This window comes from Alcanivorax sp. HI0007, from assembly GCF_001635525.1.
GTDB lineage: Bacteria > Pseudomonadota > Gammaproteobacteria > Pseudomonadales > Alcanivoracaceae > Alcanivorax.
Genome location: NZ_LWEJ01000271.1, coordinates 1 through 57,671 on the forward strand (window position 1 = coordinate 1; position 57,671 = coordinate 57,671).

The 57,671-nt window shown below is 58.7% G+C and carries 46 protein-coding genes and 1 tRNA gene; 17 read left to right on the top strand and 30 right to left on the bottom strand.

The annotated features are described in order from the left end of the window. The 5 genes from A3714_RS16170 to A3714_RS16190 form a co-directional block, all read right to left on the bottom strand. A partial coding sequence (locus tag A3714_RS16170) for a TSUP family transporter (RefSeq protein ID WP_156493876.1) occupies positions 1-256 on the bottom strand: 256 nt, incomplete at its 3' end. 230 nt (positions 257-486) lie between these two features. After that, the gene (locus A3714_RS16175) at positions 487-954 is read right to left on the bottom strand and encodes a regulatory protein RecX (RefSeq protein ID WP_062817494.1); all 468 of its coding nucleotides are present in this window, start codon (positions 952-954) and stop codon (positions 487-489) included. Continuing rightward, a complete protein-coding gene (recA, locus tag A3714_RS16180; RefSeq protein ID WP_063508493.1) occupies positions 947-1,984 on the bottom strand; it encodes a recombinase RecA in 1,038 nt (345 codons plus the stop codon). The genes A3714_RS16175 and recA overlap by 8 nt, the downstream gene beginning before the upstream one ends. Positions 1,985-2,254: 270 nt before the next feature. Next, complete coding sequence (locus tag A3714_RS16185; RefSeq protein ID WP_063508492.1) at positions 2,255-2,773, bottom strand: CinA family protein; 519 nt, start codon at positions 2,771-2,773, stop codon at positions 2,255-2,257. Between the two features lie 69 nt (positions 2,774-2,842). Further along, positions 2,843-4,195: a wax ester/triacylglycerol synthase family O-acyltransferase gene (locus A3714_RS16190; RefSeq protein ID WP_063508491.1), complete on the bottom strand. Its 1,353-nt coding sequence runs from the start codon at positions 4,193-4,195 to the stop codon at positions 2,843-2,845. A gap of 390 nt (positions 4,196-4,585) precedes the next feature. Between A3714_RS16190 and rnk the strand changes: the two genes are divergently transcribed. After that, the gene (gene rnk / locus A3714_RS16195; RefSeq protein WP_063508490.1) at positions 4,586-4,966 is read left to right on the top strand and encodes a nucleoside diphosphate kinase regulator; all 381 of its coding nucleotides are present in this window, start codon (positions 4,586-4,588) and stop codon (positions 4,964-4,966) included. A gap of 72 nt (positions 4,967-5,038) precedes the next feature. After that, positions 5,039-6,313: a bifunctional O-acetylhomoserine aminocarboxypropyltransferase/cysteine synthase gene (locus A3714_RS16200; RefSeq protein ID WP_063508489.1), complete on the top strand. Its 1,275-nt coding sequence runs from the start codon at positions 5,039-5,041 to the stop codon at positions 6,311-6,313. A 109-nt stretch (positions 6,314-6,422) separates the two neighbouring features. Here A3714_RS16200 and A3714_RS16205 read toward each other — a convergent pair whose 3' ends face one another. Then, positions 6,423-6,896: an NYN domain-containing protein gene (locus tag A3714_RS16205; RefSeq protein ID WP_063508488.1), complete on the bottom strand. Its 474-nt coding sequence runs from the start codon at positions 6,894-6,896 to the stop codon at positions 6,423-6,425. Positions 6,897-7,125: 229 nt separating this feature from the next. Between A3714_RS16205 and A3714_RS16210 the strand changes: the two genes are divergently transcribed. Beyond that, a complete protein-coding gene (locus A3714_RS16210) occupies positions 7,126-7,629 on the top strand; it encodes a DUF2505 domain-containing protein (protein WP_063508487.1) in 504 nt (167 codons plus the stop codon). Between the two features lie 291 nt (positions 7,630-7,920). Here the strand turns inward: A3714_RS16210 and A3714_RS16215 are convergent, their stop codons facing one another. Continuing rightward, complete coding sequence (locus A3714_RS16215; RefSeq protein ID WP_063508486.1) at positions 7,921-8,955, bottom strand: AraC family transcriptional regulator; 1,035 nt, start codon at positions 8,953-8,955, stop codon at positions 7,921-7,923. Between the two features lie 194 nt (positions 8,956-9,149). Here A3714_RS16215 and A3714_RS16220 point away from each other — a divergent pair, with 194 nt between their 5' ends. From A3714_RS16220 to fdxA, 3 genes are all read left to right on the top strand, one after another. Next, positions 9,150-10,955: an NAD(P)/FAD-dependent oxidoreductase gene (locus A3714_RS16220; RefSeq protein ID WP_063508485.1), complete on the top strand. Its 1,806-nt coding sequence runs from the start codon at positions 9,150-9,152 to the stop codon at positions 10,953-10,955. 551 nt (positions 10,956-11,506) lie between these two features. Further along, positions 11,507-14,050, top strand: coding sequence for a DNA mismatch repair protein MutS (mutS, locus tag A3714_RS16225; RefSeq protein ID WP_063508484.1), 2,544 nt, complete (start codon positions 11,507-11,509; stop codon positions 14,048-14,050). A 355-nt stretch (positions 14,051-14,405) separates the two neighbouring features. Then, on the top strand, positions 14,406-14,741 hold the full coding sequence (gene fdxA, locus A3714_RS16230) for a ferredoxin FdxA (protein ID WP_062817514.1): 336 nt from the start codon (positions 14,406-14,408) through the stop codon (positions 14,739-14,741). A 647-nt stretch (positions 14,742-15,388) separates the two neighbouring features. Here fdxA and A3714_RS16235 read toward each other — a convergent pair. The 4 genes from A3714_RS16235 to arsS form a co-directional block, all read right to left on the bottom strand. Next, on the bottom strand, positions 15,389-15,727 hold the full coding sequence (locus A3714_RS16235) for an Hpt domain-containing protein (protein WP_063508483.1): 339 nt from the start codon (positions 15,725-15,727) through the stop codon (positions 15,389-15,391). A 139-nt stretch (positions 15,728-15,866) separates the two neighbouring features. Continuing rightward, positions 15,867-16,514: a TIGR04282 family arsenosugar biosynthesis glycosyltransferase gene (locus tag A3714_RS16240; protein WP_063508504.1), complete on the bottom strand. Its 648-nt coding sequence runs from the start codon at positions 16,512-16,514 to the stop codon at positions 15,867-15,869. Then, a complete protein-coding gene (locus A3714_RS16245; protein WP_231866154.1) occupies positions 16,501-17,190 on the bottom strand; it encodes a TIGR04283 family arsenosugar biosynthesis glycosyltransferase in 690 nt (229 codons plus the stop codon). The genes A3714_RS16240 and A3714_RS16245 overlap by 14 nt, the downstream gene beginning before the upstream one ends. After that, a complete protein-coding gene (arsS, locus tag A3714_RS16250; RefSeq protein WP_063508481.1) occupies positions 17,187-18,146 on the bottom strand; it encodes an arsenosugar biosynthesis radical SAM (seleno)protein ArsS in 960 nt (319 codons plus the stop codon). The genes A3714_RS16245 and arsS overlap by 4 nt, the downstream gene beginning before the upstream one ends. A gap of 362 nt (positions 18,147-18,508) precedes the next feature. On the opposite strand from arsS, the gene A3714_RS16255 reads away from it, so the two are divergent. Both A3714_RS16255 and A3714_RS17610 read left to right on the top strand, forming a co-directional pair. Beyond that, a tRNA-Arg gene (locus tag A3714_RS16255) sits at positions 18,509-18,585 on the top strand. A 140-nt stretch (positions 18,586-18,725) separates the two neighbouring features. Then, a complete protein-coding gene (locus tag A3714_RS17610; protein ID WP_082810913.1) occupies positions 18,726-18,902 on the top strand; it encodes a PLDc N-terminal domain-containing protein in 177 nt (58 codons plus the stop codon). Here the strand turns inward: A3714_RS17610 and A3714_RS16260 are convergent. Together A3714_RS16260 and A3714_RS16265 are read right to left on the bottom strand one after the other, a co-directional pair. Then, positions 18,859-19,593 (bottom strand): START domain-containing protein, encoded by a 735-nt coding sequence (locus A3714_RS16260; protein ID WP_063508480.1) that lies wholly within the window; start codon positions 19,591-19,593, stop codon positions 18,859-18,861. The genes A3714_RS17610 and A3714_RS16260 overlap by 44 nt on opposite strands. Positions 19,594-19,784: 191 nt before the next feature. Further along, a complete protein-coding gene (locus A3714_RS16265; protein ID WP_063508479.1) occupies positions 19,785-21,230 on the bottom strand; it encodes a phospholipase D-like domain-containing protein in 1,446 nt (481 codons plus the stop codon). A gap of 411 nt (positions 21,231-21,641) precedes the next feature. On the opposite strand from A3714_RS16265, the gene A3714_RS16270 reads away from it, so the two are divergent. Next, a complete protein-coding gene (locus A3714_RS16270; RefSeq protein ID WP_062817521.1) occupies positions 21,642-23,000 on the top strand; it encodes a KamA family radical SAM protein in 1,359 nt (452 codons plus the stop codon). Between the two features lie 225 nt (positions 23,001-23,225). Continuing rightward, the gene (locus A3714_RS16275) at positions 23,226-23,657 is read left to right on the top strand and encodes a DUF3332 family protein (RefSeq protein ID WP_063508849.1); all 432 of its coding nucleotides are present in this window, start codon (positions 23,226-23,228) and stop codon (positions 23,655-23,657) included. A 50-nt stretch (positions 23,658-23,707) separates the two neighbouring features. On the opposite strand, the gene A3714_RS16280 is transcribed toward A3714_RS16275, so the two are convergent. Next, positions 23,708-25,108, bottom strand: a complete 1,401-nt coding sequence (locus A3714_RS16280) for a PLP-dependent aminotransferase family protein (RefSeq protein ID WP_063508848.1) — start codon at positions 25,106-25,108, stop codon at positions 23,708-23,710. A gap of 154 nt (positions 25,109-25,262) precedes the next feature. Between A3714_RS16280 and A3714_RS16285 the strand changes: the two genes are divergently transcribed. The 4 genes from A3714_RS16285 to recD all read left to right on the top strand — a co-directional run bounded on the left by A3714_RS16285 (position 25,263) and on the right by recD (position 35,527). Further along, complete coding sequence (locus A3714_RS16285; protein WP_063508847.1) at positions 25,263-25,964, top strand: LysE family translocator; 702 nt, start codon at positions 25,263-25,265, stop codon at positions 25,962-25,964. Positions 25,965-26,221: 257 nt separating this feature from the next. Then, complete coding sequence (gene recC, locus A3714_RS16290; protein WP_063525844.1) at positions 26,222-29,635, top strand: exodeoxyribonuclease V subunit gamma; 3,414 nt, start codon at positions 26,222-26,224, stop codon at positions 29,633-29,635. 216 nt (positions 29,636-29,851) lie between these two features. After that, a complete protein-coding gene (gene recB, locus A3714_RS16295; protein WP_063508777.1) occupies positions 29,852-33,445 on the top strand; it encodes an exodeoxyribonuclease V subunit beta in 3,594 nt (1,197 codons plus the stop codon). Positions 33,446-33,589: 144 nt separating this feature from the next. Further along, on the top strand, positions 33,590-35,527 hold the full coding sequence (recD, locus tag A3714_RS16300; protein ID WP_063525843.1) for an exodeoxyribonuclease V subunit alpha: 1,938 nt from the start codon (positions 33,590-33,592) through the stop codon (positions 35,525-35,527). Positions 35,528-35,867: 340 nt separating this feature from the next. On the opposite strand, the gene A3714_RS16305 is transcribed toward recD, so the two are convergent. From A3714_RS16305 to A3714_RS16355, 11 genes are all read right to left on the bottom strand, one after another. After that, the gene (locus tag A3714_RS16305) at positions 35,868-36,974 is read right to left on the bottom strand and encodes an OmpA family protein (protein ID WP_063508251.1); all 1,107 of its coding nucleotides are present in this window, start codon (positions 36,972-36,974) and stop codon (positions 35,868-35,870) included. Between the two features lie 342 nt (positions 36,975-37,316). Then, positions 37,317-37,640: a YdbL family protein gene (locus A3714_RS16310; RefSeq protein ID WP_063508252.1), complete on the bottom strand. Its 324-nt coding sequence runs from the start codon at positions 37,638-37,640 to the stop codon at positions 37,317-37,319. Between the two features lie 11 nt (positions 37,641-37,651). After that, on the bottom strand, positions 37,652-37,840 hold the full coding sequence (locus A3714_RS16315; RefSeq protein WP_062817528.1) for a YnbE family lipoprotein: 189 nt from the start codon (positions 37,838-37,840) through the stop codon (positions 37,652-37,654). Continuing rightward, on the bottom strand, positions 37,837-40,392 hold the full coding sequence (locus A3714_RS16320; protein WP_231866155.1) for a YdbH domain-containing protein: 2,556 nt from the start codon (positions 40,390-40,392) through the stop codon (positions 37,837-37,839). The genes A3714_RS16315 and A3714_RS16320 overlap by 4 nt, the downstream gene beginning before the upstream one ends. Before the next feature lie 219 nt (positions 40,393-40,611). Further along, positions 40,612-41,148: an FMN-binding protein gene (locus A3714_RS16325; RefSeq protein WP_063508254.1), complete on the bottom strand. Its 537-nt coding sequence runs from the start codon at positions 41,146-41,148 to the stop codon at positions 40,612-40,614. Next, positions 41,148-42,791, bottom strand: a complete 1,644-nt coding sequence (locus tag A3714_RS16330; protein WP_063508255.1) for a lipoprotein insertase outer membrane protein LolB — start codon at positions 42,789-42,791, stop codon at positions 41,148-41,150. Before A3714_RS16330 ends, A3714_RS16325 begins: the two co-directional genes overlap by 1 nt. Positions 42,792-42,937: 146 nt before the next feature. After that, positions 42,938-44,605 (bottom strand): AMP-binding protein, encoded by a 1,668-nt coding sequence (locus A3714_RS16335; RefSeq protein ID WP_063508256.1) that lies wholly within the window; start codon positions 44,603-44,605, stop codon positions 42,938-42,940. After that, complete coding sequence (locus tag A3714_RS16340; RefSeq protein ID WP_231866135.1) at positions 44,592-45,509, bottom strand: oxygenase MpaB family protein; 918 nt, start codon at positions 45,507-45,509, stop codon at positions 44,592-44,594. Before A3714_RS16340 ends, A3714_RS16335 begins: the two co-directional genes overlap by 14 nt. A gap of 133 nt (positions 45,510-45,642) precedes the next feature. Then, positions 45,643-46,269 carry a TetR/AcrR family transcriptional regulator gene (locus A3714_RS16345; RefSeq protein ID WP_063525828.1) on the bottom strand — a complete coding sequence of 209 codons (627 nt, stop codon included), beginning with the start codon at positions 46,267-46,269 and terminating at the stop codon, positions 45,643-45,645. A 100-nt stretch (positions 46,270-46,369) separates the two neighbouring features. Then, complete coding sequence (locus tag A3714_RS16350; RefSeq protein ID WP_063509612.1) at positions 46,370-47,494, bottom strand: acyl-CoA dehydrogenase family protein; 1,125 nt, start codon at positions 47,492-47,494, stop codon at positions 46,370-46,372. Between the two features lie 118 nt (positions 47,495-47,612). Continuing rightward, positions 47,613-48,815 carry an acyl-CoA dehydrogenase family protein gene (locus A3714_RS16355; RefSeq protein ID WP_063509613.1) on the bottom strand — a complete coding sequence of 401 codons (1,203 nt, stop codon included), beginning with the start codon at positions 48,813-48,815 and terminating at the stop codon, positions 47,613-47,615. A gap of 204 nt (positions 48,816-49,019) precedes the next feature. Between A3714_RS16355 and ylqF the strand changes: the two genes are divergently transcribed. Beyond that, positions 49,020-49,967, top strand: a complete 948-nt coding sequence (gene ylqF, locus A3714_RS16360; protein WP_063509614.1) for a ribosome biogenesis GTPase YlqF — start codon at positions 49,020-49,022, stop codon at positions 49,965-49,967. A gap of 186 nt (positions 49,968-50,153) precedes the next feature. Here the strand turns inward: ylqF and A3714_RS17805 are convergent, their stop codons facing one another. The 5 genes from A3714_RS17805 to A3714_RS16380 all read right to left on the bottom strand — a co-directional run bounded on the left by A3714_RS17805 (position 50,154) and on the right by A3714_RS16380 (position 54,616). Then, complete coding sequence (locus tag A3714_RS17805; protein ID WP_156493034.1) at positions 50,154-50,327, bottom strand: YhfG family protein; 174 nt, start codon at positions 50,325-50,327, stop codon at positions 50,154-50,156. A 135-nt stretch (positions 50,328-50,462) separates the two neighbouring features. Beyond that, a complete protein-coding gene (locus A3714_RS16365) occupies positions 50,463-52,592 on the bottom strand; it encodes a DNA/RNA helicase domain-containing protein (RefSeq protein WP_231866136.1) in 2,130 nt (709 codons plus the stop codon). A 50-nt stretch (positions 52,593-52,642) separates the two neighbouring features. After that, the gene (locus A3714_RS16370) at positions 52,643-52,963 is read right to left on the bottom strand and encodes a nucleotide pyrophosphohydrolase (RefSeq protein ID WP_062817539.1); all 321 of its coding nucleotides are present in this window, start codon (positions 52,961-52,963) and stop codon (positions 52,643-52,645) included. A 94-nt stretch (positions 52,964-53,057) separates the two neighbouring features. Then, on the bottom strand, positions 53,058-54,185 hold the full coding sequence (locus A3714_RS16375; protein ID WP_197463439.1) for an HNH endonuclease: 1,128 nt from the start codon (positions 54,183-54,185) through the stop codon (positions 53,058-53,060). 38 nt (positions 54,186-54,223) lie between these two features. Next, the gene (locus A3714_RS16380) at positions 54,224-54,616 is read right to left on the bottom strand and encodes an HIT family protein (RefSeq protein WP_197463440.1); all 393 of its coding nucleotides are present in this window, start codon (positions 54,614-54,616) and stop codon (positions 54,224-54,226) included. A 563-nt stretch (positions 54,617-55,179) separates the two neighbouring features. On the opposite strand from A3714_RS16380, the gene A3714_RS16385 reads away from it, so the two are divergent. Then, on the top strand, positions 55,180-55,899 hold the full coding sequence (locus A3714_RS16385) for a hypothetical protein (protein ID WP_063526902.1): 720 nt from the start codon (positions 55,180-55,182) through the stop codon (positions 55,897-55,899). Between the two features lie 348 nt (positions 55,900-56,247). Then, positions 56,248-57,588 (top strand): site-specific integrase, encoded by a 1,341-nt coding sequence (locus A3714_RS16390; protein WP_062817548.1) that lies wholly within the window; start codon positions 56,248-56,250, stop codon positions 57,586-57,588. The last annotated feature ends 83 nt before the right edge of the window (positions 57,589-57,671 follow it).

Below are 57,671 nucleotides of genomic sequence, written 5' to 3' on the forward strand. Positions count from 1 at the left end.
GACAGGGCACCAGAATGGCCGGCAGCGGTTTGAACGGCATGGTCCCGCGCTTGTTGAACTGCCGCACCGCCTCCACGCTCTGTATCAGCACCCCCACCCGCATGGTGCCGTTGGCCAATGCCGCACTCATGCCACTGAGCATCAGCAACGGCAGGATCAACAAGCCACCGCCCCCGGCCAGGGTATTGATAAACCCGGCCAATACACCGGCACCCAGCATGGCCGCCGCCAGCCAGGGATCAGACAGGTATTCCATGGGAGATCTCACACAAGACGCAAAAGCGAAGGATACGCCTTGAACCGAATTCAAACCAAGCGGCAAATTACCGAGGGATCCGCTTCTTCACACAAACCGGCCCCGTTGGAGCTTTGCTCGCAAAGCGAAGACTTCAGCAGGCACCGGGATTCATTCTCCCCTTCGCCTTGCGAGCAAGGCTCCAACGAAGTAAGGAATGCAGTGATGGGGAACACGAAGTGAAGGACGTACTACAGCTCATCCTCCGGTGAACACTCCAGTGCAGCAAAACTCTGTTCGGCGTCGAAACCCCGCTGTTGCAGGAAACGCAGCTGGCGGGCTTTCTCTTTCTGGTCCTTGCCCGGGTACTGACGAAAGCGCCGGGCCCGCACCTCCCGGGCCAGGGCAAACCAGTCCACCTCTGCCGCCTCCAGAGCCTGGGCGATCAGTTCATTGTCCACGCCCTTGAGTTGCAGCTCCTGACGGATTCGCAGGGCGCCCTGCCCCCGCTCGATCCTGGAACGCACAAAAAAACCGGCAAAGCGCCGGTCGTCGATAAAGCCATGTTCTTCACACCAGGCCATCACTGTGTTCAGCGCCGGATGCTCACCCACCTTTTGACGCAGCTTGGTCTCCAGCTCGCGGCGGGCGTGATCCCGACGCGCCAGCAGGCCCACGGCCCGCTGGCGCAATTCGGATTCCGTGAGCGGTTCACTCATTACCGACTTCAGCTTCCTCTTCCTTGGCAGCCGGCGCCTCAGTGGGATCCGGCAGCAAGCGCGCACGGATTTCCTGCTCGATTTCCTCGGCAATGGCCGGATTCTCCCGCAGGAAGTCACAGGCATTCTGTTTGCCCTGACCGATCTTGTCGCCCTTGTAGGCGTACCAGGCACCGGACTTGTCTACCAGGCCCTGTTGTACGCCCAGGTCCAGCACTTCACCCAGCTGGTTGATCCCCTGGCCGTAGAGAATCTGGAATTCGGCCTGACGGAACGGCGGCGATACCTTGTTCTTCACCACCTTGACCCGGGTTTCGTTACCGGTGACTTCATCACCCTGTTTCACTGCCCCGATGCGACGAATGTCCAGGCGCACGGAGGAGTAGAACTTGAGGGCGTTACCGCCGGTGGTGGTTTCCGGGTTACCGAACATCACACCGATCTTCATGCGGATCTGGTTGATGAACACCACCAGGGTATTGGCATTTTTCACGTTACCGGTGATCTTGCGCAGGGCCTGGCTCATCAGGCGGGCCTGCAGGCCCACGTGGGCATCGCCCATCTCGCCTTCGATTTCCGCCTTGGGCACCAGGGCCGCCACGGAATCCACGATCACCACGTCCACGGCGCCGGAACGTACCAGCATGTCGGTGATTTCCAGCGCCTGCTCGCCGGTGTCGGGCTGGGACACGATCAGGTCATCCACGTTGACACCCAGTTTCTCCGCGTAGTCCGGGTCCAGCGCGTGCTCCGCATCCACGAAGGCACAGGTGGCGCCTTTTTTCTGCGCCTGGGCAATCACGCTGAGGGTCAGGGTGGTTTTACCGGAGGATTCCGGCCCGTAGATTTCCACGATACGCCCTTTCGGCAGACCGCCAATTCCCAGAGCGATGTCCAGACCCAGAGAGCCGGTGGAAATGGACGGCATGCGCTCGCGCTTGCGATCGCCCATGCGCATGACGGAACCCTTGCCGAATTGACGCTCGATCTGTGACAGCGCCGCAGACAGCGCCTTACCTTTATCGCTCATGTGACCCCTCTCCGTTAACTGGTGCGTCATTCATTGACGGCGACCGTATTGTGCCTTGCCGTATCTGGCCTTTTAGCCAGCACTGACAATATGGACAGTATTATGAACAGCTATTGCGGCTCATTGCAACCCCGGCAACCGGGACCGCTTGCAGGCTGATGCGTTGTTGCCATCATCAGTGCGGTAAATCGTTGATTTTCCATGCCCATGACCTTGTCTGAAGCATCGTCGATGCCCGGCAAGGGAGGCGTGAAAGGTGTCACCCGGCGCTTAAGGCCCGGTGAATGATGACGATTGTGGCGACTTCAGGCGCGCATTCAAGCCCCGAATGGCTTCCACAATCGTCTGCTGACGGACGGCATCCCGGTCACCGGAAAAATGAAAACACTGCGCCTCGGCCTCTCCATTGTGGTGCCCCCAGGCAATCCATACCGTCCCCACGGGCTTGTCAGGAGAGCCGCCCTCCGGACCGGCGATGCCGGTGACGGCCATGCTTACCTGTCCACGGGAATGCCGTACCGCACCCAGTGCCATCTCCAGTGCGGTGTCTTCACTGACCGCGCCGGTACGCTCCAGGGTGGCGCTCTGCACCCCGAGCATCTCCTGCTTGGCCTCATTGGAATAGGTCACAAAACCCCGCTCGAACCAGCGGGAAGACCCGGCAAGGGCAGTCAACGCCTGGGCAATGCCGCCCCCGGTGCAGGATTCCGCCGTAACGACCATGATCGATTGCTGGATCAGCTGCTCTGCCAGTTGCCGCACGGCCTGGGCGATGTCGTCGTGATGCACGGTGTCTCCGAATATAATCCTGCCAGCGAACCCGCAAGATACCACCGCCGACCCGTACCGCCCAAGGCGCTATTCCAGCTCGGCCAACGAGGCCTCGAAATAATCCAGGAAGCGCTGGATATGCGGCAGGGTGTCACGGCAGCCGATCACCCCGAACTCCAGACTGTCCTTGTAGCTGACCACGGTGATATTCAGCGCATACCCGTGCAGCACCAGGGATACCGGGTAGGAGGCCAGCAACTCTGCGCCATTGAAGTACAAGGTGTCTTTTGGCCCCGGCACGTTGGAGATCACCAGGTTGAACATGGGGCTGACTCGACCGGACAGGCCCGTCACCTGTCCCAGGGAGAGAGGCATGTTGGTCATCACCGTATAGGCGTCGATATCCGACTTCTGCATCTCACCCAGCCGGGTCTTCACCGCTTGCATGGATTCCTGAATGGCGACCAGGCGGCCCAGCGGGCTGGCAATGTGGGTGGCCAAGCTTACCTGTACCGTGGTGATGGCATTGCCACCGCCTTCGGCCTGATCGGCGCTGCGCAAGGACACCGGCACCTGGGCCACCAGCGGCTCGGCGGGCAAGGCATCCAGCGTTTCCAGGTAGCGGCGCATGGCGCCGCCACACATGGCCAGAAAAATATCGTTGACGGTGCCATTGTGTTTTTTTGCCGCGGCCTTGATGCGCGGCAGAGACCAGGACTGGGCGGCGAACCGGCGGGCACCGGTAACGCGACGATTGAGCACCGTCTTGGGGGCCCGGTAGATGGTTTTCACATTACTGTCTTTGGGCAGACGCAACAGATCCACCAGTTGCCCGGCACCCCGGCGCACACTGCCCGCCCCATCCAGCACCCCGGCCTTGGCAGCCACTGCCACGCTTTTCTTGCGGGGTTTCTTGCGCTTGTCCCATTCCCCGGACCAGGGCGCCGGCAGATTTTCATCGGCGCTGCTGGCCATCCGCGACTGCATCAGGTGCATGCCGGCCATGCCGTCCACCATGGAATGGTGCATCTTGGTATAAAGGGCGAAGCGGTTGCCCTCCAGGCCTTCGATCAGATAGCTCTCCCACAGGGGCCGCCCCGGATCCAGACGCTGGGCATGCAGCCGTGACACCAGCGCCAGCAACTCCCGCACCCGACCAGGGCGCGGCAAAGCGGAGTGGCGTACGTGGTAATCAATGTCAAAATTCTTGTCCTCCACCCAGGCCGCATCCAGTCGACCGGGCAGCCGTGACTGGATCTTCTGGCTGAAGGGCCGGCACACCCCATCCACTTCCACCATGAAGCGGTAAACGCTTTCCATGTAGTCGCTGGGGGCATCCTCCGGTATCGCAAACAGGGCCAACCCGCCCACATGCATGGGGGTTTCCCGGGTTTCCATCATCAGCCAGCCGGAATCCATAATGGATAATTTTCGCGCCATCCCGATCTCCTTATTGTTATGGGCCACGGTCGATACTGGTGCCGTGACGATCAACTGCCAATAGCCAAATCATCCATATTCATGGCGAAACAGCATTATGAGATTCGTTGCGTTTGGTTATTTGGCATGGCCGTCAGCGCCCTGCCCTGTCCTCCCGACGCGCTGGTTCACAGCACGCTGGACAAAATAACCGGCTCTGCTAATCTCACTCCATGAACCTCGTTCGCCCTACTATTGCTGTCACTGACGGCTTCATTTTTTTTCCCACTGCCAGCGCTTTCGCGCAGGTTGCGAGCACCACTGCCTTTCTCTCCTGACGCCGAACACCCGATGACACACCGGGGTTCGGCGACCCGGTAAAACCACTGTTAACACCGTCAGGAGAACACCATGAACACACTACCCCCTATTACCGTCAGTACCACAGACCGTGACCGCCTGTTTGCCGTGCTGGATAACTTCAAGGGCGATTCGGACCAGATCGATTACCTTTACGACGAACTGGCCCGGGCCAATATTGTGGAGGCGAGCGCCATGCCAGAGGACGTGGTTACCCTCGGCAGCCGCCTGCGGTTTCGCAATGTTGCCACCGGCAGGGAGCACGAAAGAGTGCTGACCCTGCCCCACGAGACACAGACCGTCAGCGACGCCATTTCCATTCTGACCCCTGCCGGTGCGGCCCTTTTAGGCCTGAAGGTAGGTGACGAGATACGCTGGCCGCACCAGGGCCATTTTTTGCGTTTACAGCTGCTGTCCGTAAGCCGGGCATAACGCCGGATAACCATTCCACAGTTTGATACGCTCTGACACTGACTCACTCACACAACAACACAAGGACTGCTCATGAAGATGGAAACCCTTGCCGTGCGTGCCGGCTTTCAGGTGGATCCCACCACCAAGGCAGTGGTGACACCGATCTACCAGACCACGTCCTATGCCTTCGACAATACCCAGCATGGGGCGGATCTGTTTGATCTGAAGGTACCCGGGAATATTTACACCCGCATCATGAACCCCACCAATGCGGTGCTCGAGGAACGGGTCGCGGCCATGGAAGGCGGCGTGGGCGCGCTGGCAGTGGCCTCCGGCATGGCCGCCATCGAATATGCGCTGGAAACCATCACCGAAGTGGGCGACAACATCGTCACCACCAGCAAACTCTATGGTGGCACCTACAACTTCTTTGCCCACAGCCTGCCGCGTCGGGGTATTGAAGCCCGCTTTGTCAGCCACGATGATTTTGATGCCCTGGCTGCCGCCATTGATGACAACACCAAGGCCGTCTTCTGTGAGTCCGTGGGCAACCCGGCCGGCAACATCGTCGACATCGCCCGCCTGGCCGAGGTGGCCCATAAGGCCGGTGTGCCGCTGATCGTCGACAATACCGTGGCCACGCCCTACCTGTGGCGGCCTATCGAGCACGGTGCCGATATCGTGGTCCACTCGCTGACCAAATACATGGGCGGGCACGGCAACTCCGTAGCCGGGGTAATTGTGGATTCCGGGAAATTCCCCTGGACTGAACACAAGGCGCGTTTCCGGGTGCTGAATGAGCCGGATCCGTCCTACCACGGTGTGGTCTATACCGAAGCCCTCGGTGAAGCCGCCTTCATCGGTCGCGCACGGGTGGCACCGCTGCGCAACACCGGTGCGGCCCTGAGCCCCATGAATACCTTCCTGATCCTGCAGGGCATTGAAACCCTGCCGCTGCGTATGGACCGCCACTGTGAAAACGCCCAGAAGGTGGCCGAGTTCCTGCGTGACCACCCCCAGGTCAACTGGGTGAACTACGCTGGCCTGCCGGAAAGCCCGGACAATGCGCTGGCACAGAAATATATGAACGGCCGCGCGTCCGGCATTCTCAGCTTCGGCATCGAGGGCGGCCAGGAAGCCGGGGCGCGATTCATCGACGCACTGCAACTAATCCTGCGCCTGGTGAACATTGGCGATGCCCGCTCCCTGGCGTGCCACCCGGCCTCCACCACTCACCGGCAGCTGGATGACAAGGAACTGGCCAACGCCGGCGTCAGCCGCGAGATGGTGCGCCTGTCCATCGGTATCGAGCACATTGACGATATCCTGGCAGACATCAGCCAGGCCCTGGACGCCGCGCGCTAGGACAGGAGCGTAACAAGCACATTCACAGAGCCACCGTTGGCGCTTTGCTCGCAAAGCGCCAACGGCAACCATGCCGGCTTTGTCCCCAGCCCGACGATTTGCCCAATGGCTACAACAGAAGATCGTCGCCGATCGGGTGATACACCGACGCACTGTCAATCAGGGAACGGGCCGTCAGCGATTCCACCCCATAAACCTCTGTCCGCACACCGGGGTCAGCATTGATCCGCTCCAGCAGCACATCAAAATCGCCATCACCGGATAGCAACACCACGGTATCCACCTGCGGGGCTAGGGTCATCACATCCACGGCAATACCCACATCCCAATCCCCCTTGGCTGAGCCATCGCTGCGCTGAATGAAAGGCTTGAGTTTTACGGTAAAGCCAATGTGTTTGAGGGCATCCTGAAACTTGGTCTGCCCGTCATCCCCACGATAGGTCGCATAGGCAAAGGCATGGACAATCTCCCCCCGCTCCTGCAATTGCTGCCACAGGGCCCGGTAATTGAACTGCCTCCCAAATGACTGGCGAGAGGAGTAATAAATATTCTGAACGTCGGCAAAAACCGCGATGCGGGTCATAAAAAATTCCTGACAGCACCGGAACCCGTTGAAATAAAGAAAGAGAGGAGGAACCGGATAAACACCTTAACACCCGGCAACGCTGCAGGGCACTTTCCCTGTCTGGCAGGCAAAAAGATCGTTACCCGCGCCCCATTCTGGGCAATGATGGAGCTAGTCGTTAGCAAAAGCGTGGTCAAACACCCATGGCCGCATAACGGGGTGCCGCACGACTTCGCTGGGAGGGACGATGAGATTCCACAAACAAAGCACCTATCCGCTACCCAGTGATGTGGTTATCAGGCTGTTCTCGGACAAGGACTACTTCCTGGAAAAATACCGGCTTACGGGGGCCCGCCACATCACGCTGCTGGATCATTCCTGCGACAATAGCCGAAGCCACATTACCGTCCAGCGCGATGTGTCTCTGGAAATCCCCTTGCCCCGTTTTGCTCGCAAATTCATTGACGACACCATCACCCTTACCCAGACAGATACCTGGGACCTGAAAAGCAAAACCGGCACTCTGGATATCACCATGAAAGGCACCCCCGCCCGAGTGACCTGTGACATGCGACTGATCGATCAGGGCGAGCAAACCACCCTGGACCTGAACTTCAACATCAATGTGAATGTGCCTGTGGTGGGACAGAAGATCGCCGAGCTCATGGCCCGTGACCTGGACAGGAAATTCCAGCGGGATGATGACAAGGGAAAGATCGTCATGGCGCGGCTGGCGGAACGCTATCAGTGATCTTGAAAAGTGTGTCGTTATAACCGTTGCCGCACTTGTCTTTTAAAAGGCAGACACCGACCTAACTACGATAGCCACCGCTGATCTCCCCGCACAGTGCCCCAAGGCCGGCAACTTCATTACCCGGCCAGACATTCTGGATACCCTCGGCCGGGCGGTAGCCCGTATGCCATCAACTTGTGAGTCAGCGAAACAGCCCGCCGGCAGTAATCCGCGTAACCGTGCACGGCATTCACCGCGGCCACTCAGCACAACAACATCAACAGCATTGAGCCCTGCTTCAGTAACGATTCAGTGCTCTTTGGCTCTTAGATCACGCCTGAAGTGACGAGGAGAAACCGAATTCCAGCGTTTGAATGCTCGGGAAAACGCCGACGTCTCGGAATAGCCCAGGCGCACGGAGATCTCCTCATGGGACAACTCGGTATTGACCAGTAATTCTTCCGCAATCGCCCTGCGTACCTCCTCCAGCAAGTCCGAGAAAATCACCCCCTCTTTGGCCAGACGGCGGCGCAGGGTTTTCGGGTGAATATTCATATCATCGGCCAACGACTGCATGCTCGGAAAGAGCGAAGCACTATTGACCAAACGGTCTCTCACCTGGCTTGCCAGTCCGGAACGGTCGCTCATTGTCTGCAATAAACGACGACACTCTTCTTCACAGGCTTGCCGGGTCGCCGGGTTACTCTGCGACAAGGGCATCTTCAGCATTTCAACGGGAAATGCACATTCATTGGTGGGAAAATCATATTCCGGAACAATGCCCAGAATGCCCTCGACGCGATGAGCATACGAAGGCTCAGGGAACTGGAACCTTACCGCCTGAGCTCGCATGTCCAGCGGTGCCAGATCTCTCTCCAGCGTAATCAGCGTGGCAAGTTCACGCTCCACGAGGAAGTTGCGGACATCCGCTGGCAATTGGGAATTATCGGCCCGCAGCAATGCCTCCCCATTCCCAGAAGCAGGGGTGATACGGGAGTAGGAAGACGTCATGCGTATGTGGCGAAGAAAAAGCTGCATGGCTTCCTGCAGGTTCTGGCTACTCAGGATGGCAAAACCCAGCATGCCAAAGGTGGTGGCATGTTGACGGCAACCCACTTCCAGAGCCAGCGGCGTCCCGGGGCCCAGCTCGGCAAGAATATTGCGAATCACATGCAACTCTTGCCTTCCATATATATGCGCCTGCGGCGCAAGCAGACTGTCCTCCTCTATTCCGCTGCCGGATAAGCACCGTTCACTGCCAAGGCCATAGTCTCCTGCGCATTGCAGCAGGATATTCAAGCTGCTAGTGGGCCGCAAAACATCCCAGTAGGGTTTAACCGTCATCAAAGATGTCCCCAAAAGTCAAATTTCTGCACCACTTTGTCATTCACCAATGTCATCATCCTCACTAGATTTGTCAAATCAAGATCTAGGGCTCCCGGCTTGCTTATGCAAATAGCCCCTCACCGTATGAGGACAAGCCCAACGCCAGGCGATAAGCCTGACCGCGAGAAACCATTAAAATATCGGTGAAGATAATGACTTCTGGAAACGCTTCTTCCGCTCATTCTGAAAACTGGGATGCCATCGTTATCGGCGCTGGCCTCGGTGGACTCTCGTCAGCCGCTTACCTCGCCGCATCCGGCAAACGCACTCTGTTACTGGAGCGCTATGCCGTCCTGGGGGGGAGCTCGCATGTCTTTCGTCGCAAGAAAAAATGGGAATTCGATTGCGGGGTTCATTACATCGGCGATTGCGGCCCGGGTTCTACGATAGCAACGTTGATGCAAGGCCTCGGTCTGGACGACCGAATACACTGGCTGCAACTGGATCGCGACGGCTTCGACACCATTATCGGCCCGGATCTGGAGCTTCGTACTCCCTCCTGCTGGGATCAATATCTGGAGAATCTGCTCCTTGCCTTCCCGGGCGAAGCGCGCGGACTGCGTTTCTATATCTCGGTGATGCGAAGAATCGCCAATAGTCTGGACCCCAGCGTGTCCTTCTCATCGAAAACCGAAATGGCCAAATTCGCCGCGCGATGTGGCTGGGCAGCACCGTGGATCATGATGCCTCATGCCTCTTTGCTTGCCGCCTGTCGCTTGCGCCCCCGCACCATCATGACGCTTTCCCTGCAGGATGCTGCCACAGCGACAACGCCGGATGCGGCACCAGTAATGATGCGGGCGTCCTTTCTGCATGATTTCATCAACGGTGGCGCCTGGTACCCGAAAGGCGGTGGCCAGATGATTGCCGCGGGTTTTGCCGAAGTGATTCGCAGCCATGGGGGTGAAATCCGTACCCAGACCCATGTCGATCGGATTCTGATCGAAGGCGGAGCAGTCAAAGGGGTTCGCCTGGAAGGAGGAAGAGAGCTTCGTGCCTCAGCGGTGGTAGCGGCGGGCGACATCAAACGCACTTACCGGGACCTGGTAGGCTACGAAAACCTGCCCGCCTCCGTCACTCGCCGCAGCGAAAACTGGAAAATGTCTCACCCCTTGATCAATGGGTTTTTCGGTATCGAAATCGATATCAGCAAGACCCCGAACACCAATTACTATGTTGTGCCCAACTGGGACAGCACCTCTTCACTGTGGAACCTGCATCGGTCTTTCTCGCGACGAGTGACCCGGGCCTCGGGCCGCGACCCGATAGACTGGGCACAAGACTTTGCCCGTAACCAGCCAGCCTTTGTCCAGTGTTCAACCCGACGAGACCTGGACAATCACCGCAGTGCGCCTTCAGGCCATGCTGCCATTGAAGCACAAACACTGGCACCCTCAGATCCCAATCTGTGGGGATTCAACGGCTACGATGTGGCCACCGGCGCCTACCGTCGCGACTCTCGCTATCAGGAAATAAAGGAAATCATCTCGACCGGGCTGCTGGACCGTATTGAACAGGCCTACCCTGGAGCCTCTGCCAAGGTTGCCTGGAATGAACAAGGCACGCCCGCCTCCCAGGAGCGGTTCACCTACACAAGCCAGGGCGCGGCATTTGGCATCGAACCTCGCATAACCCAATTCGGCCCCTTCCGGCCGGGCGTCAACACCGTCATCAAGGGACTGTTCATGGCGGGGGCCAGCACCACCTGGGGGCCGGGGACGGCAGGAGCCATGTTAAGCGGACTTTATGCGGCTAGCGCCATCACCGGGCGTAATCTGCAAGAAGAAATCCGTAGCGGCAAGGTGCTGGCCGATCCGTCACGGTTCTCCCAGTGGAGCCCCGACTTCGACCCACTGACAGCGTGCCGACTGAAAGGACAAAAAAAGCAGACCCGCCAGGAAGCGGAAGCGGAAGAAAGAGAGAATGCAGCGCCCTTGAAAAGAGCCGTAAAAGCGTAACCTTCCCGCGCTTCAGGATTGAGCGCCGGGGATCAACATCCTCGGCGTTCTCGTTGAGTCTCGGCCGTTATTTCCAAGCGCGGATAACGCCAAAACTCGCATAAATTTAATCAACCAAACCCATAACTTACCATCCCGGCAGGCTTTGGCCTGCCACCCACTGACGGCGGGGCTCATAGTCCTGACCCGAATAGTGATCTTTGACACATAGAAAAACCCGCCACACACAGCCGCAGATACAGTGATAGTAATACGTGAAATCCAGCGATACCTGACTATAACGAGCGCGGGTCATGGGTAGCGTCCTTGCTTTTCCATGACTCAAAAAAACTGACCAAATGATCAGTTCCTTATCAGATTAAGACTAAAAACCCTGTAGGAGATCTCCTGATTGATGGGTGTCCCCGATTGAGAAGATTCAATGTTGAGACGTCCCCTGCCGATGATTCCTTCCCCTTATCCCTATATCATGCCCCCTTTCATCACGACCCATTGACGCAACAAAAACCCCCGGAGGAAGCGTGAGCGCGGACTTGAGCCAACATACGCCGATGATGCAGCAATACCTGGCGATCAAGGCCGAACACCCGGATCAGCTGGTGTTCTACCGCATGGGGGATTTCTACGAGTTGTTCTTTGGCGATGCCCAGAAGGCCGCGCGGTTGCTGGACATTACCCTGACGCAGCGGGGCCAGAGTGCCGGCAAGCCGATTCCCATGGCGGGGATTCCCTACCATGCCGCAGAGAACTACCTGGCCAGGCTGGTGAAGCTGGGGGAGTCCGTGGCCATTGCCGAGCAGATCGGTGATCCGGCGCTGGCCAAGGGGCCGGTGGAGCGCAAGGTGGTTCGCATTGTCACGCCGGGCACGGTCAGCGATGAGGCCCTGCTGGAAGAGCGCCGCGACAACCTGCTTTGTGCCGTCTATGAGGACAAGGGCCAGTATGGCTGCGCCAGCCTGGATGTGGCGGCCGGGCGTTTTGTGGTGACCCAGGTAGACGGTGGAGAACAGCTGCAGGCGCTGCTGGAGCGCTGGTCACCCGCGGAGCTGCTCTATAGTGAAGACAAGTCTCTGCCCGGCCGCTGGGGCGAGAAGCCCGGCAGCCGTAAACGCCCGGACTGGGAGTTTGATGGAGAGTCAGCCCGCCGCCAGTTGTGTCAGCAGTTCCAGGTGCAGGACCTGGCCGGCTTCGGCGAACCGACGCCGGTGGCCGTGGCCGCTGCGGGCGCGCTGCTCGGTTATGCCAAGGAAACCCAGCGCGGTGAATTGCCCCACGTGACCGGGCTGGTGGTGGAAAGCTTCGATGACACCGTGGCCATGGACGCCGCCACCCGCCGGAATCTGGAATTGACCGAAACCCTGGATGGCCAGGAGCAGCACACCCTGGCCTGGGTCCTGGACAGCACCAAGACCGCCATGGGCGCCCGCCAGCTGAAGCGCTGGGTGCATCAGCCGTTACGCAACCGCACCACCCTCAATCAGCGCCAGGACCAGATCGACGCGTTGCGCCAGGGCTGGTGTTTCGAGTCCACCCGCGATGTGCTCAACGACATCGGCGACATGGAGCGGATTCTCGGCCGGGTGGCCCTGCGCTCGGCGCGGCCCCGGGATCTGACGCGCCTGCATGCCAGCCTCAAGGCCATGCCGGCCCTGATCGGCACCCTGCCCGCTTCCGATGCCTTCTATGAACTGATCGAGCGCATCGGCCAGTTCCCGGAGCAGGTGGACCTTCTCGGCCGGGCCGTCATCGAGAACCCGCCCATGCTGATCCGCGATGGCGGCGTGATTGCCACCGGATACAGCGAGGAACTGGACGAGCTGCGCTCCATCAGCGAGAACGCCGGTCAGGTGCTGGTGGACATTGAAACCCGCGAGCGTGAGCGCACCGGCTTCTCCACCCTGCGGGTGAAGTACAACAAGGTCCACGGCTATTACATCGAGTTGTCCCGGCGGGAGGCCGATGATGCGCCGGTGGATTACCAGCGCCGCCAGACCCTGAAGAATGCCGAGCGCTTTATCACCCCGGAGCTGAAGGAATTCGAGGACAAGGCCCTGTCTGCCTCCAGCAAGGCGCTGACCCTGGAAAAGCGTCTCTATGAGGAGCTGCTGGAAAAAGTGGCCGCCGACCTGCACCCCCTGCAACGCTGCGCCGCTGCCGTGGCTGAACTGGATGTGCTGGCCGCCCTGGCAGAACGCGCCGAGGCGCTGAACTGGGTACGCCCGCAACTGGTGGACGAGGAAGCCATCATCGAGATTGTCGATGGCCGCCACCCGGTGGTGGAGCAGGTGCTGGATGACGCCTTCGTGCCCAACAGCCTGCATCTGGACGATGCCCGCCGCATGGTGATCATTACCGGCCCGAACATGGGCGGTAAGTCCACCTACATGCGCCAGACCGCGCTGATTGCCCTGCTCGCCCACTTGGGCAGCTGTGTGCCTGCCGCCAGCGCCCGCATCGGCAATCTGGACCGGATCTTTACCCGTATCGGTTCGTCCGATGACCTGGCCGGTGGCCGCTCCACCTTCATGGTGGAGATGTCGGAAACCGCCAACATCCTCAACAACGCCACCGCCCAGAGTCTGGTGTTGATGGACGAGATCGGCCGCGGCACCAGCACCTTCGATGGCTTGAGCCTGGCCTGGGCGGCGGCGGAACATCTGGCCCGCAATCTCAAAGCCTTTACCCTGTTCGCCACCCACTACTTCGAGCTGACCCAGCTGCCGGCGCAGTTGCCGGGCATCTACAACGCCCATCTCACCGCCAGCGAGCACGACAACCGCATCGTGTTCCTGCACCGGGTACAGGAAGGCCCGGCCAGCCGCAGCTATGGTCTGCAGGTGGCACAGCTGGCCGGGGTGCCACAAAGTGTGATCCAGCAGGCCGGGGAAAAGCTTCGCGAGCTGGAGGCAGGCAAACCGCTGGCAGCCGCTGATCGCTCAACACCGCCAGCCGCCACACCGTCACCGGCTCCCGCCCAGGCCAGTCTTTTCGCCGAGCCCAGCGCCGTGGAGCACGCCCTCAAGGAACTGGACCCGGATGATCTGACCCCGAAGCAGGCGCTGGAGGCACTGTATAAGCTGAGAGGGCTGCTGTAGCGTTGCCTGAGCGCGCCCCGCGGAAGGCGGCGCGATAGGGCCAGTCGCGAGTTTCGAGTTACGAGAAGCGAAAATCGTCAAGCTTTACCGTGGTTTCGGGTTTGCCTTTCGAAACTCGCTTCTCGCAACTCGACACTCGGGTTATCGCGCCGCTAGCGGCGCTCCTGCAAGGGTCTGCAACCGCCCAGTTGTCCTCCGGTAACACTCTGGGCTATTACCTTATATCAAGGCTTTGTTTGCCTGCCCTTGACCATATCGCTAGACTAGCGCCACCCCAAGCGAGACCGCACCGGATGCTGCTATAATTGGCAGTCTGGCGCTGTACAAAGATCAAGACACCTGGCGAGGACAGGCTATGACGTTCGTAGTAGGTGAGAACTGCATTAACTGCAAGCACACCGATTGTGTAGAAGTATGCCCGGTAGACTGTTTCTACGAAGGCCCCAACTTCCTGGTAATCCATCCGGACGAGTGCATCGACTGTGCACTGTGTGAGCCGGAGTGTCCGGTCAACGCGATTTTCTCTGAGGACGAGCTCCCCGAGGGCGAGCAGGAGTTCCTGGAAATCAATGCGGAACTGGCCGAGAAGTGGCCGAACATTACCGAAATGAAAGACGCCCCGGACGACGCGGAAGAGTGGGACGGTGTGCCCAACAAGCGTGAGAAGCTGGTGCGCGAGTGGGAAGGCTAACGCCTTTCCGCTGAGCCGGTGAGGCCACTCGCCGGACTCAGGTGTTTTTCAGACAAAGAAAAAGGGCGGCATCCTGCCGCCCTTTTTTGCGTCGAGTCGTCCTGACCCTTTTGCGCTCACCGCAACTTCCCTGTGTGCTTTCCTTGCTTGTCCCTGTGCCCTTGTCCCTGAACACAAATCCACTATAACAATGGCTCTCGGCCGTTTGGGTAAAATAAATATTAAAACTCTACTGCCAAAACACCCCGAAAAGCACAAAACCCTTATAAATCATGATTTTAGGCAAAATAAATCGCCTGAAACGGGTTAAATTCGCCCCAAAAAGACTGCTTTTTCCTACAGCTTTGTAAGAGATCTCTTACAAGCGACCAGGGAGCACTCATTGATATCCGGGAAATAACGCTGACCCGCGCAACATGGTGATGCCAAAAGACGCCTACGTTTTTACATTTTCTCACCCGTTTTTACAGCACCCACAGGCACTTACGGTTAGCATTGTTTCCATGAAGTGACGGGCCATTTTTGTCCGGCAGCACTTCAAACAGTATCCCCCCAAGGCGCTAGCAATAGCGCTCACAACCCCCCTCTTCCACCCCCTTATTCGGAAGAGGGTTTTTTTTGTCTGAAAGTCAGGAAAAGCGCTCGGCTCAGACCTTGCGCAGGGCGGTACAGGCTTGTTCAAACGCCGCCTGGAGTCGTGCCAGCAAGTCAGGTGCTTGTCCCAACTCCCCTTCCCGGGCCAGGCTTTCCAGCTGCATGCACAATTCGAATACCTGCACCGCGCCCAGATTCCCGCTACTTCCCTTGAAGCTGTGCGCCTGACGGCGCAGAACCTCCTGATCACCGGCGGCCTGGGCAGCCTGCAAGGCGGCAAGCCGTTGTGTCCCGTCCCGGTGAAAGGAATCCACCAGCATCTGGAAATCCTGGCCCATCACGTCCTGTAGTTCCTTAACGACCTCGTCGTCGAGAATCGCTGAATTTTGCATACTGGCTCCGTCGTCCTTTACGGGAGGCAACCCTAACGATTAATCATGAAATCTTATGTGGACTACCACGAAAATCCAGAAGAATTTAGTAGAGATGCACACCGACTCTGCCGGCTTCGCGCCACCGCCAACGCCGCATTCAGTCAACGGTTGGCGGTATCCCGGGCAAAACACCACAGCGCTGGGCACGGATTACGTCATCATGGGTATCCACGTCCCACAGGGTCGGCAGGCGTGCCACCCGCTCTCCCGGAAAACAGACGACGCTGTCGGCCAGGGCATGCTCGCCGCCGAAACGAACCCCCTGGAAGCGCTGGCGTTGCCACAAATTCTGCCGGGAACTGCCAATTAACACGTAGCCGCCATCCTCGCTGGGACCGAATACCACCGGCGCCGTCTCCAGGGCAGTCAGCGCCTGTTCGAAATACTCCTGGCCCAGTACTGCGCAGTCACTGCCGATCAGTAACACCCGGTCCGCTTGCGACAAGCCCATATTGAGCGCAAGGGCCATCTTCTCGCCCAGGTCGTCACCCTGTTGCTGATGGCAAGACCAGCCATTGCGCTCCGCCAGATTCTGTAGCTCCGTGTCCGGCTGATCCAGCCACAGCTCCACCCGCCCCGGAAAACGGCAGGCGGCGGCAATGGTGCGGGTCAACAGGAAGCGATACAGCTTCAGCGCGCCCTGTTCGCCGAACTGGGGAATCAGGCGGGTCTTTACCCGGCCGGCCTGCAATGCCCGGGCGAAGAGAATCAGCAACGGCTGCGACCGCGGCTCAGGGCTCACCATAATAATCCCGATACAGTTGTTCCGGCGGCGCCCCCCGCCAGTAGCGGTAGCGAAGGGACCACATCAGCCAGATGGTCGGCCAGGCTCCCCGGGTATCCCAGCGCCGACTGCTGGTGATCAGCGGAGGGCGCAGGCAATGGGGTCGGCCCGCTTGCGGCTTCAACAAACGGCTCAGGGCGATATCTTCCATCAAGGGTTGGTCCGGGAAGCCACCGGCGGCAGCAAAGAGGTCGCGGCGGACAAAAATACCCTGGTCCCCGGTGGCAATAGCAGTGATCCGGGAACGCAGATTGATCATGGCGCCGATGACCCGATAGAGGAAACGCCGACCGCTCAGACGCACATCAAAGCGGCCCCATCCGGCAGCTGCCGGCACACCTGCCAGTGATTGCCGGTGGGCAGGCCCCAGCTGGCTATCCGCATGCACAAACCACAGCCAGTGACCGTTGGCCTGTCGGGCACCGGCATTCATTTGCCGGGCCCGGCCCGGTTCACAGAGGACCACCCGGTCCGCCAGCCCACGGGCAATTTCCACACTGGCATCGGTACTGCCACCGTCTACCACCACCAGCTCATCACCATCCTGCAGGGCATCCCGGAGCATGGTCAGGGTAGTGGCCAGGCTGCCGGCTTCGTTGCGTACCGGCACGATCACAGTGACAGTGGCTCCGCTCACCCCAGAGCACCACCGCAACTGCTGCCGGCACCGGCGGTGCAGCCAAAGCAATGGTCCGCCACATAAATGGGTTCCCCTTCCAGGTCATGGTCCAGCAACACGGAAAGATGTTGATGCCCGTCATGATGCCCCTGGGGCATATCCAGCATCTGGTTGAAGTCACAGTCGTACAGGTAACCCTGGTAATCCACACTCACGGTGGCCCGACACATCACTGCCGGCAGGGTGTCGCGGTTGAAACTGTCGCGCAGCAATTGCATGTAATCGTTGAACTGATTGTGGGCCAGCAGTACGGCGCCGAAACGGCTGATGGGCATATTGGTGATGGTCAGCAGACTGTTGAAACGCAACCCGAAGCGCTCATCCAGTTCCCGCTTGTAATCCGCTTCCAGCACCGCCTGGGGCGGCGGCAAAGAAGGGCCGGTAGGGTTGTAGACCAGATCCAGCAGCAGCCCATCACTGCCATAGCCCAGGGCATTAAGCCGGCGAATCGCCTCGATGCTGCCCTGATAGACGCCTTTGCCACGCTGCTTGTTCACATTTTCTTCCAGGTAACAGGGCAGCGACGCCACCACATGCACCTTGTTGTCCGCCAGAAACTGCGGCAGATCTTCGTAACCCGGCTCCAGCAAAATGGTGAGATTGCAGCGATCAATGACCTCCACATCCATGGCTCTGGCCTGTTCCACCAGGTAGCGGAAATGGGGGTTCATCTCCGGTGCCCCACCGGTGAGATCCAGCACCTGGATGTGGCGAAGGCGGATCACCTCCAGCACCATGTCCACGGTTTCCCGGTCCATCAATTCCGTGCGAGTAGGGCCCGCGTTCACATGACAATGCACGCAACTGAGATTGCACAGATACCCCAGGTTCACCTGCAAGATGGACGTGGCATGGCGCCGCAACGCGGGAAAGTCGGTGCTGCTGCGCACCAGTAAATCGTGGGTATCCTGCATACATCACCTGTCTCAATTTCTTCAATGCTAGCAATTGGATGCGGCGTTGTCGCAAAGGTTACGTGAACGCAGCAAGCGCCACGCGACATGTCTGACGTCTGACGTCTGACGGAATTTTGACCGCTTTCTCCCTCAGGACTGGCACCACGAGTCAAAGTCCTTACAATCATCACTGCTTCACCCCCGGTAGCTCAGTTGGGTGAGGTCGGGGGGTTTCCAAAGCGTGCTTTGGCCGAACGAACGCGAAGCGGATATCGCCGCTTTGCCGGAGCCCGGAGGGCGAGTAAGCGCCGACAAAATAGCCGCTTGCGGCCCGGAAACTGGCACCGCCACTAAAAGTCCTTACAATCGTCACTGCTTCAGCCCCGGTAGCTCAGTTGGATAGAGCAAGCGCCTCCTAAGCGCTAGGTCACAGGTTCGATTCCTGTTCGGGGCGCCATTTCCTTTTCTTTCCTGTTGAATACCGGATATTGCCTGCGTTAAGGGCCATAAGATCCTCTTTTACATATCAGTGATTTACCCGGTGGAACGGCTGCTCTAGATTGAGGGTTCCATTTGGGTACGAGAAGGATCTTGCTGATGAAACTCCTGGGACTGCTACAACTGGCCCTGGCAATTTATGCCATCGTGATGATCATTCAATCCAGCGCGGAAACCCTGCACAAGGTGCTGTGGGTGTTGCTGGTACTGATCTTGCCACTGGTCGGGCTGATTATCTGGGCGCTGATGGGGCCCGGGTCGCCGCTGAAGCGTTAGCGACTTCCCGCTTCTCTTTCGGCTCCTGCCAGCTCTCTGGAGTCTGGTAGTAGCCGTGGGAGATGCCCTGGAAACGCGGCATATTCACTACCCGACGAAGACGCCGCAGTGAGAAATACGGAATATCCCGCAAAATGATATTGGCCAACCAGGCCGGTATCGCCCCACCCGGATCCAGTATCACTTCAATGGTGACCTTCACCTCCCCCGGCGACAGCGGCTCGAACCGGTAATAGCCCTCCATCTGCGGCATACGCACATAATCCGACTGCTCGGGGAACGCCTTGGGATTGAGGGAAAACGGCATCATCAGGTCGTAGCTATCCGGCTCCTGATAGAAGGTGACTCGCAGGGGCGCATCCCGATCCTTCACCGGCCAGGGCAAACGCGTGGTCACATAGACATCCCGCTGGTACGGCGATGCCCGGTGCAGGTCGCGAATTTCCGAGACCATGTGCATGAAGGAGGCGACCGCCTCGTAATCATCCATCAGCGCACCAATGGCATTGAAATCCGCCACCGGTACGAGACCCACGCCTCGAAAGGTTTTCAGCCGCGAGCTGTCGTCGTCCTGCCGATACACCTGGATACCATCCCGATCGGTGACCAGTACCCATTTTGCCGTGTCCGCCACGGACAGGGCAGATCCGCCCAGCAGGAGCAGGCCGAGTAAAAACCGTTTTATTATCATTCTGTTTCCCTGACGCATCCCCACCGCCGCACTTGAGACAGTCCGGCGAGTGATCACTTTATAACCTGCCAGACAGCGCCAGACCTGCCTGACGAAGAAAAATGTGACATAGACAACCCGAAAATGCGACTTGTCGCACAGCCGGTGCGCTGGAAACGCCGCTGACTGGTGCGTCATGGCACAGGTTCAGATCAAAGATAGGGTTCCATGAGATGCGAGAGGGCGTTGCGCAAACGACGCCAGGGCGCCATGTCGCGGAAATGCTCCGACTCCATGCGGGTAGACAGCAGGATATGGCGATCCAGCATCTTGTCCACCCGGGTGGTCAGGGTGGCGCTGTAACACTCCAGATCGAATTCGAAATTCAGGCGCAGGCTGCGCGCATCCCAGTTACCGGACCCGAGCATCAGCCAGTGCTGATCCACCGTCATCATCTTGCTGTGATCAAACGGCGGCGGCGACAGATACAGCTCGGCCCCCTCGCCCACCAACCACCGCAACGCATGCAGACTCGCCCAGTTCACCATGCGCAGGTTGCTTTTGCTCGGTATCACGATCTGCACCTGCACGCCTTTCAATATCGCCATTTGCAGGGTGGCCATAAGGGTCAGGTCCGGGACGAAATAGGGAGTCACAATGCGGATGCGCCGCTCGGCGCTGCCAATGGCCGCCAGCAAGGTAAGCCGGCGCTTATCAAAATCCGCATCCGGACCGGCGCTGATACCTCTCGCCTGCACATCGCCGACCAGGGCCGGACCGCGATAGCTGGTTTCCAGCACTTCCCCGCAGGTGAATACCCAGTCGGCCGCGAAACTGCGCAACAGCTGACCCACCACCGGCCCTTCGACCCGGGCATGCAGATCGGTGGTGCGAGCGGGTTTGTGCAGGTAGCCGGCGCGAATATTCATCCCACCGGTAAAGCCCAGAGCGCGATCCACAATCATGATCTTGCGGTGGTTTCGCAGATTGATATATGGCATGCGCCAGGGCGCCAGGGAGTACAGAAACCGCTGCACCGGCACCCCGCGCCGACGCAGGCGCCAGACCACCGATGGCAGGGAGTAGTGGGCGCCCACGCCATCAATCAGCACCCGCACCTTTACCCCACGCTGGACGGCGGCAGCCAGGGCATCCACCAGCGGTTTGCCGGCCGCATCATTGCCGAAAATATAGGTGGCCAGATAGATGCTCTCGGTGGCGTTTTCAATGGCATCCAGCATGGCCTGATAGGTTTGCGGGGCATCCAGCAACGCCAATTCGTTGCCATCGGTAAGCGGCAGGTGCGTCAGGCGCCCTACCAGACGGCTGAGGACCTGCAGGTGTGGCACGGTGGGCACCGCCTCTGCGGCCACCCGCCAGCCGTCATCGCTGTCGATCAACCCGCCAGTCAGTTGCCGGGCGCGACGCTGAATACGATTGACACCCAGCATGAAATACAGCACCGCACCCAGCACTGGCACCAGCCACACCAGGCCGGTCCAGGCGGCGGCGGCACGGGCATCGCGCTTGTTCTGGGCCACATGGGCGGTGACATAAATCGCCAGGAAAAGGCTGATGGCCGCAGCCAGATAGGGCCAGAACGGCTCGAGCACCGCCAGCCCCTGATCCCAACGGCTTTTCCAGAATCTCAGATCCAAAGGTTTTCAGCTCCGTATCCACCCGTAGCCTGCCGGGACCGCATGCCCCCAGGCTGGCAATATTGCGTCAACATAGCATATCCCCCCGGGCCCCGTTTCCGGGAAAAAACCCAGTCAGATCAGCGGTTTTGCGCTTTGCGGGCCAAGTCACTAAAATACGCCCTCTTTTGGAACGCCGGGTGGCCTCGCTGGCCCCACGCCTGCCCCGAAAATCGCTGGGTAGCGTCATGTTCCAGGTCCTCCGCGTCACCTCGTGGACGCACGTAACAGCGGGCACATGCCCAATTTCAGCGCCAGCCACCGCTGGCCATCAGCAGCAGTAGCACAAAGACAAGTCCTGCTGGTTTAGCAACCAGTGTACCGGTGTTGACGCCAGTGTCGTCATGCCGGCGCATGATGAGGAGCGATACCATGCCCGAAACCAATGCCGTCATTCCGCTGCATCAGAGCACGGAAACGCAGTTTGAAGAGCCGCGCCGTTTCAAGGTATTCACCGCGCGCCAGCTCGACAAGATCGAGCCACTCAAACGCCTAGACGACGAGACCCGCTTTGCCATGGAAGTCGTTGCCAATGTGCTGCCTTTCCGGGTCAACGAGTACGTCATCGACGAACTGATCGACTGGGACAAGGTGCCCAATGATCCCATCTACCAGCTTACCTTCCCGCAGAAAGGCATGCTGGCCCCGGAGCATTTCGACAAGGTGGCCGAGGCCATGCGCGGCGGTGACAAGGCGGAAATCAAGGCCGCCATCGCCGAAGTTCGTGACGCCCTGAACCCGCACCCCGCCGGGCAGATGGAACACAACATGCCGGAAGTGGACGGCGAAAAAATCGACGGCGTCCAGCACAAGTACAACGAGACCGTGCTGTTCTTCCCCAGCCAGGGGCAGGTGTGTCACAGCTACTGCACCTTCTGCTTCCGCTGGGCCCAGTTCATTGGTGATAACGATCTGAAAATCGCCACCAAGGAAGCCGGCCAGCTGAAGAAGTACATCCAGGCGCACCCGGAAATCACCGATGTGCTGATCACCGGTGGCGATCCGCTGGTCATGAAGACCAAGAACCTGCGCGCCCACATCGAGCCGCTGCTGGAACTGGAACAGATCCGCACCATCCGCATCGGTTCCAAGGCGCTGACCTTCTGGCCGCAACGCGTGGTATCCGACGACGACGCCCAGGATCTTCTGGATTTGTTCCGGGAAGTGCAGGCCAGCGGCAAACACCTGGCGCTGATGGCTCACTACAACCACTGGCAGGAACTGGAAACCGACATCGCCCGGGAAGCGGTACGCCGGGTCCGCGCCACCGGCGCCGTGATCCGCGCCCAGGGCCCGCTGCTGGCACACATCAACGACAATGCCGATGACTGGGCCCGCCTGTGGCAGACCCAGGTCGAGCTGGGCATCATCCCCTACTACATGTTTGTGGAACGGGACACCGGTGCCCGTCGTTACTTTGAAGTCCCGCTGGCCAAGGCCTGGCAGATCTACCGTGATGCCATGAAGCAGGTCTCCGGCATCGCCCGTACCGCCCGTGGCCCGAGCATGTCCAGCCACCCGGGCAAGGTGGAAATCCAGGGCGTTACCGAAATCAACGGCGAGAAAGTGTTCGCCCTGCGCTTCATCCAGGGGCGTAACCACGACTGGGTTCAGCGTCCCTTCTTCGCCAAGTACAACGAGGACGCCACCTGGCTGAATCATCTGGAACCGGCCTTCGGCGAAGAGAAATTCTTCTTCGAAGACGAGCTGGCAGAGATGGAAAGCGAGTAACGATCAGTGAATAGTTAACAATGAACAGTTAACAGCGACGCGGTTGAAGTGTCGTGCTGTTGTAGACGTAAGAGGCCGCGCCCGGACATCGAGCGCGGCCTCTTGCGTTGCGAAACAGGAAAGTCAGCGTCGCGAACTGTTAACTGTTCATTGTTAACTATTCACTGCTTCCCCTTACCGCTAAATGACAGCAATAATGAATTCACTCAACTCAAGGAAAGTCCGATGAAAAAAATCTTCGCCAGCGCATCTGCCGCCGCCCTGCTGACCGGCTGTCTTGGTCAGAATGCCCTGTTCGATACCGTGCAGGACTGGAATGCCACCGCCACCAACAATAAATTCGTCAACCAGGGCATTTCCTTTGTGTTCTGGTGGGTACCGGTTTACGGCCTTTCTCTGCTGGGCGACATCATCATTTTCAACTCCATCGAGTTCTGGACCGGCACCAACCCGATCAGCAAGGAAGGCGCCAAGGTCGCCGGCACCACCGAAACCGTGACCGACGGGCTGGGCAATGAAGCCGAACTGACCTACCACGCAGACGGCTCCATCACTGTAGTGGCCGCTGAGGAAAGCTACACCCTGATCAAGCAAGGCGACCAGGTCATCAAAGTGCAGGACGACAAACGCGAAGTGCTTGGCTCGGTGATGATGTAACCCCCACAGGAGCCATGCCCCGCATGGCTCCTGACCTATCCAACACGCGATTAAAGCAACCGCGACAAGGTCACCAGCGCCTGTTCCACCCGGTTGTCCCACTTCACCGCGCAGTTCAGCCGCAGACAATTGGCGAATTTTCCGGAGGCGGAAAACAGCGAACCGGGCGCAAAACTCACCCCGGCTTCCAGTGCCTTTTCCATCAGCTCGGTGGTATCCACCTCCCCCGGCAATTCCACCCACAACACGAACCCTCCCGCAGGCCGGCTCACCCGGGTCTGTTGCGGAAACAACTGCGTCACCCGCTCGGTCATTCGCACCACACCCCGGGCGTGCTCAGCGCACAGCTGGCGCAGGAACCGGTCGTAATGGCCCCGCTCCAGATAGCGTGCCAGCACCAGCTGTGAGGGTGTGGCCACCGATACCGTATTGATGAATTGCAGATGCTGGGCCTTTTCCCGATGACGCTCCGGCGCCACCAGCCACCCTACCCGCAAGCCTGCAGACAGGGTTTTTGACGAAGATGAACAGTAATACACCAAACCATTCTTGTCCCAGCTCTTCACCGGCCGGGGCCGGGGGCCGCTCAGCGGCAGATCCCCGTAGATATCATCTTCCACCAGCGGCACCTTGTGCTTCGACAACAGCGCCAACAGGGCCTGTTTGCGTGTGTCGGAAAGCCTGACCCCAAGCGGGTTGGAAAAATTCGACACCACCACACAGGCCGATACCTTCCAGCGCTCCAACGCCAGGGTCAGGGCTTCCAGGGAAATCCCCTCCACCGGGTCGGTGGGAATTTCCAGTGCCTTCAGGCCCAGCGAATCGATCACCTGCAACAGGCCATAATAGGTGGGCGATTCAATCGCCACGGTGTCGCCGGGTTGGGTCGTCAGCTTGAGCGCAATGGCCACGGATTCCTGGCAGCTATTGGTAATCAGAACATCCTCCGGGCTGACCTCGCACTGCAGCCCCGCCAGCCGCCGGGCAACCTGGGTGCACAGTTCCGGCGCCCCGGGCGGAAAGGCATAGCCCACACAGCGACGTCGCCCCTCGCGCAGCACGCTGTGAAACATCCTTTCCATGGTGGCCACCGGCATATATTCCGGCGCCGGCACCGCCGCTCCCAGGTTCACCACCGACGGGTTATTCACACTCTGCAATATCTGCAGCACCCGCTCCTGGCCGGTAATCCGGCGCGGCCGCCGACTTGCCGTGGTCACCCGGGGAGCCTCGCGCACCACCGGTGGCTGGCGCACGTAGTAACCGGATCGCGGACGGGCTTCCAGCACACCACGCTGCTCCAGCTCCCGGCAGGCATTCACCGCCGTGGACACACTGACCTGTTGCTGTTCCGCCAGCACCCGCACCCCGGGCAGGCGACTGCCCACCGGGTACACCTGATCCCGGATCAGGACCTGCAGACGATCCGCCAGGCTTTGATACAACGTCATGAGCTCCACACCCGATACAGTTTTTCGCATAACAACCAGTACAGATCACTCTTCTTACAATCTGTACCGCTTCAATATTATTTTCTTATATCTGTATTGATATGCGTTGTCCACCTAGTCTGTTGAACCATCTTCAGAAAAGAAGGATCGCGTCATGTCGACGGAACAGTTAGTGGCACTTATCGGCTTTGTTGCCGTGATGACCGGCACCCCCGGCCCCAACAACCTGATGCTTATGGCATCCGGTGCCAACGCAGGCTTCCGCCGTTCCTTACCGCACATTCTGGGCATTGCCATCGGCTGTCAGGTAATACTGGTGTGCGTGGCGCTGGGACTCGGCCAGCTACTGACCCGCTTCCCGCAGGCCGTTACCGCACTGCGTGTGGGCGGCGCCTTGTACCTGCTGTATCTGGCCTGGCAGCTAGTGCGCACCCGCGACCTGAAAAGTGATAGCTACAACGCCAAACCGCTCACCTTCATGCAGGCCGCCCTGTTCCAGTGGGTCAATCCCAAAGCCTGGATGATGATTCTCACCGGGGTAGCCACCTTTACCCAACCGCAGGACTTCACCTTGAGCGTGGCCATTGTGGCCGGCACCTTCCTGATCGTCGGATTACCGCTGATCAGCAGCTGGAACCTGTTTGGCGCGGTGCTGAAAAACTGGCTGTACCGGGGCCGGCGCCTGCGCGCCTTTAATCAGGCCATGGCGGTGCTGCTGGTAGCGTCGCTCTATCCCACTTTCGGCATCAAGCCCAGCCAGGCCAGTGAAGCCGACACCCCGCCAGCGCAAGAAAGACAGGAAACACCGCAACCGCAAAAGCGTGAACGACTTAACTGGTGGATGAGCGTGCTGTAGCGATTCAGTAGCGAGTGACGAGGAGCGAGTTGCGAAAGTCAAAACCTTCAACCGAAGAATGGTTTTTGTTTTTCGAGACTCGAAACTCGTTACTCGCCCCTGCCACCCAATTATTTCCCCACAACAAAATCTGGCTACCTCCCTCCTTTGGCATCCCCTCCTTTGCCCCACATGTGGCTAGCTGTTGTAGCACGGCAAGCGCTTCTCCCTTAGGCTAGACCCTTTCGCACAAACGCAATTTCGCGCAAGGAATGTCCATGCAAAACGGGCTGATGGTGCTGCACGGCAACCGTCTGGAAACCCTCACCGAGCTGGTGGCCGACTGGCTACAGCGTGAGCCGCTGTCACCACTGGAAACGGAAACCTTCCTGGTGCAGTCCAACGGCATGGCCCAGTGGCTGAAACTGCAACTGGCGGATGCCCTGGGAATCAGCGCCGGTTTTCAGTTTCAGATGCCCGCCCGCTTTTTATGGAGTGCCTATCGCACCGTCCTTGGCGAAGACCAGGTGCCCCGTACCTCGCCCTTCGATAAATCCCGGCTGCTGTGGCGTCTGTACCGGTTATTGCCGACGCTTCTCAATAACGACCATTTCGGCCCATTGCGGCATTTTCTCGCCGACGATGTGGACGGTCGCAAACGCCATCAGCTGGCCGAGCGGCTGGCGGATCTGTTCGATGCCTATCAGGTCTATCGGGCGGACTGGCTGGCGGACTGGGAAAACGGCAACGACCGTCTGCGCAAGGCCCAGGATCGCGACGCTTTTGATGAGTTTCCCAGCAGCCAGCTGTGGCAGGCGCATCTGTGGCGCGCCCTGCTGGCGGACATGGATGACAGCAAACAGGGCCTCAGCCGCAGCGCCATCCATCGGGATTTTATCGCGGCACTCACTCAACAACAGCAACAGGGCACGCCACCGCCGGGCCTGCCCCGCCGCCTGATCATCTTCGGTATCAGTGCCCTGCCCCAGCAAGCCCTGGAAGCGTTGGCCGCGCTGAGTCAGCACTGCCAGATCCTGATGCTGGTACAGAACCCCTGCCAGCATTACTGGGCGGATATTGTCGAAGACAAACAACTGCTGCGCCGCCAACTGGACAACCGCAAACGCCACCTGACCGCCCTGCCGGAAAATCGCGTCAATCCGCTGCTGGCCGCCTGGGGCAAACAGGGCCGGGACTTTATCGGCCTGCTCTACGACCACGACGACCCGGACAGTTATCGCAGCGCCTTCCAGAATCAGATCGATCTGTTTGAACACCACGAACCGCAAACCTTGTTGCAACAGTTGCAGCAGGACATTCTCGATCTGGAACCCTTGCCGGCGCCGGACCAGCGCCCCTCTCTGGCGATCGATGGCTCGCTCAGTTTCCGCATCGGCCACAGCCCCCAGCGGGAAGTGGAAATTCTGCAGGATGAATTACTGGACCGGTTCAGCAACGACCCGAGCCTGCAACCCCGGGACGTGATCGTGATGGTGCCGGACATCGAAGCCTATGCGCCGCACATTGATGCAGTGTTCGGTCGACTGGACCGGGACGATCCCCGCTATCTGCCCTACACCCTCAGCGACCGCAGTGCCGGTGCCGCGTCCCCCCTGGCCCAGGCGGTGGAATCCCTGCTGCACCTGCCCCAGTGGCGCTTCACCGCCACCGACATTCTCGATCTGCTGGATGTGCCCGCCGTGCGCGAACGTTTCGGCATCGACGAAGGCGACCTGCCGCAACTGGCCCGCTGGATCGACCAGGCGCGCATTCGCTGGGGCCTGAACAGCCAGCAGCGCAAGACCCTGGACGTGCCCGGCTTCGAACAGAACAGCTGGGCCTTCGGCCTGAAACGGATACTGGCCGGCTACCTGCTCGGCGACGGGCCGGCCTGGATGGGCATCGAGCCCCTGGACGAAGTGGCCGGGCTGGGCGCGGAGCTGGCCGGGCGCCTGTCGCGCCTGCTCGATACCCTGGAACATCACTGGCAGCAATCCCGTCAGGACGCCAGCGCCAGGGAGTGGCAACAACGCTTCACCCGGTTACTGGATGACCTGTTCGCCCCGGTGGACGAAACCGACCAGACCCTGGATGCGGGTCTGCGCGACGCCCTCAACGACTGGCTGGCGGCCTGCGCCGAAGCGGATTTTGACAGCGTCCTGCCTCTCACCGTGGCCCGCCGCCCGCTGCTCGATGCCCTCAACGCGGAAAGCCTGTCGCAACGGTTCATGGCCGGGCGCATCAACGTCTGCACCCTGATGCCCATGCGCGCCATTCCCTTCCGCCATGTCTGCCTGCTCGGCATGAAGGACGGCGACTACCCCCGTCAGCAGCAGCCCATGGATTTCGATCTGATGCGGCAATGGGGCAACTACCGCCCCGGCGACCGATCCCGCCGGGATGACGACCGCTACCTGTTTCTGGAAGCCCTGCTCAGCGCCCGGGACAGCCTCTACATCAGCTGGACCGGCCGCAACGTGCGCGACAACAGCGAACGCCCGCCCTCGGTGCTGGTGGCGCAACTGCGCGACCACATCAACCAGCGCTGGCACACCGACCAGGGCGAACCGGTGGATGCCCTCACCGTGGCGCACCCGCTGCAACCGTTCAGTGCCCGCTATTTTTTCCACAGCGACCAGGATGCGGCCAACGATTCACTGCACAGCGATTCACTACACACCTATGCCAACGAATGGCGCGCCCTCCACGATGGCCAGGCACCTGCTGTCAGCAATGATCAGCCCCTGCCGCCACTGGACAGCGACGAGCCGATTACCTGCGCCGCCCTGGGCCGTTTTCTCAAACAGCCGGTGGCGCATTTTTTCGAACAGCGCCTGAAGGCTCGCCTGAAACAGCAACGCCAGGTACTGGATGACAGCGAACCCTTTGCCTTCGACGGCCTGCAACGTTTCCAGCTCCAGGACCAGTTGCTCAGCGAGGCCCTGCGTGCCGGTCCGGAGCATGCCGGCGACGCCATGGCCCACACCCTGGATCGCCTGGCCGGTAGTGGCGATCTGCCCCTGGCGCCCTTTGACGAAGGCAGCCGCGACAGCCTGCTGATGCCCCTGTCCCAGCCACTGGAACATTACTTTGCCCTGCTGGCCGAGTGCGGCGCACCGCAACCGCAACAGGAAATCCGTCTCAACGCCGGGCCCCTGCAGATCGAAGACTGGCTCACGGATTTGCGCGGCTCCGCCGCGAATAGCCAGCGTCTGGTCCTGCACACCGGCAAACTGAAAGAGCGCTTCGACAAACTCACCCGGGACTGGACTCTGCACCTGGCCGCCTGCGCCGCCGGGTGCCCGTTAACCACCCACGTCCAGGGCCAGGATGGCCGCATTACCCTGCCCCACCTGAACCGCAGCGACGCCCAGCACTGCCTGGATCAACTGGGCCATGCCTGGCAACAGGCCCTGTGCGAACCGCTACCCATCGCCTGCGCCACCGCCTTCGCCTGGCTGAAAGGGGAAGAAAAAGACAACGGCGACAACGAGGCACGCAAGGTGTTCGAATCCGGTTTTATGCACACCGGTGAACAGGACAAGGAACCGGCCCTTGCCCGCGCCTGGACCGACTTCGATGAGATGCTGGCTGTCCGCCACGGCGACGAGCGCGCTTTCGACTACTGGACCGGGCAACTCTATGCCCCGCTCTACCAGCACGCCCAATGGAGTGAACATGGTGACCATTAAACGCACCCATTCTCCTGTTTCCGTAGGGTGCACTGAGCCTAGGGCGAACTGCACCGTTAAACAGCGACAAGCTACAAGCTGCAAGCTGCAACGCGAGAAAGTGCGATACCTGGCTGACAGTTCCTTAGCCGCGATTCGGTTACTCTGCCGACGGTGGAATGGTGCAGTTCGCCTTAGGCTCAGTGCACCCTACGCAGTTGCAACCGGGGGTAGCGCATGAATGCTGAACGTCCGCTCCCGATTACTTTCCCGCTGCACGGTACCCGGCTGATCGAAGCCAGTGCCGGCACCGGCAAGACCTTTACCCTGGCCGCGCTGTATCTGCGTCTGGTGCTCGGCCATGGCGACGACAATGCCTTCGCGCGCCCGCTCCTGCCGCCGGAAATTCTGGTGGTGACTTTCACCGAAGCGGCCACCGAGGAACTGCGCGAACGGATCCGCGACCGTCTGGCCGGTGCCGCGCGCATCTTTGCCGATGCCAATGCAAAAGCCGACGACCCGGTGCTGGCCGAATTGCTTAACGACTATAGCGATCCGCAAGACCGGGCCCGTTGTGCCCAACGTCTGGATGCCGCCGCCCAGTGGATGGACGAAGCCGCCATCTACACCATCCACGGCTTCTGCAACCGCATGCTCAAACAGCATGCCTTCGATTCCGGCAGTCTGTTCAGCCTGGAGTTGCAGGAAGACGCCAGCGACGAACAACAAATGGCGGCGCGGGATTACTGGCGTTCCGTGATCGCCGATTTCCCGGTGAGCGCCGCCAATGCTCTGCAAAGCGACAACCTGGGTAACCCGGATGCGTTGCTGGAGGCCTGTCGCCCCCTGCTCGGTTTGAAAGAAGCGGACCCGGAAGCGTTACCGCAAAGCGTCACACACTGGCTGACACAAACCGGCCCCCAGGCGGACAAGGATCAACACGCCCGCCAGCAACTGGCCGCCGAACTGCCGGACTTTCTCGAGTGGGTGCGCGCCGCTCGCGACAACAAATGGCTCAACGGCAACAGCTACCGCACCACCAGCCTGCCCGGCATGCTGCAAACCCTGCAACGCTACGCCAATGGCGAACGGCTAAACGACAAGGCCTACGACACCCTGGCAAAGTTTTCCCATGAAGGCATGAAACTCACCAAGGCCGGCCAGGAACACCGCCCGGACTTTGCCTTCTGCCAGCAGCTGGATGCGGTCATGGAAGGCCGGGCAAATACACAGTTGCCCCGCACCGACCTGCTCGCCCATGCCGCCGCCTGGATCGACCGGCGCGTGGATCAGGTCCGTCGCCAGACCGCCACCATGGGCTTCGACGACATGCTCAACCGCCTGCACGATGCCTTGAAAGGCGGCAACGGCGAACGGCTTGCCCAGGTCATCCGCGACCAGTTCCCGGTGGCATTGATCGACGAATTCCAGGATACCGACCCGACCCAGTACGGGATTTTTTCCGCGCTTTATGAAGGGCAAGCCGGCACCGGCTGGTTCATGATCGGCGATCCCAAGCAGGCCATCTATGCCTTCCGTGGTGCCGACGTCTTTACCTACCTGAAAGCCCGCCGGGCCACCGCAGGCAACCACTACACCCTGGATAAAAACTTCCGCAGCGCCGACGCCATGGTCAAGGCAGTGAACCATCTGTTCACCTACAGCCAGACTACCTTTGGCGATGTGTTCATGATGGACAACGCTATCCCCTTCGAAGAGGTTGACGCCAACGGACGCAAGGACGTTCTGTTAGTCGACAACAACGAAAAATCCGGCATTACCCTGTGGGTAGACGAGCAGGAAAAACCGGTCAGCGCCGGCCAGTACCGGGACGAGCAGGCGGCACGCTGCGCCAGTGAAATTGCCCATCTGCTTAACGGTGCCGAAAAAGGCGTCACCGGCTTCCGCAAAGCCGACAGCTTCCGGCCCCTGCATCCCAACGACATTGCCATCCTGGTACGCGATCGCACCGAAGCCAAAGCCATCCGCGATGCGCTGATGGAACGGCAGGTGCGCAGCGTCTATCTGTCTGATCAGGATTCCGTGTTTGCCCAGCCGGAAGCCCATGACCTGCTGCTGATCCTGCACGCCTGCGCCACCCCGGAATCCGACACCCGGGTGCGCAGCGCCCTGGCCTGTGCGGTGCTGGACCTGGCCTACGCGGAACTGGATACCCTTAATCAGGATGAAGTGCGCTGGGAAGAAACCGTGGAGCAGTTTCACGGCTATCGCCAACAATGGCAGACCCAGGGCGTGCTGCCCATGCTGCGCAGCCTGCTGATGGATTTTCATGTACCCGCCCGGCTCAGCCAAAGCCTGGACGGCGAACGGGCCCTGACCAACCTGCTGCATCTGGCAGAGTTGCTGCAGCAGGCCGCCACCCAGCTGGATGGCGAACAATCATTGATTCGTTATCTGGAAGACACGGTTGAAGAAGGTCGCGGTAGTAGCAAGGAAAGTATCCTGCGCCTGGAAAGTGACGACGACCGGGTCAAGGTGATCACCATCCACAAATCCAAGGGCCTAGAATACCCGCTGGTGTACCTGCCCTTTATCTGCAGCTTCCGCCCGGCGGACAAGAACAAGCCGCCGCTGCGCTACCACGAAAACGATCATCTCAATGTTTCGCTGGAGCCGGATGACGATGTCGAAAACAAGGCGGACCACGAACGACTCGCCGAAGACATGCGTCTGCTCTACGTGGCCCTGACCCGCGCCTGCCACACCTGCACCCTGGGAATCGCGCCCTATATCAAGGGCCGCGGCAAACAGAACCAGCTGGAAAAAAGCGCCATCGGCCGTTTGCTGTTCGGCACCGGCGTGGCCAACGACGGCCTGCGCGACGCGCTGGTGCCGGTAGCCCATGAGGCGGTGTCCATCATCGCCGCACCGGACAGCAGCACAGAAACCTATCAACCCCAAGCCGAAGCGCGGACCCTGCGCACGCCGCTGATTCCTGTGGCCCGGCAACGACAACCCTGGTGGATTGCCAGCTACAGCGCGCTCAAACAGGTACAGGAAACCCTGGCCCCGGCGGATCCGCGTGGCGATCAACTGGCCGAGCAGCAGGATGACACCGTTGTCGATGATGCCGAGCCCCTGCCAGACAGCATTCACGCCTTTCCCCGTGGCGCCGCACCGGGCACCCTGCTCCACGACATTCTCGAACAGGCCGCCAACCAGCGGTTCACAGAGACCCTGGCCGACCCGGCCGAGTTTGAAACCAGCGTGGAAGAAAAACTGCAGGCCCGGGGCTGGCAGGATTTTATGGAAGTGATCCGCCACTGGTGGAAGCAGGCAGTCACCACAAGCCTGCCGCTGGAAAACGACCAGATCGCCCTCAACACCCTGCACACCTATGTGCCGGAACTGGAATTCCTGTTCCCCGCCCACCAGGTAAAAGTGGCCGAGATGGACATCCTGATCCGCCAGCACATCCACCCACAGCACCCGCGCCCGCGACTGGAAGCGGACACCCTGAACGGCATGCTCAAGGGCTTTATCGATCTGGTGTTCGAACACGACGGCAAGTACTACGTGCTCGACTACAAATCCAACTGGCTGGGCGTGGATGACAGCGCCTACACCCTGGACGCCATGACCGACGCGGTGCTGGAAAAACGCTACGAAGTGCAATACGTCCTCTACCTGCTGGCCCTGCACCGCCTGCTGAAAAGCCGCCTGGCGGATTATGATCCCGACCAGCACCTGGGCGGCGCCGTGTATGTGTTTTTACGTGGTTTGCAGGGACCGGCGGCAGGCACCGTGTTTGATCGACCAGCGACCGGGTTGATTGAAGCGCTGGATGCGATGTTCGGAGGGCAACCATGAAGCAACCGACCTCCCCCCGTAGGAGCTATGCTTGCATGGCGAATGAGGACTACCAGGTTCGCAAAAAGCATGCAGGAAACACTCCAAACCCTTCGCCATGCAAGCATAGCTCCTACGGCTCTGCCTCAACATCGAGGGCATCGCATGCAAACTGACCTGTTCTCCGCCCTCACCTGGGAAGACGCTCTTCTCCTGCTGCGCGACAACAATCTGCTGCGCGATCTGGATGTGGCCATTGCCCGCTTCCTTAAGCAGCAATGCCCGCAGGCAAGCTACGAAGTGCTGCTGCTCGCCGCCTTCACCAGCAATCAACAAGCCAGCGGCCACCTCTGTCTGGACCTGAAAAACCGGGAACTGGCCACCCAGCTGTGGGGCACCAGCCCACCGCCGGAGCTGGTCACCCTGCTGCCCGGCAAACCGGACGACTGGCTGCATGATCTGCAACAGAGTCCGCTGGTCAGCCAGAACGGCAGCACGCCGTTGGTGCTGGATGGCAGTCGCCTTTACCTGCGCCGAAACTGGGCCCGGGAAGTGGCGGTGGCCGAGGCCATCGGCCAACGACTGGCCACCGTCAGCCCCTTGCCTGCCGAGCGTCTGCGCGACGCCCTGGCCCGATTATTCCCGAACGCCGGCGACCAGACCGACTGGCAACAGGTGGCCTGCGCCCTGGCCAGCCGCAGTGGTATTGGCATCATCACCGGCGGTCCGGGCACCGGCAAAACCACCACCGTGGTTCGCCTGCTGGGGCTGCTGCAAAGTCTGGCCATGGCGGACAACCAGCGTCTGCGAATCCGCCTCGCCGCTCCCACCGGCAAGGCGGCGGCACGGCTCACCGAATCCATCGGCGAACAAGTGCAACAACTGGACGTGGACGTCGCGGTACGCGACGCCATCCCCACGGACGTGACCACCCTCCACCGCCTGCTCGGCACACGCCCGGACAGCCGTCACTTCCGTCACCATGCTGACAATCCGCTGCATGCAGATCTGGTGGTGGTGGACGAGGCCAGCATGATCGACATGGACATGATGGCCAGCCTGCTGGAAGCCCTGAGCCCGCACACCCGGCTGATCCTGCTGGGCGACAAGGACCAGCTGGCCAGCGTGGAAGCCGGCGCGGTGATGGGCGATCTGTGTCGCCATGCCCACCAGGGCCGCTATCAACAACGCACCATCGATTTCATCAAGGACACCTGTGGCGCCGACATCAGCGACTATCAGGAAACCGACCAGGCACCGGGCAACGCCCTGGCCCAGCAGACCGCCATGCTGCGCACCAACTGGCGCTCCAAGGACAGCCCCGGCATCGGCGAACTGGCGCGGGCGGTGAACGACGAAAACCTGCCCCAGGTACGCAAGGCGTTTCAAAAATACGGCGACAGCCTGCATCGCCATCCCCTGCGCAGTGATGACCGGCAACTGGAAACCTTGCTGCTGAACGGCAGCGGCGATCACCAGGGTTTGCGTGCGCTCTTTCAGACGGTGGCAACGCCGCCGTCGCAACGGCAGGATTTCGATGCCTGGGCCGCCGGACTGCTCAAGCAACTCACCCACCAGCAATTGCTCAGTGGTTTGCGCAGCGGGCCATTCGGCGTGGAACAACTGAACCAGCGCATCACCCGTCACCTGCAACAACAGGACCTGGCCCCGGAACGGGAGTGGTATCCGGGCCGCCCGGTGATGATGACCCGCAACGATTATCAGCTGGGGTTGATGAACGGCGATGTGGGTCTGACCCTGCCGCTGCTGGAAGAGAGAAATGGCAAACCGGAGTTACTGCTGCGCGTCGCCTTCCAGTTACCGGACGGCCGCATCAAATGGGTCCTGCCCAGCCGCCTGGACGGGGTGGAAACCGTCTATGCCATGACGGTGCATAAATCCCAGGGCTCGGAATTCCGGCATACCCTGCTGGTGCTGCCTGATGCTCCCCATCCACTGCTCACCCGTGAACTGATTTACACCGCCGTCACCCGTGCCCGTGATCGTTTCACCTTGCTGGAATTCGGCAAACCCACAGTGCTGGACAGCGCGGTGAAAAAACGCACCTGGCGGGCATCGGGGCTGGCAGAGCGGCTAATGTAGGAGCGTCGCTTGCGGCGCGATTAACAACGCTGGAATCGCGCCGCAAGCGACGCTTCTACGGCAAACGACAACATTGGCCCAATGTACTTAATTGCCGGGTGAATACATGCCTCGGAAGGAATATAGACTGTAGGAGCCATGCTCGTCCCCCCAGGGGATCTACGACATGCGAACCGAGCCCTAGCGAGGAAAAAAGCGCTGTAATCATTAGCGGTTCGCCATGCGAGCATAGCGCCTACAAACAGAACCCTTGGTCGAAGAGTGGGCAGTAACCTTCACCGATGACCCTAAAAAAACGGGATGCCGAAGCATCCCGTTTTTTGTTTCCCGAATCACGCGGTTACTTGAACTGCGCTTTCTTCTCTTCGGTTTCCACGATGATTTCCGCACGACGGTTCTTGGCGCGGCCTTCACGGGTGCTGTTGTCCGCTACCGGCTTGTTCTCACCATAGCCTTCCGTGCTGATGCGATCGCCGCTGACGTTGAAATCTTTCATCAGACGGTCTTTCACGGACTGGGCACGACGCTCGGAAAGGCCCTGGTTATAGTCCGCCGGGCCGGTGCTGTCAGCATGGCCTTCCACGCGGATATGGCCCTGCTCACCCCCGTTCAAACGCTCTGCCACACCGCGAATCTCATCAGTAAATTGTCCCTGAATCGTATCGCGGTCAAAACCAAAGTAGATCACCGAGGTTTCACGCTGCTCCAGGCTCTCATAGACCTGACAACCATCCGCATCCACCACCGCACCGGAGGCGGTGTTCGGGCAACGGTCACGGTCATCGTTGACCCCATCACCATCGCTGTCACCGGTTACCACTTCAGCCGGGGTAGCCGCTACCACCTCATCGTCAGCGCTGTCGTCGCTGTCGTTACTGATACCAAACGCCAGATTAAGGCCCGCATACACCTGACCTTCCCAGTACTCGCGGTCGGTGCTGTAGGCGTGACGGGTACCCAGATCCAGAATCACATGCTTGAAGAAGGCACGCTGAACACCCAGCTCGACCCCCGTCATCAGCTCGTCATTCTTGTCACTGTTGGGGTTATTGAGACTCTCAATGTACTGCTCCCCCACATTGATACCCGCATAGGGCTCAAAACCGAGGAGACTGGTATCGTTAAAGTGATAACGACCGCTGACAAAGTAGTTGGTCATGTCCACACGACGACCGGAATCGTATTGGCTTTCCGCATCGCCTTCGACCTCGTCATACCAACCCTGCACAGACCAGTTGGGATGGAAACGCCAGCCCAGCTGACCGCCATAAAAAGGCACATCATCCAGACCGTCGACACCATTGCCGATCACGTCGTTATCGTAAAAAGTGTAATAACTGGCATGCCCACCAATATACCCATAACGGTCCGGAACATTTTCTCCGGCCATGGCGAGGGGGGATAGAAAAAGCGGGATCACCGCACTAACACGCAAGATCGTTTTCATGGCAGAGTTCCTTCAAAGTTGCTCCCTGTGATTCTGCAAATGTAACCACAAGGTGAAGGACCCCATAGCCCAGAGAGGGCGCTGAGTGCTTGAATTTACTGAAATTTAACCACCCTCAGACAAAAGATTACCAATGGATTAGGGATTTCGTCTCAGTTGGAACGTTCGCTCCAATGCTGTTTATATAGAAATATTTTTTTATATTTTTATGGGAGATATCAAAACATTTCGGGAAGGATCCACTCATTCAAGTTGAGTGGATCACAATCCTTCCCTCACGCTCCGGGCTCACTTTTCCGGTCAAAATGAGCCGGGATTCATCCCTCCGAGGAACACCGGCATTTACTTGGTGACCCACTGGCCATCGGGAGTCCGCACATAATCTCCAGCGTCGGTTTTATCGATGGCTTTCTGCCCGGCCAGTCGCGCCACCTGATCCAGGGTAATACCGTTCTGTTTGGCGATGCGTTCATAGGCATCACGGCGTTTCTGGTTGATATCCGCCACCAGCTCCACGGCGGCCGGGGTCGCCTTGACCACGCCCAGATAACCGTCCGGTTGTTCACCCACCATGCCCTGGCTCTTCGCCGCATCCAGATCCAGTGCAAACGCCGCCATGCTCAACAGCAAGGCCAGGGTGGCAATCATAGTTTTTACAATTTTCATCGTCCCTACTCCTAAAACAGGTCGCTGTCTTCACTGAACAACTGATCGATATCCTTTTCCACCTTGAGGCGGATTTCATGGTCGATCTTCACGTTCAGATTGATGGTGATGGGTTCCTCCGGGGCTTTTAAAGCCACCGTCGGTGTGCAGGCGGGCAACAGGGTTACCGCCAGCAATAAACCCGGCGCGAGTGTTTTCATTGTGCTCTCTCCGTGCGCAGTTTCTCGGTGATGTCATCGCCAATACGCAGGCTGCGCATCAGCACCAGCATGTTTTCCCGATGGGTGTAGTTAAACACCACCGGCAGATTATTTCTCTGTGGATTCACTCCCTTGATGGTCACCGCCGCTTCCAGCCAGCCCTCCCGGTCCATGTTCATGCGCGCCTGGAAATCCGGAATGGTCAGCACGCTGAGGCTTTCCAGTGCCAGTTTCACGGCCTGATTGGCGCTGGCCATGGACTGCACACTGGAAGATGGCGGGATGCGCAGGGACAGGGTTTCCTCATTAGCCAGCCGCGCCCCTTCCACCACCATAAAGTCCGTGCCCAGTTGCAGGGGCACATAGCCGCCAACACGGCCATCCAGAAATACCGCCGGCGGGTTCTGCAAGGCGGCCACCTGCTCCAGATCAATGCGGGTAATCACCACCGGCTGGGGACGGGGTGAGGGCCAGTCCAGTGCCGGTGCCCGCAGGGAGCCTCCCAACAGATCCGCACTGATATCAGTGAATTGCCAATGACTGAGATCGCTCTCCACCTGCAGGGACAGGTCAGTGATCGGCGTACCGATATCCAGGGTGTTCGCCGTCACCGGCCCTGCACTCTTCAGAGACACTGCACCATCACGATAGTGCCCTTCCAGAGTTCCCTGAATCCCCCGGGCCGTGACGCTGCCCCAATCCACTGCCGTATCGAGCAGGCGAATTGTGCCCTGTGCAGACAGAGTGTCACGCCATTGCCAGCTCCCCCTTCCTGTGAGAGTGCCTTTCTGCGGCGTCATGTCCAGGCCCTGGCCCATGGCCGGGATCAGCCTGCTATCGATCTGAAAACTACCACGGGGTATTTCCCCTGCCAGAGAGGCTTCCGCCGTCAGCTCGCTTTGCCAATCGGCAATAGTCAGTCGTGCCGTGGCTTTTTTGCCGACCAGCCGGGCACTGCCTGCCACCACCGGCAACCGCCAGCGGGCCGCCAGCAAGCCACCACCGCGCAGTTGCACCTGACCATGGGCCCCGGCACTGCTCACCGTTACCGGCCCCCTTGCCGTCACGGTGAGCGGGCGCAGCAGCACCTGTTCCACCAGCCCTTCGCTGACCGACAATCGACTGCCATCCGCCAGCACCACGGCACTGTCTTTCAGGTGCCATGGCACCTGCAGGGAAACATCACCGCCCCGGTCATAGCCGGGAATGGATGACGTGGCCGACAGGGTTCCCTGCCAACCGAGATCGGTCTGGCGGAACGACACGCTGCCATCGAGCGGGTAGCCCGCGTACTGACCTTTCACCGTGGCCTTGCCGCCGTAAGGTGCCCGGTGCAGAGATTCCAGCGGCAAGCGGAAGGCGAGACGGTCGTCGTCGTTACGAGCATTGAGGGTAATCGGTTTTCCCTGCAAGCCGTCGCTGGCGGCCTGGCCTTGCCAGTGCCCATCCAGCCGGAACCCTTGCCATCGGCCCTGCAACGCCAGCGCTCCCTGCCACTGCCAGTGTTTGCCCTGCCACTGGAGCCGGCTGGGGCTGGCTTTAAGGCGCAGGTCTTCATAGCCAACCAGCAACGGTAGATCCGTGGCGCCGCCCAGCGCCATGGGCACTTGCAGGGGCTCTTTCCATTGCGCGGAGAGTTGTTCCGGCAACGCTAGCGTTGCCGGCGACAGGGTCAGCCTTCGATCCTGCCACTGAAAATCCAGTTGCCCATCCAGCTCCGGCCCCGTCAACGTGACCCGCCCGGCACCCTGTTCTATGGTGCCGTCATCACTGTTGGCAGAAACATGCACCTGCCCTGGCGGCCCTAGCAGTTGTAACTGTCCCCGGGCTTGCGACAGGGCAATGCCCTGCCCTTGCAACGATAACGGTGCCGGGATTGCCAGTTGCCACTGCCCATTGAGCTCCAACGGTTCGGTCAGACTCATCTCAGCCTGCCACTGCGCACCAGTAAAACGGGCCTTCATTGCCAGCTCGGCTTTTTGCGGCTGAGACTGCAGGCCTACGTCCTGCAGGGTTGCGCCAAGGCTGCCAGCAGGTTGTCCCTGCCACACACCCTCGCCTTCAAACTGCCATCTGCCCTGCCAGTCCGTGAGCCATTCATTCAACGCGCCCTTGCCGTGCAGCGACCAATGCCCGTCATCGCGGGCATACTCCGCCTTCAGGTCGCTTTGTGGACTCTCCACCTGAAGGGACCAGCACTGTTGTTGCTGTCGAGCCTTTACCTGCAACGGCGGCGGCACCACCCCACCAAGCTCGGGTAACTGCAACGTATCGATGGAAAGTACAAAAGGGGGTGTCCAGGGCAGGGATTCCGGCATCACAAAACCGTCATCGTCTGACCCACTATCACAGGCAGTGACAGTGACCGAGCTCATGTGGACGGTGACAGGAAACAGATCGCTCAGGACCAGATCTGTACCGGCAAGGGACGCGCAGTCGTCCGGTTGCCAGCGCCACTGCGCCAGGGTCAGGCCGTTATGCCAGCCCGGTTTGCCCACACGTAGCCCCTGGCTATAAAGCCAGCCCGCCGCCACCAGTGCCAGAATCAGCACCAGCAGCAATGCATAACCAAGGCCTCGAAAAACAGGCGGGAAAAATCGAACCATAACGGTTAGAGCCAGCGCAGCGATAATGGTTCGATAGTGGTGGCTTGGCGAGGTTGTGGCAACTACCTACCCCCTCCCGTTGGAGCCTTGCTCGCAAGGCGAAGGGACTGCAGTTGCTTCGGGGCTTCGCCTTGCGAGCAAGACTCCAACGAGTGGCGTGCGGGGTTATGGTGTGGAAGAGGCGCCTTCCATCACCGCCTGGTGCAGCACCAGCGCCATGGCGGCCACGCGGCTGGTGGCATCCACGGACAGGGTGGCACCGGTGATGCCATCCACGTCGCCGGACAGGGTATCGTCATCATTGAGTGTCATGCCTCGATACTGACGACGGAAAAAGACCTCATGCACTTCGCTGCCACGGGGCTCCCGGTACACCAGAATTTCCAGATCCACGATGCCCTTCGGCCCCACGGCCACGCCCACCGTCATGGGCATGTCCTTGCTTTTTTCGTCGATGATCCAGGCACTGGTGGTATCGGTATGCCAGTAGCGCAGGCGCAGGCCCCGGTAGGGGTGGCCCAGCACCTTTGTCACTCGCTGGCGCAGTTCGCCGCGCAAGGGCAGCAACCCCGGTTGTGGCGAAGCCGAGCCAAACACCTGCTGCAGAAAGTCCGGCTGACTGAGATGACGAATCTGTACCTCATAGGCCGGCAGAGTTGCCGCCAGCCCGAGCATCAGTAGCAGTGCGATGACTCTTGGCATCAGTTAACCAAGCGCTCCTTGTCCAGCAACGCTTCAATCAGGAACTGGTTGTAAGTGCCTACCCGTTTGCCTTCCAGCCGCGCATTGGCCTCGTGATAAAGCGGGTTACGCTCCAGGCTCTTTGGCAGCATCCATTGGGCCACCGTGGCACCGCTCATGATCCAGGCGTTGTTGAACTTCTGCCACCAGCCATACTTCATTTCAAATTCATCACGAATGCGCGGCGGCAGATTGGCGGCGGTGACCTGTTCCTGCACCCACAACGGGAAGATCATCCAGACGGAACGCGGGTCGAACAGATCTTCCTTCAGGCGAATACCATTTTCTTCCACGGTAAGCTGGTGGCTGGCCCACATGGCGCGGTTGTATTCCATAAAGGCATTCCAGTCTCCCGGTAGCGCCTGTTCCGGCACACCGAACAGCATGGCAAACAGCTTGGTTTCCTCGTAGAACTGGTCCTTCTCTTCCTGAGTCAGCTCCCCTTCCATCTTCTCGTACATGTAGGCCAGGGTTTCCCACAGGGTGGCATGGACCCAGATCATGGCCGCCACTTCATTGGCCCGGTATTCGCTGCCCCGTTGGAAAGCCCCGGAATCCATGGGCACTTCGCCTTCGATTTCTTCGTGGATATCACGCACCTGATTGGCCGACGTCATCACCTGGGGCATGCTGCCGAACACCATGGTGCCCACATGCTGGAAGGTGCGACGGGCACGGCCCAATGGGTCATCACGGACCACCGAGTGTTCGTCGATACTGGCGGTGACCCAGGGGTGGGCCAGTTGCAGCAACAGCGCCCGGCCCGCCCCAAAGGCGCCGGGCATGCCCGCCCGGGACAGTTTCCACATCATGGAGTCCGGCCCGTACAGGCCCACCCGGGCATCCGGTATCTTGCCGTGAATCTTCACCAGCTGCCGACAGAAAGCCGCTTCATCCACCCAGCGGGGGATGGGAGGGCTACCGTCGCTGGGTACCAGTTGGCGAACCGCGTCCTGGCCGGCGCTATTTTCCGGCTCTGCCTCAAGCTCGGTGGGCGACACATTCTGGCCGCAGGGATGAGTCAGATAAGCCGTTTCCGCACGCACCATTTCCAGCGTGAAGGAACCCGGCTCGCCCTTGAACGTCACTTCTGACGGCAACAGATAATTCTGCACCGCCATGTATTCCTGGTAGTCGATATCCCAACCAGCTTCCTCAATACGGTCCACCCGGTCCAGGTCTTCCTGATACACCACCGCATCGGCGGTGGCCGGCAAACCCCGCAACCAGTAAGACAGATTGCCGGCACGAATATGCGCCTGCAGATGTTCGGCCACTTTCATGGCCTCCGCCCCGCCGATCACATCCACCGTTTCACTGTCCGGCTCGTAGACGTTACCGCGAATGATGACTTTGGGTTCGCCCACCGGCTCGTCCATCAGAATGGACAGGGCGAACTCCTCACCGATTTGCCGAAAGGCAAAATGGCTTTTGCTGACGGTACTGTCTGCCCGCAGAACAAAGCGGCCTTCCACTTCCCACTCGCGCATGTTTTCCGCCGATTCCGGCACGAAGTGGGATGCCTTGAACGCCGAGCAGCCTTGTAGCATCAGTAGCATGCCCAGCAGGATCACCTTGCTGTATTGCAGCGTTATTCTTGTCATGGTCGTGACCCTTTATCGTTTTATGGGTATGGGTAAAAATATCGCCAGCCTTTCCCGTAGGGTGCACTGAGCCTGAGGCGAACTGCACCACATAGGCCTTGGATCGATGCAGTTCGCCTCAGGCTCAGTGCACCCTACGTTTCAAGCTAGGCGGTTTGTCGCAACGCCTTCTTGTCGATCTTGCCCACCGAGGTGAGCGGAATGGCATCCAGGAAGAACACTTCTTTCGGCACCTTGTAGGGCGACAGGTTTTCCCGGCAGAAACGGTCCAGCTCGGTCTTCAGGTCGGTGTCGTTCTTGTCGCAATCCGCGCTGCGCTCCACATAAAGCTGCACGATGTCATTGCCTGGCCGGTCGTTATCCGGGCGGCCCACCACCGCGCACATGGCGACCCAGGGCAGGCTCTGCACCTTGCCCTCCACTTCCACGGAAAACACCTTGTAGCCGCCCACAATCAGCATGTCCTTGCTGCGATCACAAACACGCACAAAGCCGTCGTTATCCATCACACCGATATCGCCGGTGTGCATCCAGCGCTTGCCGTCGATTTCCTCCAGGGCCTTTTCCGTGGCCTCCGGCATGGCCAGATAGCCCTGCATCACCTGGGGACCGGCGGCGATGATTTCGCCGGGTTCGCCCAGTGGCATTTCCTTACCGGTGTCCACATCCACAATGCGCACCTCGGTGCCCGGCAGGGGAATACCCACATGGCCTTCCTTGAAATGAGAGGCCGGGTTGAGAGTGATCACCGGGCTGGTCTCGGTCATGCCGTAAACTTCGCAGAACTTGTTTTTGCCGATCACACTTTCCAGCCGTTGCACTTCTTCTTTGGCAAAAGGTGCAGCACCGGAAATGGCCATGCGCAGGCCGCTGAAATCCAGCCCCCTGAATGTCTCGTTGGCACACAGCATCTGGTACAGCGCCGGTACTGCCGCCAGCACGGTGGGAGTGCGCGCGGTCATTTCCGCCACGAAGTGATCAATATCGCGGGGGTCGGGAATCAACAAAAAGGTGGAGGCGGTGCGCAAGGCGTTGAACACCACCGCCGCGCCGCCGATATGAAACAGCGGAAACGCGGAGGCCACGGTTTCCTCGCCGGTGCGATACCCGTAAAACACATTGGCCTGCAGGTTATTCATAAACAGGTTGCGCGAGGTCAGCCGGGCCCCCTTGGGCAGGCCCGTGGTGCCACCGGTGTACTGCAGGTACAGCACCGAATCCATATCCACCGGTGTGGTCACCGGTTCGCCGGAGTCCGGCAGATGATCGTGCAGGGAAATCACCGACACGCCTTCGTGCGTCTCTTCCAGGGCCTCCCCCTGCCCGGTGATCAGGTCCATGGGACCGGAGACGATCACCGTACTCAGCGTCGCCACCTTGCCCAGCACCGGTGGCACCGAGGTCTGCCAGAACGGCACCAGCGTGAGCAGGATTTTCACCTGGGCATCGTTGGCCTGGTGGGTAATTTCCGGCGGCGTCATCAACGGCGAAATGCTGGTGGTCACCATGCCCAGTCGGGCCGCCGCGATAAAGGCCACCACGTACTGGGGGGTGTTGGGCATCTGCAGCCCCAGCACGTCCCCGGCCCTGGCGCCCCGGGCCACAAATAGCGCGGCCATGCGATCCGCCAGCTGATCCAGTTGCCGATAGGTGATTGCCTTGCCAAGGAACACCAGCGTCTCCCGGTCCGGAAACTGTTGGCCATGGTCCCGCACATAATCGGACAGGGTTTTCTCGGGCAGCTCCGGCAGGGTGTGCCAGTCGTACCCCAGGGAGGCGTAGGTGGACAGCCAGGGTCGGTTATCCGATGTCATAACGGGCACCTTCGGGAATGGTATTGATGTGATAGGCCTCAGGGTGTTGCCTGGCATCGCGGTAGGCCCGACGGGCCAACGGAATCAGCCGCAGGCTTTTGGGCGTCAGGGCATGCAGCACCCGGTAAACGCCACACCAGGCACGGAACAGTCGCTGATCCGTCTTGCTCCAGGGGATCTGGAATTTTTCCCTGAACGGGTGCGGCAAGGTGGCGCGCAGATTGAAGCGCATGAAACGCCCCATCACCGCCAGAATCAGTCGCCAGGCGCCATCGGGGATACGACTGCCCGGCGGCTTGGGAATGTCCAGATAATGGTCCGGGCGCATCAGGTCCTGCACCACCTCGCCCCACTCCAGGCGGTCGCGGATGATGCCGTGGAAATAGTCCCAGTAATCGCTTTCCGTGGCGGGCAGATCCTGGTCGCGAATGCCCATCATCTTGCCCAGCTGCCGCCACTCCACAAACATGGCGTGACGTTGTTCGGTGGTGGGCGACTTGCCCAGCATCTCGTGCATGCGGATGGTGGCGTCGTAACCGGTGATATGCACCCAGCTGTAGGCTTCCGGGTCCAGGGCGAAGTACTTGTTGCCGTGCTTGTCCACGCCCTTGATGGAACGATGCAGGTCGCGCAGCTTGATGCCCATTTCGATGGCTTTCTGCGGGCGGGCATAGACGATGGGCCAGAGCAGTTCCGTGGAGCGTTTGGCGCGCCCCCAGGGATCCGTCTTGTAGACCGAATGTTCACCCACCCCGGCATCGATGATCGGGTGGGCCACCTGCAGCACGAAGGCCTGGGGCAGCATCAGGTGGAAACGCCAGGAACCGAAATCCTGCCAGGTATAGGAATCCGGACCCAGGGGTTGGGGGATTTCCCGCTGTGTTTGCGTGGCCGTCTGTGTCATGGCAAATCCTGTCGGTGGCATCCTTCATTGAGACAAATAGAAAAATACGTCTCAACTGGTCACGCAAACAAGCGCATCACACAGATTTCGGATTTCTGTTTAGATCATTTTGGTCAGGCCGGGAAAGAAAATGTCAGGGGGTGAGCAGCGGCCGCAGGTAGTCATTGGCCCACTGGCGCACCCCGGCTTCGTTGGCGGGATTCATCAAGCCGTCCGGGGACAGCACCATGGACTGGGTGAGCCGCAGCATCAGCTCGGCCAGGGCCTCGGAGGACTGCTTGCGAATGGCCCCCTTCTTTTGCTCCTGGTCCAGTATGCCGGCCATATAGACGCGGAAGAATCCCATCATCTGCCACAGGCGCTGGGTAAGAATGGGCAGGATCGTTTCCGGTTCGGAGGTGAGCAGCCGCTGCAGCAGCGGGTGGCGATGGGCGCGTGTGGTCGCCAGCACAAAGGATTCCAGCACCCGCTCCATACCGTTATCGATCTGCGCCAGGTCCGCTTCGATCCGGGCCAGCTCCCGCTGACACTCACGGAGGATCACCACCTGGATCAACTGGTCCTTGTCGGCAAAGCGACGGTAGGCCGTGGCCCGGCCGATACCGGCCTTGCTCGCCACGTCTTCCATGGTGGTACGGCGCAGGCCGAACTCAACGAATAACGCCAGCCCCGCATCCAGCACCTTCTCGTAGGTCTTGTCCCCTTCCGGCACCTGCAGGTTTTGCAGCAGGGTTTTCGATGCGGCGGCTTTGCGTGACATTCAGACTCCCGGTGGCTCCGTGGTGATGTCCATGGCTTATACCGTAAGGCCACCGTGGTGAGCAAATGGGTTTCCGGTTTCTGCCACCACAACCGGCCCGTCATGCCGAGCGGGCGATGGCCATCAGGTGCACATCCGCATTGCCGAACAAGCCATCCACGCCGGTGACCCGTTTCACATAGTGGCCCACGCTCAGTTCGTCGGTCATGCCCATGCCGCCGTGGATCTGGATGGCTTCCTGAACGATCTTGCGCCCGGCCCGGCCCAGTTGCGCTTTCATGGCATGCACGGCTTTGGCCGCATCGTCATGGCCTTCCACGGTTTTCAGGGTGGCGGCCAGCAGCAGCGACCGGGTTTGCTCCATGGCGATGAACATGTCCGCCATGCGGAACTGCAGCACCTGGAACTTGCCGATTGGCATGCCGAACTGCTTGCGGGTCTTGCTGTATTCCACGGTTTCATTGAGCAGCACGGACAGGCTGCCCACGGACTCCGCCGACAGGGCCAGCAGGCCATCATGGAGTACCTGCCGGGCGATGGCATAGCCGCCATGCAATGCACCGATGCGGGCCGCCTCGGCCACCTTCACCTGGTTGAAGCGGATCTCCGCGCCTTGGCGACCGTCCACGGTACGGTGGGGCACCCGCTCCACCCCCGGTGCATTGGCATCCACCAGAAACAGGCTGAGGCCATCCTGATCACCGGGCTGGCCAGCGGTACGCGCCAGCACCACCAGCAGGTCCGCCTGGTCACCGTTCATCACACAGCTCTTGGTGCCATTCAGTGTCGCCTCATTGCCTTTCAGGTCGGCGACCATGGCGGTGTTTTCCAGCGTAAACACCCGCTCGTACTCTTCCGCAGCAAAGGCCACCTGTAGCTTGCCTTCCAGCAAGGCAGGAATGGTCTCCGCCTGCTGGGCCGCGCTGGCCTGGCGCAGAAAACCGCCGCCCAGCACCACGGTGGCAATATAGGGGGCCATGATCAGGCCCTCCCCAAGTGCTTCCAGCAGCACCATGGTTTCCAGCGGCCCCATGCCCAGGCCGCCGTGCTCTTCCTCGAACGGCACCGCCAGCCAGCCCAGGTCGGCAAATTGCTGCCAGGTGGCCGCATCCAGTGGCATCAGTTTCTTGTTCCGGCGATGGGTTTCCACATCACTGTTGTCACGCACAAACCGCTTGGCGCTGTCCGCCAGCATTTGCTGTTCTTCACTCAACTGAAAATTCATCGTTGTTCTCCATTCCCGGGCGGGGTCATCCCCCCCCCTTACCGTTGGAGCCTTGCTCGCAAGGCGAATACCCTCGTCGACGCGCTTCGCCTTGCGAGCAAGGCTCCAACAATATTGTTTACAACCCCAATACCGCCTTGGCGATAATCCCGCGCTGCACCTCATTGGATCCGCCATAAATGGAACAGGCCCGCGAGTTCAGATAATGGGGCATGGCAGTGAGTGCATACTCCGGCCCGATCACCGGCTGTTCCTCACCGGGCGCCAGGGCCTGGGGCTGCCAGATCACACTCTGGCTACCCAGGGTTTCAATGCGCAGCTCGGTGACTTTCTGCAGCAACTCGGTGCCGAGAATCTTGGTCATGGAGGACAGGGCCCCGGGATCCTTGCCAGCAGACAGGGCGGACTTGATGCGCATCTCGGTGAATTCCAGCGCCAGCACATCCGCCTCCAGGGCGGCAAACTTGTGCTGCCATACCGGGTCTTTGGTCAGCGGGCCAAAAGCGGTCTGTTGCTTCTCGGCCATCAGGCGGATCTTTTCCAGCATCACGTTCAGGCCCGGCGCATATTCCTGGCCACCACGCTCGAAGGTGAGCAGATACTTGGCCACGGTCCAGCCGTCGTTTTCCGCGCCTACCCGGTTCTTCTGCGGTACCCGCACATTGTCGAAGAACACCTGGCACTGCTCCGGCACTTCATCCAGGCCAACAATGGGCTCGATGGTGATGCCGGGCAGGTCCATGTCCAGCAGCAGGAAGGTAATGCCCTGCTGAGGCTTGCCGTCACGGTTGGTGCGCACCAGCGCGAACATCTTGTTGGCATAGTGGGCGTAGGTGGTCCAGATCTTGGTACCGTTGAGGATATAGTCGTCGCCATCCTTGTCGGCAAAGGTCTTCAGAGAGGCCAGATCGGAGCCGGAGCCCGGTTCGGAATAGCCCTGGCACCAGAAGTGTTCGCCGTTGAGGATCCTGGGCAGGTATTCCTGCTGCTGCTCCTCGGTGCCGCAACCGATCAGGCAGGGGCCGCACATGTGCAGGCCCATGGGCACCAATGGCGGGGCCTCGGCCCTGACCAGCTCCTCCGCGAAGATGGCCCGCTGACTCACACTCCAGCCGGTGCCGCCGAATTCCTTCGGCCAGTGCGGCGCCGCCCAACCCTTGTCGTTGAGAATGCGCTGCCAGGCCATGGCTTCCTTCACCGGCGCAAACACCGAGGTCACCAACCTGCCCGCTTCCCGGATTTCCGGGGTCAGGCTCTCCTCCAGAAAGGTGCGCACCTCATCCCGAAACGCCTTCTCCTGCTCCGGCACCCGCAGATCCATACCCTACTCCGCTGTTATCAGATTCAGTGGACCCAGTGTACGGGAGACAAAATGAGACACTCATGACGATTCGTATCACGCCCCTGGCGAAAAGCGTCAAAGGCTGCAGCCCTGGCTAAAGACAAAGCGGGTACGAGCCACGCCCCGCCGGGGCAAGTCCGCTATAATACGCCGATACTTCATGCAGACAGGCAACACCCGCTTATGAGCATCAACTGGTTCCCCGGCCACATGAACAAGGCCACCCGCGAAATTCGCGACATCCTGCCCAAGGTGGACCTGATCATCGAAATCGTCGACGCCCGCCTGCCCTACAGCAGCTCCAACCCGGTGATCGAGAATTTCCGTGCCGACAAGCCCTGCCTGAAACTGCTCAGCAAAAGCGACCTGGCCGACCCGGACATCACCCAGCAGTGGCTCGACCACCTGCAAAAAGACCCCACCGTCCGCGCCCTGGCCATCACCACCCACAAACCGGAATCCATCCGCAAGCTGGCGGATCTCTGCCAGCAGATGGTCCACAAAAAGCGGGACCGGGCCACCACCATCACCGCCCTGATCACCGGCATCCCCAACGTGGGCAAATCCACCTTCATCAACACCCTGGCCGGCCGCCAGGTAGCCCGGGCCGGTAACGAACCGGCGGTGACCCAGCGCCAGCAACGTATCGAACTGGGCGGCGGCCTGATTCTCATCGACTCCCCCGGTATCCTCTGGCCGAAAATCGAAAACCGTAACAGCGGCTACCGCCTGGCCCTCTCCGGCGCCATCAAGGCCACCGCCATGCAGGAAGACGACGTGGCCCTGTTCGCCGCCGAATACTTCATGCAGGCCTACCCGCAACAGATGAAAGAGCGCTTCAAACGCGATGACCTGCCCGAAGAAGGCGTGCCCTTCCTGGAAACCATCGGCAAACAACGGGGCTGCCTGGGCAGCGGCGGCCACGTGGACTTCGACCGCGCCGCCACCCTGCTGATCAGCGAATACCGCGGCGGCAGACTGGGCCAGCTCACCCTGGAAACCCCGGCCATGGCAGAGCAGGAGCATGTAAAGGTGGCGGAGATACGCAGGCTGAAAGAAGAGGAGAAGGAAGCGAAGAAGAGGGCCAGGAAGGCGGCGTATAAGGCGAAGGGGCAGAAGGGAAATCAGTAAGAGAGTGTCACCAATAAACTTGTCGTAGATAACTTCTAGCCCCGAGCAATCACACACCAGCGCAACGGAAGTAATTGCCCGCTCGGCATCAGACAATGCTTCGTCGTCTTCGATGTTCAGCCGGTTTTCAGGGCATCACTCTCGGGGTAACAATATCCATTCTGGACAGCCCCGTATTTATCTATTTCAGGCTTTCGCTTTAACCGGACGGCTGTGGGCAAGGACTGCTGCTTTGCGCGACGTAAATCTCACATCACCGTCCTTCACGGTGAAGCCTTCCAGTCGCAAGCTGGCCGCGTAGTTGGCCCGACGGACCTTGGCAAAATAAGCTTTTTTTGATTCCAGCGAGGGAACAGACATAAGCACCTTCAACCAATTAAGATACTGAAATTATCGCAAAAACAGACCCCAGACTAAATTTTAGTCAAATGAAAGCTGACTTCTAGATTAATCATTAACTTTTATAAATAACGCTCGCGTCTTATCACTCTATTATCAAATAACGCAAACGAACTCCCCAACAACTCTGTAACTCAAGACCTCATCATCATTTAATATAATTGGATTAAAGCTTTCATCGTCAGAGTTGGGGCTTAATTCAATCCGTGAGTGCCTCCAACCTTCCTCATCTTCTACCTTGAAGCTTTCATATACCTTGATGGTGTACCTTGATCCAGTCTCTGCATCAACGCCATCAACACACTCAACCAATACCGTCTTTCCATTGCGCGATCCGCCCTGGTCTTGCTGGAACAAGCAGAGGGCTCCATTCGGAATAACACGGTTCATGGATTCCCCCATGACTCGGCAGGCAAACATCCCCTCTTTCAGGATCACTCCATCCGGCACAGGCACCAAACTTTCATGCTGGACATTCTGCAGATCACTGAATTCACCAGCAGCAGCCTGGAGGTCAACTAATGGGACAGCATTCTCATAGAGGACAAGCGATTCGACATTATTATCCTGAGCAACAATCTTCCGGGAATAAGTGGGAATATATTGCTTTAAATATTCCTTGAGACCGGGATCGCATGCATAAACAAATGTACCTCTTATCCCTCTAAGCATCACAGTTCTATAGATATTGATAATATACTGCTTCAGCTCTTCTGGATCCTTAATGCCTTGACTACCAGTACGATCAAAATAATTGGTTTTATCAATAACAATTGATTCACTCACCTTGTCATACCGAATCTCTTGACCAAAGATTATGCCTGCGTAGTTCAGGTCATATCCTTGTGTGGTATGAATACAACCGACCTCCTTGTATGAATCTTTTTTGTTAATCCAATCAGTATTGGTGCTATTCCAACGAAGGCTTACACCATCAATTTCAATATCAAATGCTTCATTATCTTTCTTTGAAGCCCATGGCCATGAATAACCGGCGACGATCCTGGAAAGCCCTGTCTCAATCTCCTTCCCCTTTATCACATCGACCATGTCACCTAAAGATTCAAAAAATTCGAACTCATAATTTTTATCGGAAAAGCGTTCCCCATGATCAAGGCGGCAGTTAAGCAAGGCATCAATAAATTCAACATAAGGCTGACCTGCTTTGACCCTGAACTGGGAAAGCAGCTTGTGGGTTACCGACCCCTTAGCATTTTTTAGGCTATCAAAGACAGAAGAATCAGCGTCTGACGGCTTGATGGATTGCCCCTTATCGTAGAAAAAAATCGCTTTATCAGACTGTCGACAAACCCAGTCCACCTCACTGCAGGCATACTTATCCATACCCAGTGCCTCACAGCTTTTATCAAAAGTGCCAAAATATGCACCCAGATTCTTTCTTTTCCTCAAGCGATGCGATTCATCGACCAAGACGATATCGTAATGTTGTTTGGCAAGCTCAGCAGGACTAATTACCATCTTGGGACTCAAACCAGAGACATGCTTGAAAGCCTTCTTCAAGGTCGTCCTGAAGGATGTCATCGGAACAACAAGAGCCATACTGGGGTCGGGATTATTATTCTTGAAGTCATCGATAAGAGACTGTATCTCAGCCTCATCATCAGCAAAGTCGCGAAGATCAATCTGTCTGTCGCCCTTGCTCAGTAATTTAAACAGGAATATTGCCAGAACCGACTTCCCTGTTCCCGCTCCGCCCTCAATAACAACATTCCTGACTTCAGGGTTAAGCAACTCATACAGGATAGTAAGCAAACCCTGGCGCTGATCAAGGGAGAGAGATTTATAAGGTGAATACTTGAACACATCAGAGTTATCGATATGGTTCAACGTTTTCGACGCCACGCCACAAGAGATCAGTGCATCCCAGACGTCCCGGAAAACCTTTTCGTAAAGATCATCTCTCTGATAATAGTTATGGTCGGACAACCCCAGATTACCATTGAGAAGGGAGTATTTCCCATCAGCAGCCATGTACTTGATCAGCAACGACTCAACATCCAATGTCGCTGATTTATTGAAGTATTCACTGGTTATTAAATAGACAGCCGTAAGCAGTTTCTTCTCATCATGCTTTAGATGCGTACCCATTCTGGATAGCGCATCCGTTGTCTCTCCAATGTAAGCATGCAACTTCTTCTCATCACTAAGAACATAAACCAGAGGCCACCCACCCACAGCAAACGCATTGCTACGCAGATCATCCAAAGATTTTCCGCTGAAAGGGTAGCGTTTTATGTCGACGAGGGAATCGTGACTCATAGATCTGTATACTTTTTGGCTGTACCTTTCGCCTTGTTGACAGGGTATTTCAGCTCATTCTTCCTGATTTTTTCCAACACGATCTCGCTGATGTCCAGGTCATAGCTATCTGCCAGCAGAAAGGCATAGGCCAACACATCTGCCAGCTCTTCCTTTACTTTCCCAACATCCGCATCTTCGGATGATTTCCATAGAAAAACTTCCAGTAACTCTGAAGCCTCAATACTGAGAGCCAAAGAAAGATCTTTTGGATTATGAAATTGCTTCCAATCCCTTTCATCACGAAATTGGCGCAGCTTCAAAATTACGTCTTTCATATTTAGTCCTCAATCTCCTTCGACTGGCCAAGCAAGTATGCAATCTGTCTTTACCAATCACTTTATGGGTAGCAATCCACAATAATGAACCAAGTTAGGTTCTACCTGCCTGCTTTTCACGAAAATGTTCTCTGTGATGATTTAGATACTGCTGGTGACTATCATCCAACTTGACCACCATATCCTTATGAATACCTAGCCTTCCTGGATCTTCCAGGTGACTGGAGATCAGGATGCGACCACCCCTGTCAAAGCTGATTAACTGCCGATCAAATACCTTATCCAAGTTCGGAACCAGCAACAGGCCATTGTAGGGATCCAGGCGCTCCTTGTTATCTGCCTCTCGCCAGGGCTTTATGTGAGAAGCGATGAGCAGGCGTACATCCGGATATTGGGTGATAGCGCAGCCGCGCCAGTAGCCCACCAGTCCCTCCCTGAACTTGCCGTGACCGAGACGAGTGGTCCGCAGCGTGCTGCGCTCGGTTTCTGACAAGGTCTTATCGTTATCCAGATCGGCCAGGTCGTTGGTCAGTTCATAATCCGTGGCGTCTTTCAAAAACTGGCCGTACAGACGCAGGGCAGCACTGTACATACCGTGGCCGGTATCATCTTTGACCTGGAAAGCAGGTTGGCTTTCGATGTGTTTACTGAGCTGCTGGTATTGTTCCACCGAGCCTACATCAAAGAAGGATTCGATCAGTGCCCCTTCGCTCTGCAGCAACTTCGGCAGGGTGTTATTCAGTGCCCCGGCGTAGCTTTTGATGGTGCGCTCGCTTTTGCCAATGGAGTCGGCCCAGTGGGAAAAGTGTTTGCGCCGATCCTGGAGATTGGCAAACAAGGCTGCTTCAATTTGCGGCTGCATGGCAGGATCCCGGAACAGGTTGAATAACGGTGTATCCAGCCACGCATAGTCGATCAACTGCGGTGTTGACCGGGGGCCCGGGGCTTTATGGTCTCTTACCCGCCGTTCGTACTCTTTTTCCTTTGCGGCGACAGGCTTGTGGTGCCAAAAGCCGGATGAGCGCAGATAAAAGTACGGAAACTCTGGGTTGTCCCGGTCATTGTCTTGCTTCAACCGCTCAAAGCGTTTTGTGAATGCCTGCCTGAGGGACTCATTGAAGAGAATCCGGTTCTCTTTCAGGGTGCCGGCACGGATCAGATCCAGCACCGCCAACAACAGGCACACCTTGTGAGGGCGCGGCCGGTCCTTGGTGCGATCCATACGCAGACTGCTGAGCTGGTCCAGGTACTGGGCGGGGGTCATTGTTCACTCCAGTAATCTGCCTGATCCGGCTTCACCCAACGCACACCTCCTCTGGGATCGTCGCTGTCCCCCTGATAGCGGGGAATGATATGGCAGTGCATGTGCGGGACGGTTTGGCCGGCTACTTCGCCGCAATTCATACCGATGTTGTAGGCATCCGGAGAATAGCGCTGGTCCAGCCAGGTTTTTGCCTGGTTGATTAGCTGCATGACGGCGGTCTGTTCCTGCTCGGTGAGGCAGAACCAGTCGTTGGCGTGGCGTTTGGGGATGACCAGCAGGTGGCCGGGGGAGATGGGGAATTTGTCTTCGCGCACATAGGCCAGGGCATTTTGCAGGCTCGGGCCATCCGGTACTGCGTCCGGCACGGTACAAAATGGACACTCTAGCATTGCCATCCCCTTCTACTGCCTTGGCATTCCCTGCCTGAAGGCTGTTCATTCTTATTTGAGAACCTTATCACAAGGCTAAATAGCTGCCAGCCTTCTCTCACCACTTTTTCGTAGCTGGCTGACGAGACGCGTGGCTAATCTCTCTTGAATACTAGCTAACCGCTACTCGGTAGTAAGTGTTTTTATTCTGGCATCAGGCTGGCGGGAAACACATAACCACTGCAAAAAGCCTGGCTAATGCAATTCTGCTTATTCCTGATTTGGGTAAATCACCTGCCACTCCCCTGCCGTTGCCGCCCAGAAAACTGTGACGCCCCGCCACGCGGGCTTCGGCGGGGTATCATAGAGTGAAGGTATGACGTTATTCACAGGGATGGGTTAATCATGACAATCCAGCATCACCATAAATGCCTGGGGCTGGTAATAGCTGCCAGCCTCCTTCTGCTTACTGCCTGTGGCGGCTCGTCCGGTTCGGATTCGCCCGCTCCGGCAACAACGACACCGCCTGATAGCAGCACCGATGCCGAATGGAATAACAGCAACTGGAATGAGGGAGAATGGCAATGAGCATTTCACCAATGGCAGTAACCCTGACAGGCTCTTTGGCGCTGTTGTCACTCGCCCTGGCCGCGCCTTTGTCTGCCGCCGAGGTAAGCGGGCTGACCACCTTTGTGCCTAATACGCCCGCGCTGGCAGAAGAAGTGAACGGCAACTTCGATGCGGTGAAGTCGGCCGTTGACGATAATGATCAGCGGATTACCGACCTAGAGGCGAAGACGCCGGATGGGGCGGTGTCGTTGTCGGCGTTTGCGTTTTCGGAGTGGACCGACAGCAATAACAGCAGCTCCAAGTGTCAGATGCTGCGGATTGTTAACTATGCCTATTTTGATCTTTTCTGGGCAAAATCGACCACCTGCAGCATGACGGCTCCGGCTCATCTGCCACAGGGAGCAACGGTTACTGGACTTTCCTGTCTGGTGGACGACGAACTCTATGGCTCTACGGAAGACAGTAATTTTTACCCGATTTCACTGCGTCGGCTTGATCTGGCGACAGGCAATACCACCAACATTTATTCGACAAGCACAGTCTCATCCAACAGCGGGCTGCAAACGTTGTCGGGCATCCCCTCTACACCAACGGCGGAAGATCTGATCATCGACAATAGCCAGTATGCCTACACGGTGATGGTTACTGCTCTTTATGCGGATGATGTCGATGCGGCTGTTGCGGGCAATAACCTGAAACTTCATGGCTGCACGGTGGAGTACAGCCTGCCGTAGGGTGTGATAGCGGGATGACAAGCTGGGGCGAGTCGCGCTTAATACTGCAAAACGCGCCAATGTCCGCCAGCCACACATCTCAAAACGACAGGCACAAAAAAGCCCGACTGTTTCCAGTCGGGCTTTTTTGTATCTCGATTGGTCGGGACGGGAGGATTCGAACCTCCTACCCCTTGCACCCCATAAAGGTTACAGCTTGTCCGTCGCCGTCCAACAGAATCTACAAACCATTAAATATCAGTAAGTTAGTTAAAAATACATCTTTGCATTGTCCAACAACGTCCACTAGAATCCACCGAAAGCGATTGAGAAACGGTGACGGAACGGTGACGAGATTTCGGAGCATACATGGGCATCATCACAGATAGACACCTCACTCCAAAAGAGCCCAAAGATGCCTGGCTAACCGAAGACGGCCCACGTGGGCATGGTCGATTCATGGTCAGACTTCAGCCAAACGGGAAGCATCTCTTCTACTTCCGTTACAGTGACCAGACAGGTAAACGCCAGTTTCACCCGCTTGGAGTTTACTCACGCACTGGCACCACCGGGCTCACTCTCAAGCAAGCCCGCACCCAAGCCAGCGAGTTATCGCGGCTCTACGTCTCAGGCATCAAGAACATTGGAGAGCACCTTAACTCAGAACGGGCCGCTCGAGAGGCCGCTAGGCAAGCAGAGCTATCACGCCTTGAGCAAGAAGCGGCACAAAAAGAGGCCGAGGCCGCTGCACTGGCTTCTCGGCAAACCGTTTCCCAGCTCTTTGAGCGATGGATGGAAATTGACGTGTCACACCGGAAAGACAAGGGTACAGAAGTCCGGCGCATGTTCGAGAAGGACGTTCTCCCCCTCATTGGCCAAGTCTTTGTCGCAGACATCCGTAAAGGGCACATCACTCAGGTGACAGATGCCATGGCGGCACGGGGTGTCACCCGCATGGTGAAAGTCGTATTCAGCCTGATGCGACAGATGTTCCGCTTTGCCGTGGACCGAGACATCATTGAATTCGACCCCAGCAGCAGTATTCGGAAAGCCAAAATCGGAGGTAAGGAGACTGAACGTGACCGAGTGCTATCCGAGGACGAGATTCGACAACTGACAAACGCCCTACCCTCTGCCAACCTGCTGAAAACCTCTGAATTGGCTGTCTGGATAGCACTTTCCACCTGTTGCCGCATTGGTGAACTTCTGGCGGCACGCTGGGAGTATATTGACCTAGAGCAAAGAACTTGGCTTATTCCTGCCGAAAACAGCAAGAACGGCAAGCCTCATCAAGTACACCTGTCAGCCTTTTCTGTCAGTTTCTTCCAACAGCTGCAGGAAATGACAGGCCTGTCCCCATGGTGCTACCCGAACAGAGCGGAAACCGGCCCTCTCTGCTCAAAAACCATAACCAAGCAGCTTTCTGACCGACAGCGCCCGTCAAATAGTGGCACCATGAGCAATCGCACTAACAACGCGCAAGCTCTTTGTTTACCCGGTGGCAAGTGGACACCTCACGACCTTCGCAGAACCGGCGCAACCATGATGACCGCTCTAGGCGTACTTCCTGAAGTCGCAGAACGCTGCCTGAACCACACCGAAGAAAATAGGGTTAAAAGGACCTATCAACGCCATAGCTATACCAAGGAATGCAGCGAGGCTTGGGAGAAATTGGGCTCCCGGCTCCAGGATCTGACAGAACCAAGATGATAGCTGATGCGTTAAATGAGAGTTTTCGCTCCAAGTGACATCTAGAGCTCAACTAAGCATTCAGGCTACCTACTCTTTCTATG

Bases quoted from the DNA above. Each gene is read 5' to 3' on its own strand.
- A3714_RS17805 (WP_156493034.1), bottom strand. From the start codon at position 50,327: ATGTCTGTTCCCTCGCTGGAATCAAAAAAAGCTTATTTTGCCAAGGTC.
- recD (WP_063525843.1), top strand. From the start codon at position 33,590: ATGCAAACTGACCTGTTCTCCGCCCTCACCTGGGAAGACGCTCTTCTC.
- A3714_RS16280 (WP_063508848.1), bottom strand. From the start codon at position 25,108: ATGACGTTGTATCAAAGCCTGGCGGATCGTCTGCAGGTCCTGATCCGG.
- A3714_RS16370 (WP_062817539.1), bottom strand. From the start codon at position 52,963: ATGAAAGACGTAATTTTGAAGCTGCGCCAATTTCGTGATGAAAGGGAT.
- A3714_RS16310 (WP_063508252.1), bottom strand. From the start codon at position 37,640: ATGAAAATTGTAAAAACTATGATTGCCACCCTGGCCTTGCTGTTGAGC.
- A3714_RS16340 (WP_231866135.1), bottom strand. From the start codon at position 45,509: ATGACACAGACGGCCACGCAAACACAGCGGGAAATCCCCCAACCCCTG.
- A3714_RS16175 (WP_062817494.1), bottom strand. From the start codon at position 954: ATGAGTGAACCGCTCACGGAATCCGAATTGCGCCAGCGGGCCGTGGGC.
- A3714_RS16355 (WP_063509613.1), bottom strand. From the start codon at position 48,815: ATGGATCTGCGGGTGCCGGAGCAGGAGAAGGCGTTTCGGGATGAGGTG.
- A3714_RS16215 (WP_063508486.1), bottom strand. From the start codon at position 8,955: ATGACGGTTAAACCCTACTGGGATGTTTTGCGGCCCACTAGCAGCTTG.
- fdxA (WP_062817514.1), top strand. From the start codon at position 14,406: ATGACGTTCGTAGTAGGTGAGAACTGCATTAACTGCAAGCACACCGAT.
- mutS (WP_063508484.1), top strand. From the start codon at position 11,507: ATGATGCAGCAATACCTGGCGATCAAGGCCGAACACCCGGATCAGCTG.
- A3714_RS16350 (WP_063509612.1), bottom strand. From the start codon at position 47,494: ATGAATTTTCAGTTGAGTGAAGAACAGCAAATGCTGGCGGACAGCGCC.
- A3714_RS16285 (WP_063508847.1), top strand. From the start codon at position 25,263: ATGTCGACGGAACAGTTAGTGGCACTTATCGGCTTTGTTGCCGTGATG.
- ylqF (WP_063509614.1), top strand. From the start codon at position 49,020: ATGAGCATCAACTGGTTCCCCGGCCACATGAACAAGGCCACCCGCGAA.
- A3714_RS16330 (WP_063508255.1), bottom strand. From the start codon at position 42,791: ATGACAAGAATAACGCTGCAATACAGCAAGGTGATCCTGCTGGGCATG.
- A3714_RS16315 (WP_062817528.1), bottom strand. From the start codon at position 37,840: ATGAAAACACTCGCGCCGGGTTTATTGCTGGCGGTAACCCTGTTGCCC.
- A3714_RS16275 (WP_063508849.1), top strand. From the start codon at position 23,226: ATGAAAAAAATCTTCGCCAGCGCATCTGCCGCCGCCCTGCTGACCGGC.
- A3714_RS16335 (WP_063508256.1), bottom strand. From the start codon at position 44,605: ATGACATCGGATAACCGACCCTGGCTGTCCACCTACGCCTCCCTGGGG.
- A3714_RS16270 (WP_062817521.1), top strand. From the start codon at position 21,642: ATGCCCGAAACCAATGCCGTCATTCCGCTGCATCAGAGCACGGAAACG.
- recB (WP_063508777.1), top strand. From the start codon at position 29,852: ATGAATGCTGAACGTCCGCTCCCGATTACTTTCCCGCTGCACGGTACC.
- A3714_RS16325 (WP_063508254.1), bottom strand. From the start codon at position 41,148: ATGCCAAGAGTCATCGCACTGCTACTGATGCTCGGGCTGGCGGCAACT.
- A3714_RS16190 (WP_063508491.1), bottom strand. From the start codon at position 4,195: ATGGCGCGAAAATTATCCATTATGGATTCCGGCTGGCTGATGATGGAA.
- A3714_RS16210 (WP_063508487.1), top strand. From the start codon at position 7,126: ATGAGATTCCACAAACAAAGCACCTATCCGCTACCCAGTGATGTGGTT.
- arsS (WP_063508481.1), bottom strand. From the start codon at position 18,146: ATGCAGGATACCCACGATTTACTGGTGCGCAGCAGCACCGACTTTCCC.
- A3714_RS16305 (WP_063508251.1), bottom strand. From the start codon at position 36,974: ATGAAAACGATCTTGCGTGTTAGTGCGGTGATCCCGCTTTTTCTATCC.
- A3714_RS16390 (WP_062817548.1), top strand. From the start codon at position 56,248: ATGGGCATCATCACAGATAGACACCTCACTCCAAAAGAGCCCAAAGAT.
- A3714_RS16260 (WP_063508480.1), bottom strand. From the start codon at position 19,593: ATGATAATAAAACGGTTTTTACTCGGCCTGCTCCTGCTGGGCGGATCT.
- recC (WP_063525844.1), top strand. From the start codon at position 26,222: ATGCAAAACGGGCTGATGGTGCTGCACGGCAACCGTCTGGAAACCCTC.
- A3714_RS16385 (WP_063526902.1), top strand. From the start codon at position 55,180: ATGAGCATTTCACCAATGGCAGTAACCCTGACAGGCTCTTTGGCGCTG.
- A3714_RS16345 (WP_063525828.1), bottom strand. From the start codon at position 46,269: ATGTCACGCAAAGCCGCCGCATCGAAAACCCTGCTGCAAAACCTGCAG.
- A3714_RS16200 (WP_063508489.1), top strand. From the start codon at position 5,039: ATGAAGATGGAAACCCTTGCCGTGCGTGCCGGCTTTCAGGTGGATCCC.
- rnk (WP_063508490.1), top strand. From the start codon at position 4,586: ATGAACACACTACCCCCTATTACCGTCAGTACCACAGACCGTGACCGC.
- A3714_RS16220 (WP_063508485.1), top strand. From the start codon at position 9,150: ATGACTTCTGGAAACGCTTCTTCCGCTCATTCTGAAAACTGGGATGCC.
- A3714_RS16240 (WP_063508504.1), bottom strand. From the start codon at position 16,514: ATGGTGAGCCCTGAGCCGCGGTCGCAGCCGTTGCTGATTCTCTTCGCC.
- A3714_RS16205 (WP_063508488.1), bottom strand. From the start codon at position 6,896: ATGACCCGCATCGCGGTTTTTGCCGACGTTCAGAATATTTATTACTCC.
- A3714_RS17610 (WP_082810913.1), top strand. From the start codon at position 18,726: ATGAAACTCCTGGGACTGCTACAACTGGCCCTGGCAATTTATGCCATC.
- A3714_RS16235 (WP_063508483.1), bottom strand. From the start codon at position 15,727: ATGCAAAATTCAGCGATTCTCGACGACGAGGTCGTTAAGGAACTACAG.
- A3714_RS16380 (WP_197463440.1), bottom strand. From the start codon at position 54,616: ATGCTAGAGTGTCCATTTTGTACCGTGCCGGACGCAGTACCGGATGGC.
- A3714_RS16375 (WP_197463439.1), bottom strand. From the start codon at position 54,185: ATGGATCGCACCAAGGACCGGCCGCGCCCTCACAAGGTGTGCCTGTTG.
- recA (WP_063508493.1), bottom strand. From the start codon at position 1,984: ATGAGCGATAAAGGTAAGGCGCTGTCTGCGGCGCTGTCACAGATCGAG.